The sequence below is a fragment of the Halomonas sp. AOP22-C1-8 genome (assembly GCF_052378905.1).
In the GTDB taxonomy this organism is placed as follows: Bacteria; Pseudomonadota; Gammaproteobacteria; order Pseudomonadales; family Halomonadaceae; genus Vreelandella; species Vreelandella citrativorans.
Genome location: NZ_JBQSYD010000024.1, coordinates 1 through 57,671, shown reverse-complemented (window position 1 = coordinate 57,671; position 57,671 = coordinate 1). Strand labels below are relative to the sequence as shown.

The window sequence follows — 57,671 nt, the reverse complement described above, 5'->3', positions numbered from 1 at the left end:
ATCGCGTTTTCACCGCCGATGGCGCCGAGGCGCTGCATGCTCTGCGCTTGGAGTGTTCTCCCGACTTGCTGATTGTCGATTTAATGTTGCCCGGCGATGACGGGTTTACCATCTGCCGTGATGTGAGAAAACATAGCGATGTGCCGATTATTATGCTTACGGCCAGTGCTGATGAGACTGATCGAATTCTCGGCCTGGAGTTAGGTGCTGATGACTACCTGAGCAAGCCATTTAACCCCCGCGAGCTGTTAGCGCGCATTAAAGCGGTATTGCGGCGTACGCGCAGTGATGCGGCGCCTATTCCCACAGGGCAAGCGCGTTGGGTGGGGTTTGGTCAGTGGCAGCTGGATCGCATGACACGAGAGCTGATTGACGAGAAGGGTGAGCGTACCTCGCTCTCAGGGGCCGATTTTCAACTACTCCAAGTGTTTCTGGAACACCCTGCCACGGTGCTCTCGCGGGATGATCTCTATGCGCTGACCCGGGGGAGAGACGCGCCGCCGTTTGATCGCTCCATTGATGTTCACGTTTGTCGGCTTCGCCAACGGTTGGGCGAAGATGCTCAGCATTCGCAACTGATCCGCACGGTGCGAGGGGCGGGCTATGTGTTAACCGCCCAGGTAGATGCATTAACGTGAAAGCGACAGGATGGAGAGGCATTAGACGTAGGCTGGCCCGCTGGCTGCCTGCTTCTCTGCGTGGGCGTTTTGTCATTATCATGATCGCTGGGGTGCTGGTGGCTCAAGGCGCCAGCTATGCGCTTTGGAGTTCTCAAGTACGATCCAGCCATTTGGCTCAGCTTGATGAGCTGTCCACCAACATGGCCTTTAGCATCGCCTCCACCATGCGGTTCTTCCGCTCGCTACCCGTTGAATACCGCCATATTGTGCTGGATCAGTTACGCAATATGGGCGGAACGCGGTTTTTTGTGAGCGTTAACGAGCGCCGACTCATGGTCAACGATATTGGCTCGGGGCTGGAAAAAGAAGTTGTCGTTAACAACGTACGTTCGGTGCTCACTCGCGAGCTTAATATTGACGATGTCGTCGTCGAATTTTCGCGTCCGGAAAATCTGCGCGTACTCAATAACGAGGTGCTTCTTTATGACCTGCCGCCCCGTTGGGGGCAGCACAGCCTGATGATGGAGCCGCTATCGCCGCCCATTTTAGTCGTACAGTTAGAGCTTTCACCCGGCACCTGGCTTTACGTTGCCACGCTCTTGGGCGTGCCCGATATTTTTAGCGGCTATCGCTGGCTTTCTGAAGAGCGTTTGCTGGTAGGGCTTTTGGTACTGCTGAGCGTGTTGGCGCTTTCGTTACTGGGCATTACCAGCGTGACCCGGCCGCTGGCACGGCTTTCACGCGCGGCTAGGCAGTTGGGAGATGACCTTGATATTCCCCCCTTAAAGGAGAGCGGCCCCAAAGAGGTGGCGGCCACTGCCATTGCGTTTAATCGAATGCAGCGACGCATACGCGAGCAGATTGAGGAGCGCGAGCGGCTGTTCTCCGCTATTTCTCATGACCTAAAAACACCGATCACCCGTATGCGCCTGCGTGCCGAGATGCTGGATGACACGCTCCAGCGCGAGCGTTTTTGTGCCTCTCTGGACGAATTGGATAGTTTGGTAAAAGGCGCGCTGGCATCGGTAAAAGGGCTGGACCTGCATGAAGAACCAGTGCCTGTCTCCCTGGAGCAACTGCTTGAAGAACTGGCCGAGGCGCTTAGCTTGCAAGGGGGGGAGGTCAAGATTGAGCGCCAGAGTGCCGTCAACATCGAGCCGATTGTTGCCAAGCCTCTAGCGCTAAAGCGTTGCCTGGCCAATTTGCTTGAGAACGCGATTTTTTACGGTAAGCAGGCGGATATCTATCTGTTTGATGAGGAGGAAAGCGTCACCTTACAGATACGCGATTACGGCCCGGGCATTCCTGAAAAGCAGCTAGAACGCGTGTTTTCGCCCTTTGTAAGGCTGGAACCCTCTCGCAGCCGCCATACCGGTGGTAGCGGCTTGGGGTTAGGCATTGCCAAGCATATCGTCCGGGCACACGGTGGCAATATTCAGCTTGCCAACCATGCCGAACAAGGCCTAATCGTGACCCTTACGCTACCGCGTCAGGAAACTATTACGGGTTTGTAATAAACCTCCAACACTATGCAGCACTCGGTAACTCACGTTGCTGCTTTTCCTGGAGTAACCTTCTAAAGGCCGACCGTCCGAGAGGACAATAACAATATCAGGAGCGACGCAATGCCGATGTTTAAGAAAACCACCCTCGCACTCGCCTTAGCCGGGGCTACACTTGCCGCGACAGCTCACGCCGATGACGTCGAAGTACTTCACTGGTGGACCTCCGGCGGTGAAGCCCGCGCTGCCAACGTGCTTAAAGAGCTGATGGAAGCGGAAGGTTATGGCTGGCAGGATTTTGCTGTCGCCGGGGGCGGTGGTGAAACGGCGATGACCGTGCTCAAGTCGCGTGCCATGTCTGGGAATCCTCCTTCAGCGGCTCAAATCAAGGGGCCTGAAATCCAGGAGTGGGGCGAGCTGGGTCTGTTAGGTAATCTTGATGATGTCGCAGACGCCGAAGGCTGGAATGAACTGCTGCCTGAGGTTGTCGCCAATATCATGCGCTATGACGGTCAGTATGTGGCGGTACCTGCTAACGTCCACCGGGTGAACTGGCTTTGGGCCAACCCTGAAGTACTGGACGCTGCTGGGGTTGAAATGCCAACGACCCTGGACGAGCTGTTTGTCGCGGGAGAGGCCATTCGCGAAGCGGGCTTTGTGCCGCTGGCGCACGGTGGCCAAGCCTGGCAAGACGCTACGGTATTTGAAAGCGTGTTATTAGGTGGTCAAGGCAGTGAGTTTTACCAAGCGGCGTTGGTGGATTTAGATCCGGAAGCGCTGGGCGGCGATCAAATGATCGAGTCGCTGGAAGACTTTAAGCGTCTGCGTGAGCTAATGGACGAAGGTATGCCTGGGCGTGACTGGAACATTGCCACTGCGATGGTGATTGAAGGCGTGGCAGGTATGCAGTTGATGGGCGACTGGGCCAAAGGTGAGTTTACCGCGGCGGGACTGACAGCCGGTGAAGAGTATCTGTGTGCAGCGGCACCCGGCACTGAAGACGCATTTACCTTCAACATTGATAGTCTAGCCATGTTCCGGGTGACGGATGACGGCGAGCGTGAGGCACAACAGGCATTGGCACGTTTGGTACTTGAACCTACTTTCCAGGAAGCCTTCAACCTGGCGAAAGGCTCAATCCCAGCGCGTCCTGATCTGGAGATGAGCGAGTTCGATAGCTGTGCCCAGCAGTCGCTGGCCGATTTTCAGCGCACCGCTGAAGAGGGCGGTTTAGTGCCCAGTATGGCGCACGGTATGGCCGTTCGTGCGGATGTACAAGGGGCTATTTTTGACGTAGTAACTAACTACTTCAATAGCGCTGACATGACCGCTGAAGAAGCCGCTGAACGTATGGTAAGCGCAGCGCAAGCGGCTTCATTCTAACGCACTTTTCGCTTGGCTTAGCCTGACCCAGATAGGGGGCAGGCAATGCCGCCAGGAAATGCTGTAGGGCGCCGCCGCAACGGCGGCGCTTGAGTTTACGGGTAAGCCACTTCTTTTTATAAGAGTTACCTCCCCATGAAAAATACCTCTGCGCTGCGCTTAGGGCCTGGTGCCAAGCGGTCAACATCTTCTGGTGGTTTGCAGGCGTGGCTTCCGCGCCTGGTGTTGGCGCCGTCGGTAGCAATTTCGCTGTTTTTTGTTTACGGCTTTATGCTGTGGACCTTCGTGCTCTCGTTGACCAGCTCGCGCATGCTGCCCAGCTACGATTTTGTAGGCTTTGGTCAATATGCCCGTTTAATGGCGAACGATCGCTGGTGGGTTGCCTCCACTAACTTGATGATATTTGGCGTGCTGTTTGTGGCCATTTGTCTGGTGATCGGTGCGTTTTTGGCCATTTTGCTGGATCAAAAAATTCGCCAGGAAGGCGCACTGCGCACCATTTATCTCTACCCTATGGCGCTGTCATTCATCGTCACTGGCGTGGTGTGGAAGTGGTTGCTTAACCCACAGCTGGGTATTCAAGCGATGGTGCAGAGCTGGGGTTTTGAGTCCTTTCGCTTTGACTGGATTATTGACCCGGATATGGCGATCTACACGCTGGTCATTGCTGCCGTATGGCAGGCATCCGGGTTTGTCATGGCGCTGTTTCTGGCCGGGCTGCGCGGCATCGACGACAGCATTGTCAAAGCGGCTCAGTTAGATGGTGCAAGCCTGCCGCGCATTTACTGGCGTGTGGTAATGCCCTGCCTGCGCCCGGTGGTATTTAGTGCCGTAATGATTTTGGCGCATATTGCGATCAAAAGTTTTGACCTGGTAATTGCACTCACTGGCGGCGGGCCTGGGTACGCGACTGATTTACCGGCCACCTTTATGTATGCCCACGCGTTTAATCGCGCCCAGATTGGCTTGGGGTCTGCGAGTGCCATGCTCATGCTCGGGGGCGTGCTGGCGATTTTGATTCCTTATCTCTACTCCGAATTAAGGAGCCGTAAGCATGGATAATGTCATTCGTCGCCAAACCTTCGCGGCACGCTTGGGCCGGGGTGTGCTGTATGGCGTGCTGATTCTTGCTGCGCTGTTTTATATCCTGCCGCTTATCGTGATGTTGATGACCTCGGTGAAGCCGCTTAGTGAAATCAGCGCCGGGACACTTTTATCGTGGCCACAAAATCCGACCCTCGCGCCCTGGACAAAAGCCTGGGGAGAAGCCTGTACCGGCATGCGTTGCGATGGCGTCGGCGGTTATTTCTGGAACTCCTTTGCGATCGTTATACCCGCGGTATTGATCTCAACCACCATCGGCGCCCTTAACGGCTACGCGCTCACCAAATGGCGCTTTAAGGGGTCCGAATTGGTGTTTGCGTTAATGCTGTTCGGCTGCTTCATTCCCTTTCAGGTGGTGTTGCTGCCCATGGCGCAAACCCTGGGTTGGCTGGGCATTTCCAGCTCACGTGCTGGCTTGATACTGGTGCATGTGGTGTTTGGGATTGCGTTTACCACGCTCTTCTTCCGTAACTTTTATGTGGGTATTCCCAACGAGCTTGTGTCGGCTGCGAAGTTGGACGGCGCCGGATTCTTCCGCATTTTCTGGCGAATCCTGCTGCCGGTTTCTGCACCGATCATCGTCGTCTCGGTGATTTGGCAGTTCACTCAAATCTGGAATGACTTTTTGTTTGGCGTGGCCTTTTCGGCCCACAACACTCAGCCCGTGACCGTGGCACTTAATAATCTTGTCAACACTTCCACCGGCGTACGTGAATATAACGTCGATATGGCAGCGGCGATGATCGCAGCGCTACCCACCCTGGTGGTGTACGTACTGGCAGGCAAATACTTCGTGCGTGGGTTAACCGCCGGTTCCGTCAAAGGCTAGTTCTGAGAAGAGCCTGATAACAAAACAGGGTGTTTTTTATGTCGACATTAGAAATTCGCAACGTTCGTAAAGAGTTTGGCAGCGAGCGAGTGCTGAAAGACGTCAGTATTTCGATTAATTCCGGTGATTTTTTGATTCTGGTCGGGCCTTCTGGCTGCGGCAAGTCCACGCTAATGAACGCGATTGCCGGGCTTGAGCCGGTGACCAGCGGCCATATTTTGATTGATGGCGAAGACGTCACCTTTAACACGCCTGCCGAGCGCGATATCGCCATGGTGTTTCAGTCCTATGCGCTTTATCCCAGCATGACCGTGCGCCAGAACATTAGCTTCGGGTTAGAGATGCGTAAAGTGCCCAAAGCCGAACGCGAAGCCTCGGTAGAGCGCGTGGCAGATTTACTGCAAATCACTCACTTGCTGGAGCGCAAGCCTGCCCAGCTTTCCGGGGGGCAGCGCCAGCGGGTGGCGATGGGGCGGGCGCTGGCGCGGGAGCCCAAGGTCTATCTGTTCGATGAGCCGCTTTCTAACCTGGATGCCAAGCTGCGCGTTGATATGCGCACCGAAATCAAAAAGCTCCACCAGCGCCTAGGCACTACGATTGTTTACGTTACTCATGACCAGGTAGAAGCAATGACGCTGGCCGACTGCATTGCCGTCATGCGTGATGGCAATATCCTGCAGCTTGGCAGCCCTGATGAGGTTTATAACAATCCGGTCGATATGTTCGTGGCGGGCTTTATGGGGTCGCCCTCCATGAACTTTATTCGCGCGATGCTGGAAAAAGAGAACGGCCGCTACCAGCTGCGAATTACAACGCCAGGTGAGATGGATCTGCTGCTTCCCTGGCCTGAAAGCCGTGCGACGCCCGGTATGGATGAGCGTCTTAATCAACCGGTCATTCTTGGCCTGCGCCCAGAACACTTTAGCGAAGAGGATGTGCGTCTAACGGCGCAGGCTGAGGGCACGCTGCTGAACGCACATATCAGCGTGGTAGAGCCGACCGGCGCGGATATCCTGCTGCGGTTGCCGCTGGGCGAGCAGGAAGTTACTGCCCGCGTTGGTCCTAAATGCCCGGTTGTCGCCGGAACGCGCCTGGCGCTGCGTATTGATATGGAACAAGCCATTCTGTTTGATGCGGTGAGCGAGCAGCGAATCGCTTAGCCAGTGACTACTCCCTGGCCCGTGTGGCCGGGGCAGGCTCTTTATCCAACCGTTTGATCTGACGCCAGAGGTCCTGGCGCAGGTCGGCCATTCTGGGTTGCTCTTCGGGTATAAAGGCTACCGGGCGGCAGAGGCGTTGGGCGCGTAGCCCCAAACGGGCGCTGAGCAGCCCGGTGGCCAGGCCTTGGCTTGCGCGAGTGGAAATTCGGCCAGCCAGGTGCAGCGAGAGCATATCCATACTGGCATCGGCGGCGAGTTCGCTTACGCCTGCAAACGCCATGTTGCGCAACACATTTCTAAACAGACGTAAGCGGCTGGCGTAACCAAGTTCCAGGCCGTAAAGCCGGCATAACCTGTCGACCATGGCGAGACTGCGCCAGGCTACCAGCGCCATATCCACCAGCGTAAGGGGGCTGATTGCCACCATAATGGCGGTTTCCCCCGACATACGGGTTATCAGACGCTGCGCCTCACGATCGCGGGGTGCCAACAAGTGGTGGCGCAGCAGCGCCTGAACTTCCTCTCCGTTATGATGCGGCTCACAGGCGCGCTCAAACGCTTGCCAGTGGGGATCGTCCGCTGAAAGCTTTAATTGCTGGCGAAGCGCTTCGGCCATTTTCTTTGCCTGATGGGGCGAGCGTTGGGGCAGTTCAGCTAAATCGCTACGCAGCCGATCATGGCGTTTCAGACGCCTTAATCGGCCGAGTTCTCTGATCAGTGACATGCCCCCTAAGCCAATCAGGCTGATGCCAAACAGCTGCCACGCCAAATTCATCCACGCTGACTGGGAAAGTGCATCGGGAATGCCGGTGGCCAGTTCGATGATGCCCAGCGTGGCTCCACCTGCCAAGGCAAACATTAATCCCCAGCGGCGTTTGCGTGGGGCGCCCAGGCTGGTAGCGGGCAACGCCTGTTCCTCGGCCGCCGTTATAAGGGGCTGGTCATCGTCGGTTGCTTCAAAGCGCTGCTGCTGGCGTAGGCGGGTTTCCTGCTCGGTAGCCGTGTCGGGCGTATCGTGCAGGCGAAAATTACGCCGTGGCTGTGGGTCGGTCATGCGAGTTTATCTCCAATCAGCCAATCAATGGCGGCGTCCATTCGAATATGTGTCAGTGCATCCGATGCCGATGGCATGGGTCGAAAGCTGGGGAAGTCAAAGCCCTGGTGCTGCCAGAAGTCGGCATTGGGCAGGCGGGACGGGACATCGCCAGGGTAAACCAGCACGTCTTCGCCCTCAAGCGTCGTGCCGCGTAGTGCCGAGGAGCGTTTTCCATCTTGCAATACTTCGCGTGCCTCGGTGGCCCGAATAGCAGCAAGCGACAGCGCTTTTACCGGCACGTTGGCAAAGCGTAAATCCTTCAGCGGTTCGGCTAGCAGCGCTTCCAGTAACTGTACAACATGGCTGTGCTGGTCTGGCGTTACGTGATCCGCTTTGGTGGCGGCGATGGCCAAGCGGTCAATTTTGGGTGCGAATAGCCGCGATAGCAGGCTGCGTTTGCCGTAGTCGAAGCTTTGCATTAATTGACGCAGTGCACGGGAAAGGTCCTCAAACCGTTCAGGACCGGCGTTCAGTGCACCCAGTACATCGACCAGTACAATCTGACGATCAAAACGCCTGAAATGATCACGATAGAAGGGCTTCACTACCTGTTGCTGGTAGTAGCGAAAACGGGCAGCAAGCGTGGCGTAAAGGCTGCTTTGGGGCAGGCTGTTGAGCATTTCCCTGGAGGCATCAAGATGGGGCAGAGGGAAAAACTGCAGTACCGGGGCACCTGCCAGCTCACCGGGAAGCAGAAAACGCCCCGGTTGAAGGTCCGAAAAGCCCGCCGCCTTGGCACGACGAAGCCCTTGTGCATAGGCGTCAGCCAAGTGCGCCAGTTGCGCTTCGTCCGCTTCCGAGGCGGGGTCTAAAGATTTCACCGCGTCTAACCACTCGCTGAAGAGTGCGCGCCGCTGCTCGCCTTCCAACAAGGGCTGGGCCTGGCACCAGCTGTAAAAATCGTGCTGCAGCAGCGGTAAATCGAGCAGCCATTCGCCTGGGTAATCAAACAGGTCCAGCGTTAGATGGGCGATATCCGGCGACAGCCAGCCGCTTTGCGCAGGTCGATAGCGCAACTGCAGGCGTAATTCGCTGATGCCCCGTGTCGGTTCGGGCCAGCGCGGTGGCGTATCGCGCAGCGCCGCCATGCCCGGGTCGTAGGGGAAGCGGGGAACGCCAAGATCGGGTTGATTAAGCCGCTGTGCGCCCAGTAAGCGGCCATCCCGGGCGGCGGGCAGTAAATCCAGCCTTGCTTCGACGCCTGCATGACGTAGCTGGTTCACCAACGAGGTTAAAAACGCCGTTTTGCCCGCTTGTGATAGCCCCGTTACCGCTAAGCGCAGCTGACGGTCTCGGCCTCGTTCCAGTAAGTTACTCAGTTCGCGGCTTAACGGCTGGCGCATCCTGGCGTTCCTTTTGTTAATCCTGAATTCAGAAGTCATGGGGCCGTGGCCGTAAGCGGCTCACGTAGTGAGCGAACATTAGTGGCTGGCGGCGTTGCAAACGTAATGGCTAACGTGGTTGCTAGCATAGTGAATAGCATAGCCAAGGGTTGATGAACCGTGCATTAACCGCGACTTAGCGTTGTCCCCAGCAGGTGCTGGGCGCCTGGCACCAGCCACACCGGGTCAAGGCGTGTGTTGGCGGCTTCAATGCACAAAAAATGGCGCGCGGCGTCAGCAGGTGTGTCGCCGGGAGGGTTCGCACTGGGGTGCCACACCACGGTTGAATCGCTTGACTGCTTGGCAACGCGCAAGCGGCGCACGCCATCATGTAGAAGCACGGCTTCATTGCTGTGATAAATTCGGTCGACGCCGCCACGGATAGCCAGCGTGCCTTGTTGCTCGGACTCCGCAAAATCACGCAGTTTGTCCAGGTAACGGGCGCCCGCAAGACCTTCCACACGGCACTGATGCACGTCATCAACGGCTAAATAGGTGTGCAGCGCACCGCTGGTTTTAACCGGCGTATCGCCGATATTTTCACTGATAAGCTCAACATTTAAGCGCTGCGCGTTGGCCTGAACCACCACGCGTGCGGTGAGTTGGTTGTGCAGAGGGTGCTCGGGAGAAAGGTGCACCTCAATTCCCTCTGCGTGCTCATCAACAGCGTCCAGCCGCCAACTGGCTTGGCGAGCCAAACCGTGGAATGGGCCGTCGCGTTCAGGACTTTCGTCGGCGTAGCGCTCGTCTGCAAACCAGGGCCAGCATAATGGGATACCGCCGCGTATAACGTCGGGCGTTGCGGGCGGTGTCGGTGTTACCCAAAGCCAGCCGGTATCATTGGCAGGTTTGAAGTGAAGCACTTGAGCACCTTGTAGGCTAATGGCAAGTTCGCCCCAGGGCATATTGAAAAGAGCGACATTGCGTCCTTCCCACGTCGCTATTTGCTGGCCGTCTACGCTAGCCATAAGAGTTACGAGTGAATCAGGGGTCATGAGCGTTCCTTAAAAGGGCGTGTATCAAATCAGGCAGGATTGTCGCGCTGTGTGCTATGGTAGGACAAGCATAATGAGTAGGTAAAACGCCTAGGTTGGCAGGTAAGAGACATAGGTAAAACCCTGAAAAGTGGATATCAAGGAGGCACTATGGGCTTTATTGCGTGGTTAATTATTGGTGGTTTGGCTGGCTGGATCGCTGGCAATATCATGCGCGGCGGCGGTTTCGGCATCCTGGGCAATATCGGTGTGGGTATCGTTGGGGCCGTGTTAGGTGGCTTTTTGTTTAGTTTGCTAGGCTTGCAGGCGGGCGGCTTTATTGGCTCGCTAGTGACCGCTACGGTAGGGGCTGTCGTACTGCTGTGGGTTATTAGTAAAGTGCGAAGCGCGTAGTGTTAAATAAAAGACGTCGTGCTTAAGCGGCGCACTGGTTCGATATCATTTGCTGCCCGGCCTTGTGTCGGGCAGTGTCGTTTTGCACCAATCGGCCAGTTTAGCTATCGGTCTTGCCACCACTTTCCGTTACACTAAGGCGCTTTGCTCTAGCGCACTGCTGGTAGATTTTTTGTTTCGAGGTGTCTCTTGGTCGACGCGTTAAACGCTTGGTGGGCCCAACAGCTGGTGCTGTGTGATTGGGCATTTACCCCGCATCCGCTCTCGGTGGATACGCAAGCTGCTGAGCAGCGTTTGCTGCAACTGGGTATTACCAGCCGTAACGAGCTGGCCGAACAGCTTTTTCATGCGTTAGGCGCTTCGACAGGAGAAGCAGACCGCTTATTGGGCGCGCTTGAGTGGTCGGCGTTGGCCGGGGCAGCAGGGTGGTTAAATGCCGATCAGGCTCATGCCTGGGCGCACCATGTTATCCGCCGTATTACCGCTGACTACAGCGATTTACGCGGCTGGCTTTCAGAGTTGCGCCGGGTGCTGGGCGCCAAGGGCTGGGAAACCGGCGCGGATGATCGTTTTATTGACGCCTGCCAGGCACTCTCAGCACTGGAAAGCGAAGACGAAGGGATTACCTGGCAAAGGCTTGAACATACGCTGGCACAGTTGCCCGCGCCGGCGCCGTTATGGCCCCAGGCGGCAGAAGCGCAGGTGTGGCGTTTATGTGCGCTGTTTCGCCCCGTTATTAGCTACCCCGCAAGCCGAGCCGATTGGCCGGAAGCCGACCAATGGCTTGAGCGCATTTGGCAGATCAATGACCGCGAGCAGCTACTCGAAGTGGCGCTATGGCTGAGCGCTCAGGGAGAGCGTCAGCGCTGGGATATTGAAGCTCGTGAGCTGCTGGGGATGGATAACGCCCAACGGCTTGCTTGGCAGCAGGATGAAATAGAAGACTCGCCCTACGCGGGTGTCCTCAACGCGTTTGTAAGCCAAGGCGAGCCGCTTGAGTGGGCCGCGTGGGACTGGCTGCGGCTGGTGGAGATTGCCTGGGCCGGTGCTTGCTGTGGTTGGTTAAGCCAGGCAGAAGCGGATGATCTTGCATGCCACGCAGCGGACCTGATGAATCATCGCTACCACGACTGGCGCGCTATTCTAAAAGCCTATATGCGCGGTCAGAGCCTTTTTGAGGGTGTCGACCGACGCGATATGACGCCTAACCCTCATCACGTCTTACTGCTCAACGCAGCGCATAGCCCATGGGCCTGCCCGCCCTCTACGCTGTTGAATGAAGCGAGTCGCCAAGCATCACAGCAGCGTGTCAAAGCGTGGCGCAATACGTCCCATCACTGGCTGCTGGCGTTAGCGGGGGTACGTGAACCCGATGTCATGCTGCGCCAGCTAAACCCCGGCGCACCCATTGCCGAGCAGCGTCGAGCAGATGCCGCGCTTTACCTTCAAGAGTCGCTTGGCCTGCATGCGGATGAGGGCCCTGCTGTTCTGGCCCGTTACTGGCTGCCTGCCCAGGCACATCATCTTAATCAGTTAGCGGCCGATGCGGTGCACGGCGTGTTGCCGCCATCACACACGCTGTTTGGTCAGCCCGCGTCAGACGAGTTGAAGCAGCGTAATGCGGTGAAGGGTGTCAGCCGTCATGCGGCAACGATCCATATGGCGGAAAAGTTTGCCTTCTATTTGCACATGTCGCTGGATAGCGGTTTATTCGAGCGTGAGCCGCTGCTTGCTTATGCCCGTGAACTGCGTAGCTGCTTGTGCCGTTTTTACCCTAACCCCAAACGGTTGCTGGAAGCCTGGTTTGCCTGGGAAAGCTGCTTGCCGGAGCCTGAGCATACCTCGCTAATTAATGAGATCGCTTGGCACCTGGAAGATCCCGGGAGCCTCTTTTACTGGCTGGATTGGCGCCCCGATGCCTGGTGCGAGCCAGGCGGACGGCCAACGCTTACCCACTTTACGGCCATGTCACTGGTTGGGCCGCTTAATAGTGCCGTGTGGAGTGAGCCTCAGCCAGAAAGCGCGCGCGAGTGCGCGGACATTAAAGAGTGGGTGGAGAGTCACTATCACTTGAGCAGTGCCGCCGATATGCAAGAGTTTCTAACCTTTATGTTGGAAGCTGGCGACCGCCAGGAGTATCAGATCAACTATGCGCCCTATACTCTGAACCCGGAGCGTCTAGAGGCCGAAATCGCGATTCTGGAATCGGGTGACTGTGCCGAAGAAGATCGCCACCATCTGCTTCGCCTACGGCGTGTGCAGGGTAATGAAGATAGCTGTAATGATGTTGACATGGCCGCATGGGATATTGCTCAGCTTGTCGATTTGGCGATCGCTGCCCGGCAGTTGGGTTGGCTGGAAAGTCAGGCATTTGCCGAGGTGCTGGACCGTGCGTACCATTTGGCGGCTGATCACTATGCTGGCTGGCAAGAGTACGCCGCAGGAATGTATGCTGGATTCTCGTTTTTTATGGGTGAAACGCCCGAACGTGACAGCTTTTTAGCCGGGTTTCGTCAAGCCATGGTGGCTTGGGTGTGCGGTGCACCGATCCTTGCGGGCCCTTGGGCAAGCCTCGATTTTCCGGGTAATAAACCGCGCCATTTTGCGCCGCTGCATATCGACACCTTACCCGGTGATTCACGAACATTACATTGAGGCTCGCCAACCATGCATTGTCTAGCTTATAGTTTAACGCGTGTTAATTACCCTACCTTCACCATAATAGTACGAGGTTAATCGCATGGTTGCGTTGCCACACCCCGCTGTGACCGCTGTCCGTGTTGTAAGTGTTTGTGTTGTCATTGCTTTTCTGGCTGGCTGTGCAGGCTCTTCGCATCAATCTATCGAGCCGCCCGAGGACTATTTCTCGATGACGCTGCCAGGAATGGCGAAAGGCGTTAGTCCTCAGATGTCACCCGTCAGTAATTCGTTAGACCAGTTACGTAGTTTTCAGACACCGCCATCGACTCTGGTGCGTCAGGCACTACTGGAACAGCACCAGCGATGGTCGGGGACGCCTTACCGCATCGGCGGGACGTCAGAACGAGGAATCGACTGTTCGGCGCTGGTACGTAATGTTTATCGCGATACGTTTAATTTAGAACTACCCCGTTCCACTTCGGGCCAGATACATGAGGGACGCTCGATCGACCGCCAAGAGCTGCAGGCGGGCGATCTGGTTTTCTTCCGTCCGCCAGGGCGTTATAATCATGTGGGGATCTATGTCGGAGATGGCTACTTTTTACATGCCTCTACCTCACAAGGCGTCATCATTTCCAGTTTGGATAACAGCTACTGGCAGCGTTATTACTGGCAGTCGCGTCGGGCGCTGGAACCCACCAACCTTGCTTATTTAGGCAGTAACTTCACTCCGTGAAGGGGCAGGGCTGTTGGCGTTTCGCTTCCAGCCCCGCAAGTTGTCTACTCCTGGGAATGGCATGATTGAAGCCAAAACACGTGCTTGGTGGCGAGCAACAATGGCCCTGTGTTTAGGGTCATTTCTGGTATTTATTAATCTGTATGTTCCTCAACCGTTACTGCCCGAGCTTAAAACGGCCTACGAGGTGTCTACCTTAGGCGTCAGCCTGCTGATGTCGGTTGCTACGCTGTCGCTTGCCTTGTCCCTGTTGGTCTTTGGACCGCTTTCCGATGCGATAGGCCGTGAAGGCATTATGCGTATCACGCTACTGCTGGCGGGGGGCTGTTCGCTGGCGCTGGCATTTGCTCCGAACTTTGAAAGTCTGCTACTGCTTCGCTTGGTTCAGGGATTTGTATTAGGCGGCCTACCCGCCGTTGCTATTGCCTGGATGGGCGATGCCTTTGAAAAGTCTGCGCTGCTAAGCGCCGTAGGGCTCTATATTGGTGCCAATACGCTAGGCGGTATTAGCGGTCGGGTCGTAGGGGGGGCCGTCGCGGAGATAGGTGGGCCCTCCGCTTCCTTTATTGTGGTTGGGGCGATGACGCTGGTTGGCTGCGCAGTATTTTGGCGCTTATTGCCTAATAGCCATGCGTTTGAGCCCAAGCGTTTTCAGCTTCGCCGCGCGCTGGTAGACCTAGCCGGGCATTTGCGCAACCCGGTGCTGCTTGCAGCCTACTGCCTGGGCGGCATCAATTTTCTTATCTTTATCAATCAATATAGCTACATCACCTTTCGCTTGGCCGCTACACCTTATGCGCTGGCAGCGAGCGGGCTGGGGCTGATTTTCCTGACCTATTTGGGTGGCACTTTTGCATCGGCTATTTCTGGCCGACTGGCCGAGCGCACGTCTCCGGCTACTTGCATGATGGCAGGCGTGGCGATTCTGATGACAGGTACCGCCGTCACTCTGCATGATTCGCTGGTGCTAATTATTGTCGGTCTAACGATTAATGCGTTTGGTTTTTTCTTAACGCACTCACTGGCGTCCAGCTGGGTGGGGCGTTATGCCCAAGGCGCGCGTGGCAGTGCGTCAGCCCTTTACCTGGTGTTTTATTACGTGGGCGCAAGTCTCGGTGGCTTCTGGCTGGAGCCTTTTTGGCAGGGAGCTGGCTGGCTTGGTGTGACCTGGGCTTCGTGGATTCTGTTAACGGTTACGTTAACCATCACGCTAGGAATGTGCTGTTTCGAGCGCCGTTGCTGCCTTTAATGAAGGCATAAAAAAGGCAGCCCGCAGGCTGCCTTTTTAGCAAACGTGGGCACTTAGTGCTCAACGCCACCTTCACCGTGCACATGGCCGTGCTCGGTTTCTTCCTGGCTTGCTTCACGTACGGTTGCAATCTCAACGTCAAAGTTAAGTTGCTGGCCTGCCAGCGGGTGATTGCCGTCAACGATGACGGTATCGCCTTCGATGTTCTTAACGGTCACCATTAGCGGGCCACCTTGAGTCTGGGCTTGGAACTGCATGCCCGGCTCAATGTTTTCAACGCCCTGAAAAGCATCACGCGGTACTTCTTGTACCAGCTGCTCTTGGACTTCGCCGTAGCCCTCTTCGGGGGATACTTTAACGTTCAGCTTGTCGCCCGCTGCGCGGCCTTCCAGCTCTTTCTCCAGGCCCGGGATGATGTTGCCAGCGCCATGAAGATACGTGAGCGGCTCACGGCCTTCGGAACTGTCGAGCACCTCACCTTCATCGTTGGTCAGGGTATAGTGGAACGCGACAACCGAGTTTTGCGCAATTTGCATTGGATAACCTTTCGGTGAGTGCATGTCCCAATATGGTAACGCGTGAGGCGTGGCTTGTCAGGGGGTAAACCGGGTTTTTACGCCTGATCGTTAATAGTGGTGTTGCGCCTTGCAGTCACCGGGGATACTCTAAGCCAACAACTTTTCCCTTTTTAAGATCACATTCACTGGAGCTTGCATGACAATCTTCTTTATTTGGCTTATTGCATTTGTCCTGATTGCCTACTTTGCCAATCAGAAGTGGAGCAATGGCCTCAGCCAAGGCCTGGACCGGCTTTTGCCTGGCGTGATGAAAAGCCACGGCGATAATCGCTACTTGTGGGTAACGACGCTGGCTGTATTAGGCGCAACAACGCTGGTTCGTCCGGTGGATATTTTGCTTGTGACTATTTTGCTGGCGTTGGTTGGTTGGGTCATTGTGAAACTGGCCGGTTGGGCGAGCAATATGTCACACTAATTAAGCTATCAAGCGGCGAATGTCATTGCCGCTATGAACATAAAAATGCCCGGCTAAAGATAGCCGGGCATTTTTTTGCGTTAAAACGAATAGCTCACTTAACGTGGTAAATGTTCATCTTACCTGGCGACAAGCCTGAGACCTATCAACCCGAGCCTATCGGCGAAGCGCTATTAATACGGAGCGACGCTTACGTTTGAGCCACTACCGATCAGGCGAACACGCTGGCCTGCCTGGTAGGCGTGATCCGCTCCTTGTACCACCACCACGTCGCTGCCATCATCAAGGCGGATTTCCATTTCCAGTGCGCTGATGCGGTTGGCGCGGTCTTCAGCAGCGGTGCCCGCAATCGTGCCACCCAGAGCGCCGGCAACAGTTGCCAACTGACGACCTGAACCGCCACCCACTTGGCTACCCAACAGACCACCAATAATGGCGCCACCGCCACTACCCAGCAAGCCTCCCGCACGGCTATCTGCCTGAATTTGTACGGGCCTTACCGCTACGATGGTTCCATAAGTAACGCTTTGGCTGGTTTTAGCTTGGTTGCCGCGATACACATCACCTGAATAGGGGGCAGTGTTGGCACACCCGGCCAAGGTCAGGATGCTTAACGCAGCAACAGGTAGTAAACGTTTCATTAAAACCTCCAAGGTATGCAGCTTAAAAAAGTATAATCAGGTGCTTCAAGGGTAGTGCAATGTTTATAAAAAGTAACTGAATTGACTAATTAAGACCAGAGAATATCAAAAGGCCGTAAATCCCAGTGTAGACAGAGAATAAGAAAACAGTGTGCATATCTAACAATAAAAAAAGGAGGCTAAAAAGCCTCCTGAGATAAAGATACTTCGTCGTGGAGTGCGGGTACGGCTACATTAGCCAAACTGGTTCATTGTATTATCTTTGCCGCCCGCTTTAAGCGCTGCGTCGCCGTGGAAGAACTCCTTATGGTCATCGCCAATATTAGAGCCTGCCATATCTTGATGTTTTACCGTGGCAATTCCTTGGCGAATCTCTTCTCGCTGAACACCTTGTACGTAGGCCAGCATACCCTCTTTACCAAAGTAGCCCTTGGCCAGGTTGTCGGTTGAAAGCGCCGCAGTGTGGTAGGTGGGCAGCGTAATAAGATGGTGAAAAATACCCGCTTCACGGGATGAGTCACGCTGGAAATTGCGCGTCCATTCATCCGCCAACTGGCCAAGCTCGGTAGTGTCGTACTCGACACTCATTAGCTTGTCACGCTGATAGGCGGACACATCCTTACCCTCGGCTTGCCAGGCATCGAACACCTGCTGGCGGAAATTGAGCGTCCAGTTGAAAGAGGGCGAGTTGTTGTAAACCAATTTGGCATCGGGCACCACTTCGCGGATACGGTTGACCATGCTGGCAATTTGCCCAACGTGGGGCTTTTCCGTTTCAATCCACAGCAAGTCGGCGCCATTTTGCAGGCTGGTAATACAGTCAAGAATGACGCGGTCTTCACCCGATCCAGCTTTAAACTGATAAAGGCCTGATGCCAAACGCTTGGGTTTGACCAGCTTGCCGTGTTGCTTGATAACCACATCGCCATTATTGATATCGGCAGCATTCTCGATAACGTCACCATCCAGAAAGCTGTTGTACTGATCGCCGAGGTCGCCTGGCTCATGGGTCACAGCAATCTTCTGGGTCAGTCCAGCGCCCAGCGAGTCCGTACGAGCAACGATAACGCCATCTTCCACGCCGAGCTCAAGAAACGCGTACCGGACCGCGTTAATTTTGGCTAGAAAATCCTCGTGCGGAACCGTGACCTTGCCATCCTGATGGCCGCACTGTTTCTCGTCGGACACCTGGTTTTCGAGCTGAATGCAGCATGCGCCGGCTTGAATAAACTTCTTCGCTAGCAGATAGGTGGCTTCCGCATTACCAAAACCGGCATCAATGTCGGCAATAATAGGCACGATATGAGTATCATAATTGTCGATTTTGCTAATGACTTCCTGCTCTTTGGCGCTGTCACCGCTGGATTTTGCGTCATCCAGCGCGCGGAAAAGATGATTAAGCTCCCAGGCATCGGCCTGCTTCAAGAAGGTGTAAAGCTCCTCAATCAGGTTGGCGACCGAGGTTTTCTCATGCATGGACTGGTCGGGCAGGGGGCCAAATTCGGAACGTAGGGCAGCGACCATCCAACCCGAAAGGTAGAGGTAGCGGCGCTTGGTGGTGCCGAAATGCTTTTTGATGGAGATCATCTTCTGCTGACCAATAAAACCGTGCCAGCAGCCTAGCGACTGCGTGTACTGTGCCGTATCGGCATCGTAGGCAGCCATATCATTGCGCATTATCTTGGCGGTATAGCGCGCAATATCGAGCCCTGTATGGAAACGGTTTTGAGCACGCATCCGCGCTGCATGTTCAGGCTTAATTGCCTCCCACTTGCCGCTTTGGGCCTCACGTAATTGAGCGATGGCTTTAATATCGTTGAGTAGTCCAGACATGAGCAATTCCTCCAGGGTTAAACAGCACTTCGCAAGGTTGTGTTTGTGCTGCGCTTGCGAAAACGTTATCAGCGTCTACCGGCCGTAAGGCGTGGTTTCTGTCTAGGCAGAGATGCCTGGTAGCGCTGCAGTGCAATAACTATTGACGACAAGGAGGGATTCAACAATTGACACTTGGAGGCAGACGGGGTTGTAACTTGACGACAGAGGGTTAACAAAATGGCGTGTTTGTGTAGTCGTTTTTCGTCAGGCGCGTCACCGGCCCATAAAAAACGCCATCCGAAGATGGCGTTTGGTGCTCAATATTGAGAGACGTTGGGTAGGTGCTGGATCTACTCTTCGTCCTCTTCTTCATCCATAAAGCCCATGCTGCCAGTGTTAACCAACTGGGTAAGTAACGCCGCCGCACCGTCAAGCTCAAGAACGTCTTCATAGAAGGGAGCCGATTCTGATAGGCGCTTGGCAAGTGCTTCAGAGCAGGAATGACCATCGCCATCGACAAACAGCGTGGTACCGCGCGAATCGCTGCGCCAGGCAAAGCGTGAACCGGGCATTGCAAAAAGCGGCTCACCCGCTTGCAGGTGCGCAACCAGCGCTGCTTCATCCAACGGCGACTCCAGCGGAGCGACCTGATCCATGTACTTGGGTTGCGTCATCACACGGCCAAACCACTGCGCCATTTGCTCAGGATTGTCCAGCGTTGACAGCATAAACTGGCGCATGCGCTCGATAGCCGCATCATCCAGCTCGCCGGCCTGGCTTGCGGGTGCCATGCCCGCATCGCTGTAGCGCTTTGACGCGGGCAACTGCTCGCCCAGGTAATCCGCGTAAGAGGTAATGGACTCATCGGCAGAGGGTGCGCGAAAGCCTACCGAAATCGTCATGCAGTCATCGGTCTGGCTGACGCCGTGATGTGCCCAACCCGGCGGAAGATACAGCATATCGCCTGGTGCCAATGTCCAGTCTGAGTCTGGTTCAACCTCAAAGGTTTCCAGGATACGCAGGTCAATGCCCTGAATAATCGGGGCGTCATCGGACTGCTTACCCCCCAGCTGCCAACGGCGGTGACCGCTGGCTTGTAGTAAAAAGACATCGTACTGGTCGATATGCGGGCCGACGTTGCCACCTGGCGGTGCATAGCTGATCATAATATCGTCTAACCGCCAGCGTGGCAGAAAGTCGAATTCATCCATCAGCGCAGCAACCGCCGGTACATAGTGGTCAACCGCCTGCACTAACAGGCTCCAGTGGCCTTCAGGCAGGCGCTCAAACGTAGCTTCATCAAGCGGGCCATGAGAAACCTGCCAGGCCCTGTCGGGGCCTTTTTCTTCTACCAGGCGCGCTTCTACACCCGGTTCACAAGCAAGGCCCGCCAGTTCATCAGGATCAATCGGGCTTAGAAAGTCAGGTATAGCGCCACGAATCAGCAGCGGTTTCTGTTGCCAGTAGTGGGCCAGGAAGTCCTCGGGCGTTAAATCGCCCAGCAGGGTAAGTGGCTTATCGTGTTGGCTCATGGCGGTATCCTAATTGAGTGGCCGCAGCGCTTATGACAAGCTGCCCAGGCGTTGAGTAAGTGCTTCAGCTTGCGCTTGTGCATTACCAATATAGCTTGCCGGGGAGAGCTCTTTAAGCGCTGCTTTAACGTCGTCTGGCAGCTCAAGGGTATCAATGAAGGCGGCAAAGCCTGCCTGATCAATACGCTTGCCACGTGTCAGCTCTTTAAGTTTTTCGTAGGGTTTTTCAATACCGTAGCGGCGCATAACGGTTTGAATTGGCTCGGCCAGCACTTCCCAGCTGTTATCCAGGTCGGCGGCCAAGCGCTCAGGGTTGGCTTCCAGTTTGCTGATGCCTTTTAAGCTGGCGTGATAGCCAATCAGGCCATATGCCAAACCTACACCTAAATTGCGCAGCACGGTGGAGTCGGTCAAGTCGCGTTGCCAGCGGGAAATGGGCAGTTTTTGCGCCAGGTGAGCAAGCACGGCGTTCGCCAGGCCGAGGTTGCCTTCCGAGTTTTCAAAGTCGATAGGGTTAACTTTGTGCGGCATCGTAGACGAGCCGATTTCGCCTTCAACCGTGCGCTGCTTGAAGTAACCCAGCGAAATATAGCCCCAAACGTCACGATCAAAGTCGATCAAAATGGTGTTGAAACGGCATACCGCATCGAACAGCTCGGCAATGTAGTCGTGCGGCTCAATTTGCGTCGTGTAGGGGTTGAAGCTTAGTCCCAGCCCTTCGACGAAGGTGCGCGCATTGGCTTCCCAATCGATGTCGGGGTAGGTGGTTAAGTGAGCATTGTAGTTGCCAACGGCGCCGTTGATTTTACCCAAAATTTCAACGCGTTCGATCTGCTTGAGCTGGCGCTTTAAGCGGTAGGCCACGTTAGCCATCTCTTTGCCAAGCGTGGTGGGGCTTGCCGTTTGGCCGTGGGTGCGCGAGAGCATTGGCTGAGCAGCGTGGGTAATTGCGAGCTTAGCCACTTCATCGGCTACTTCGTGCATGGTGGGCAACAGTGCTTTAAGGCCATCGGCCAGCATTACACCGTAAGAAAGGTTATTGATGTCTTCCGAAGTGCACGCAAAGTGAATGAACTCGGTCACTGCGTTCAATTCGGCGTTGCCAGCAATTTTCTCTTTCAGGAAGTACTCGACGGCTTTCACATCGTGATTGGTCGTCCGCTCAATCTCTTTGATACGTTCGGCATCAGCAATCGAAAATTCACTCACTAACTGCTCAAGAAAGGCGGTCGCCTCGGCGGAGAGAGACGGCACTTCAACGATTTGATGGTGCTCCGCCATGCGCTGCAACCAGCGTACTTCCACAATTACGCGGGCGCGTATCAGGCCAAATTCACTGAAGTGTTCGCGCAGCGCGGACGCTTTGGCGCTGTAGCGACCGTCAACAGGAGAGAGAGCAGTCAAAGCGGAGAGTTGCATGGCATCGTTTCCAAGTAGTTCAAGAACAGGTGAGTCGGGAAAAAGTAAAGAGGCGCAATATCCGCCATTTAAAAGCGTTAACCGAGGCTATCCAGCGCACGGCGCAGAGCTTTGCGCTGAAAAATCAACTTCCAGCGGCGTCCACCCTGCTGATGCCATAAGAGCCCAAATCGAATGCCTGACAATAAGCAGGCACGCACGCGTTCCGGCATCATACGGCTTTGCAGTAACGAGGGATCACCCTGCACTACAATGCGCGTTTTAAACGTGGAAACCGTCTCCTTGTAAGCTTCGCCGAGGCTTGAGATGACGTTTTCATGGGTAGCGCTAAAGTGTTCGGCCTGACCCTGAATACGGGTAAGGTGCTGGCCCAGAGAATCCATCATGTCGTTGTTGGTGCGCAGCTTATTCATGACCAGTAAAATCGTAAAACCGTAGCGCAGCACTACCGGGTTGGCCTGCTTACGGCCTACCAGCGCCTCAAGCGTTTCAAGGCCACGGCGCAGGTTGTTGGGGTGGCCGCCATAGATTGCTTCAAAGCTTTCCGGGTTGGTATCCACGGTCGCTTCAATCAGCGTGTCCCAGGAGCGGGTATCCACTTGGCCGGTGCGCGCTAGCTCATCCACCAGGCTGGCTGCTTGAAACACACCGGCCAGGGCAAGTGCCTGGCGTATAGCGGGTGAGTCAGGCGCCCGGTGAATGGGAGTGGGGGTGCTCATGCGGCAGTCTCCGTGGCATTCCATGTCGCGCGAATAACGCCGCCGCCCAAACAGATATCGCCATCGTAAAGTACCAACGATTGGCCGGGCGTCACCGCCCACTGCGGGTCATCGAACGTCACTTCAACGCCGCCATCGGGCAACGTGCGCATTTCGCAGGGGCAGTCGCTCTGCCGGTAGCGGGTTTTGGCGGTAAACCGGCCTGACGCTGCGGGTGGTTCGCCTGCGACCCAGTCCATGGCCTCGGTGGCCAGCGTATCCGAAAAAAGCAGCGGATGATGCTTGCCTTGTACCACGACCAGTACGTTGCGCTCTAAATCTTTTGTCGCTACGTACCATGGGTCTTCGGAGTAGTTGGCCAGCCCGCCAATCCCCAGCCCTTGGCGCTGCCCCAGGGTGTAGTACATCAGCCCCATGTGGTCGCCAATTACATCGCCTTCAGACGTCTCAATCTTGCCGGGTTGCGCGGGTAGATACTGCTGTAAAAAGTCACGGAAGCGCCGTTCGCCGATAAAGCAGATACCCGTGGAATCTTTCTTTTTAGCGGTGATCAGGTCGTGTTCTTCGGCAAGTGCACGAACGGCGGGTTTTTCCAGCTCACCCACCGGGAATAGCGTGCGGGCGATAGCCGCTTCGGGCACCGCGTGCAGGAAGTAGCTCTGATCCTTGTTACCGTCCAGCCCTTTAAGCAGGCGCGGGCGAACACCACTGGTGCCTTGGCGAACGCGTCCTTCACGCACATAGTGGCCGGTGGCGATCTTCTCGGCGCCCAGCATTTCGGCGTACTCAAGAAACACCTTGAACTTGATTTCCCGGTTGCACAGGATGTCGGGATTGGGCGTACGCCCGGCCTTGTACTCTTCCAGGAAGTGCTCAAACACGTTATCCCAGTACTCGGCGGCAAAGTTGGCCGTATGCAGCTTGATGCCCAGCTTGGCACATACTGCTTCGGCGTCGGCAAGGTCTTCCTTTGCCGTGCAGTATTCAGTGCCGTCGTCTTCGTCCCAGTTCTTCATGAACAGGCCTTCCACCTCGTAACCCTGCTGCTGCAGGATAAGAGCGGAGACAGACGAATCGACGCCACCCGACATGCCGACAATTACTTTGCCTGCGGCGGGCGCCTCGGTAGTGGGCGAGCCATTGGTGGATGTCATTGGCATCCTCGGTTGAAGTGGTATGCAATTGGGCGGTGATTATACACGATGGGGGGTTGGTGCTTCGAGTGCTTCACTCTTGAATGACGCTTAATGGATAGCAGCGTTCGCAGATAGCGTCCTCAATGCGTTTGAGTACCAAGGGGCTTCTTAAGCGGTTTGCGTCTTTTAAGGCGTGAATTTCGTCAAGCGTTAGCCAGTGGGTCGCCACAATGTCACGGTCCAGTGGGGTGTCTAGCTGCTTAAGCGGCTCGGCAAGAAACCCGTGGCTGTGAAAGGTTTGGCCACTCTTTGCGTGAAAAACATACAGACCTAAATAGCCCGTAAGCGTCACCTGCCAGGCCGTCTCTTCTTGCACTTCCCGTACGATTGCCGCCATGGGGCCTTCGCCCAACTCTATATGCCCCGCCGGTTGGTTAAAAACGGTAGTTGGGCCGCCCTTGGCTTCTTCAACCAGTAAAAAGCGGTCGTGACGTTGAATAACACAGGCGGCTGTACTGTGAATGGCACTGCTTCGAGTAGCGCTCATGAGGGCTTTCGCTGGCGCGAGGCAGGCGATTTGCCCGAGCGCTGGGAACCTGGCGCCTTCCTTGGGGCATGCAGGGTTTCCTTGCGCCATTCACCAGGCTGTAAATCACCCAACTGCCAGGCGCCTATCGAGGCACGAATCAAGCGTAGCGTGGGAAACCCGACGTGGGCGGTCATCCGGCGTACCTGGCGGTTGCGGCCCTCGCTAATGGTCAGTTCCAGCCAGCTAGTGGAGGGGTGGCGCTTGGGGTCGATGGCCGGTTCGCGGGGAGCAAGTGCCGGTGGCGCTATTAGTCGAGCTTTGGCAGGGCGGGTAGGGCCGTCCTTCAAGGTAATCCCGGCCCGCAACGCATTAAGCGCGGTGTCGTCGACCTGGCCTTCAAGCTGTACCCAATAGGTTTTGGGTTGCTTGTGGCGAGGGTGCGCAATTCGGTGGATGAGCGCGCCGTCATCACTGAGTAACAGGAGACCTTCAGAGTCATAATCAAGTCGTCCAGCCGCATAAACACCGGGCACCTTAATAACATCGGCAAGGGTAGCTCGCCCTTCGTTATCGGTAAATTGGGAGAGCATGCGGTAGGGTTTGTGGAGTAAATATAGGCTGCTCATAACGTCTCTTACATCTTGCGCCGGATTTGTCGACAATCTCTCATGCGGTTAAAGTGCAGCGCTGGTATACTCCTGCGTGACCGCTGGAGTCGTCGTCAACACCACCGAAGTGATATCAAGGCAGCCAGATTGAGCTGCTTAGCGCGCTTCGCGGCACGGTCTATCGTCGAATGAGCCGCGTAGCTTAGTATTTTATAACTAAAGCGACAGAGAAAAGAGGTTAACGCAAAAATGTCCCAAACGCCGAAGATCATTTATACGCTCACCGACGAAGCCCCTGCGCTCGCGACATATTCCCTGTTACCGATTATCGATGCTTTTACAGACCCGGCCGGGATTGAAGTCGAGACACGCGACATTTCATTGGCGGCACGTGTGCTGGCCCAGTTCCCTGACCTGCTTAACGACGAGCAGCGCGTTAGTGATGACCTGGCAGAACTTGGCAAGTTAGCGACTACGCCTGAAGCCAATATTATTAAGCTGCCCAATATCAGCGCCTCTGGCCCGCAGCTGAAAGCCACGATCAAAGAGCTTCAAGGCCAAGGCTACCCGCTGCCGGAGTACCCGGAAGAGCCTAAAAACGACGCAGAAAAAGCTATCAAGGCGGCTTACGATAAGGCCAAGGGTAGTGCGGTAAACCCGGTGCTGCGTGAAGGTAACTCTGACCGCCGTGCGCCGAAGTCGGTCAAGAACTACGCGCGCAAGTACCCGCATCGCATGGGCGAGTGGAGCAGCGACTCTCAGTCTCACGTGGCTCACATGAGCGAAGGCGACTTCTACGGCAGCGAGCAATCCGCCGTCATGGAAAAAGCGGGCAAGCTCAAGATCGAACTGCAGCAAAAAGATGGCACTAAAACGGTCTTGAAAGAAGGCCTGGCCGTTCTTGAAGGCGAAGTGATTGACGCGGCCTCCATGAGCAGCCGCCGCCTGCGCAGCTTTATTGACAGCGAAATCAACGATGCCAAGGCGCGCAACGTGCTGTTCTCTCTCCACCTGAAAGCCACCATGATGAAGGTTTCCGACCCGATCATGTTTGGCATCGTGGTTGAAGAGTTCTACAAAGCCGCACTTGAAAAGCACGCCGATGCGCTGAAGTCAGCTGGCTTTAACCCTAATAGCGGTATTGGCGATCTCTACAGTGCCATTGAGTCGCTGCCAAGTGACCAGCAAGACGCTATCAAAGGTGATATCGAAGCGCTTTATAAAGAGCGTCCGCCGATGGCGATGGTGAACTCCCACAAGGGCATTACCAACCTTCACGTACCTTCTGATGTGATCATCGATGCCTCCATGCCGGCGATGATTCGTGATTCCGGTAAAATGTGGGGCGCTGACGACCAACTGCACGACACCAAAGCGGTTATTCCGGATCGTTGCTACGCGACGATCTACCAGGCCGTGATTGAAGATTGCAAAAAGCACGGCGCGTTTGATCCGACCACGATGGGTAGCGTGCCTAACGTGGGCCTGATGGCGCAAAAAGCCGAAGAGTACGGTTCCCACGATAAAACCTTCCAGATCGATGCCGACGGCACCGTAGTGGTTACCGATGAAAACGGCAATACGCTGTTTAGTCATGACGTTGAAGCGGGCGACATCTGGCGTATGTGCCAGGCTAAAGACGCACCGATTCAGGATTGGGTGAAGCTTGCGGTGACGCGTGCGCGCGAAAGCGGCATTCCGGCTATTTTCTGGTTGGATGCTAATCGTGCCCACGATGCACAGCTGATCAAAAAGGTAGAAGCGTACCTTAAGGATCACGATACCAACGGCCTGGATATTCGTATCCTGGCGCCGGTCGATGCCATGGCCGTATCGCTTGAGCGTATCCGCAAAGGCGAAGACACCATTTCTGTCACCGGCAACGTACTGCGCGACTACCTGACCGACCTGTTCCCGATCATGGAGCTGGGCACCAGTGCGAAGATGCTGTCTATCGTTCCGCTGATGAATGGTGGTGGTCTGTTTGAAACTGGCGCGGGCGGTAGTGCTCCCAAGCACGTTCAGCAGTTCCTGGAAGAGAATCACCTGCGTTGGGACTCACTGGGCGAATTCCTTGCGCTGGCGGCATCGCTTGAGCACCTGGGCAGCACCTTCGGCAACGCACGTGCCACCGTGCTGGCGAAAACGCTTGATGAAGCCAACGGCAAGTTCCTGGATAGCAACAAGTCGCCTTCACGTAAGGTAGGTGAGCTTGATAACCGTGGTAGCCACTTCTACTTGGCGCTTTATTGGGCAGAAGCGCTGGCCGCTCAGAATGACGATGCTGAACTGAAAGCACTGTTTGCTAAGTTGGCCGAGAAGCTGGAAGCCAATGAGCAAACCATCGTTGCAGAACTTAACGATGTTCAAGGAAAAGCCGTTGATATTCAGGGCTATTTCCGTCCGAACGGTGAGCTGGCAAGCCAAGCCATGCGCCCGAGCAAAACGTTAAACGATGCGTTAGCCGTGGTGGCAAAAGGTTAAGGCCAAAATGCCCTCGTTAATGGGGGCGTGAAAGCGAAACCCTCGTTCCAATAAAGAACGGGGGTTTTTGACTTTTGAAGTATGATATTTTGGATGCCATGTGAACCCTTGTAGAACTTAAGCGTCATAGTCTTTGACGGGTTACCCTTGCGGCTGCAAAGGTGGAGTCGTTCCGACTAGGTCGTTTTATGCGTCTTGAGAGAACCAACAGTGCGATCTATGTCTATTCCAATGTTTGATATGACAATGTTCGGTATGACGACGGTTGATGTAACCGCAATGTCATATGCGATGGCTGGCATGACGCGGCCCGAAATGCCTGATGATGGGGATGTAGCGACTCAGTCTGCTGAGCCCGCTTTAGCGCAACCGCCTCTATACAAGGTCGTGCTGCATAACGACGACTACACGCCCATGGATTTTGTTATTGAAGTGCTGCAAGAATTTTTCAGTATGGATAGCGAAAAAGCGGTGCAAACGATGCTGGCGGTGCATACCCAAGGAAAAGCGACCTGTGGTGTCTTTACGCGAGACATTGCAGAGACCAAATGTCATCAGGTTAATGAGTATGCACGTGAGTGCGAACACCCGTTAATGAGTGATATTGAAGCCGCAAATTGAAAGGGTTGATAAAAATTTGTTGGTGAGGCTTGCAACCCTGCCATTTGTACCCGATGTTGAAAGTGCCGGTCGACTAAATTGATCCGACGCAAGTCCTAGGTGGCGAAATGCCCTAGGTAGTAGCGAAAAGGGGACTGCCATGCTGAGCAAAGAACTTGAACTGACCCTGAACACGGCTTTTACCGTGGCACGCTCAAAGCGCCACGAGTTCATGACCGTTGAGCACCTACTGTTAGCGTTGCTGGATAATGCCTCAGCAGTTGATGTCTTAAAAGCGTGTGGGGCAAACCTCGACAAGCTGCGGTCCGATCTGCAGGATTTTATTAATTCAACCACACCGCTTATTCCCGAAGGCAGTGGGGACCGTGAAACGCAGCCAACGCTTGGTTTTCAGCGTGTGCTACAGCGGGCGGTTTTCCATGTTCAGTCGTCAGGCAAAAGCGAAGTTACCGGCGCCAATGTATTGGTAGCCATTTTTTCTGAGCAGGAAAGCCAAGCGGTCTATTTCCTCAAGCAGCAAAGCGTTGCCCGTGTCGATGCGGTTAACTACATCGCCCACGGCATTTCCAAAGTAGCAGGCCATGGCCAAGCGCAGCCATCATCACCGCAAGAGGGTGAGGACGTTGAAGAAGGCACAAGTGAAGGTGGTGCACATCCGCTGACGGGATATGCCACTAACCTGAACGAGCAAGCCCGGCTGGGAAAAATTGACCCGTTAATTGGCCGCGACCACGAGCTTGAGCGCGTTGTACAGATTCTGGCGCGTCGGCGTAAAAACAACCCGCTGCTAGTGGGTGAGGCTGGCGTGGGCAAGACTGCTGTGGCCGAAGGCCTTGCCAAACGTATCGTTGAAGAAGATGTTCCAGACGTTATTGCAGACGCCGTGGTTTATTCGCTGGATATGGGCGCGCTGCTTGCCGGAACCAAGTACCGCGGCGATTTTGAAAAGCGTTTGAAAAGCCTGTTGAGCGAGCTGCGCAAGCAGCCCAATGCTGTACTGTTTATCGATGAAATTCATACGATTATCGGTGCGGGCGCCGCGTCCGGTGGCGTAATGGATGCCTCTAACCTGCTGAAGCCGTTGCTTTCCTCGGGCGAGCTGCGCTGTATTGGCTCCACGACGTTCCAGGAATTTCGCGGTATTTTTGAAAAAGATCGTGCATTGGCGCGTCGCTTCCAGAAAGTCGACGTACTCGCGCCCACGGTTGACGATACGATCAAAATTCTTAAAGGCCTGCGCTCACGCTTTGAAGAGCACCATGAGCTTAAGTACACCGATGGTGCGCTGGAAAGCGCGGCACGCTTGGCTGACCGTTACATCAACGACCGTCATTTGCCGGATAAGGCCATTGACGTCATTGACGAGGCGGGCGCTCACCAGCGGCTATTGCCACCTGAAGTGCGCAAAAACACCATTGATGTAGAGCAAGTGGAAGCCATTGTGGCCTCTATTGCGCGTATCCCGCCGAAGAGCGTTTCAAGCTCGGACCGCAAGCTGCTTGAGAAGCTCGATCGAGACCTGAAAATGCTGGTGTTCGGTCAGGACGAAGCCATTGATACGCTCTCTGCCGCTATCAAGCTTTCGCGTGCAGGGCTTAAATCCCCCGATAAGCCGGTAGGTAGCTTCCTGTTTGCTGGGCCGACGGGTGTAGGTAAAACCGAAGTGGCCAAGCAGCTTGCCCATATCATGGGTATCGAGCTTGTGCGCTTTGATATGTCGGAGTACATGGAGCGTCACACCGTATCGCGCTTGATCGGTGCGCCTCCCGGCTATGTCGGGTATGACCAAGGCGGGCTTTTAACCGAAGCAGTGACCAAGCAGCCGCACTGCGTACTGTTGTTGGATGAAATTGAGAAAGCGCACCCTGAAGTCTTTAACCTGCTGCTGCAGGTAATGGATCATGGCCGCCTGACCGATAACAACGGACGTGAAGCCGACTTCCGCCATGTTATTGTCATCATGACGTCTAACGCAGGTGCTGAGCAGGCCTCGCGTCGCTCTATCGGTTTCCAAAGCCAGGATCACTCAACCGATGCGATGGAAGTCATCCGCCGTACGTTCTCGCCGGAGTTCCGTAACCGCTTGGACGGTATCATTCAGTTCCATGCGTTACCGACGTCTGTTGTGCGCAACGTGGCCGACAAATTCTTGATTGAGCTGCAGGCGCAGCTGGACGAGAAGCGTGTACAGCTCGAGGTTGATGATGCGGCTCGGGATTGGTTGGCCGAGAAAGGCTACGATCCGGATATGGGTGCTCGCCCCATGGCGCGCTTGATTCAAGAGAAGCTGAAAAAGCCGCTTGCCGAAATGATTCTGTTTGGCGAGTTGGCCGATAATGGCGGTATTGTGCATGTCAGTCTGGAGGAGGGGGAACTGCATCTCTCCACCGAGACTGAGATGGCGGATGCGCCCTGAAAAGGGCGCTAAGATCGCCTTAATGTGTAGCGCCTAATCATACCGTAATGCACAGCGCCCTGTCTTCGACGGGGCGTTGTCGTATACAGGTAACGGCGCCGTACTGCGTGCTGGCTGAAAAGGCGTTATAAAGGCTTAGCGCGAACGGTAGACAATGCGGCCTTTGGAAAGATCGTACGGCGTTAGTTCCACTTTCACTTTATCGCCCGTCAGAATGCGGATATAGTTTTTACGCATTTTGCCGGAGATATGAGCGGTTACAACGTGACCGTTCTCAAGCTCAACACGGAACATGGTGTTGGGAAGGGTATCAACGATAACACCTTCCATTTCAATATGATCTTCGCGTGCCATATAGGCAGATCCTCACTTATTTAACGTAGTTAGCAAACCAAAACCGTTTCAGGTTTTAAGGGCCAGAAGGCTGACACTTAAGAAACAGCGCTATATTGTGCCGTAAGCCCGTCGTCAAGGCAAAAAAGCTGGCTTAATTTGCTGGCTTTAGCGAATTAAGGGCCGCCAATAACGCCCATCCAGTACTTCAATGGGAGAAAAATCCTGCTTGTAGCGCATTTTACGGCACTCTTCGATCCAGTACCCTAAATACAGGTGGGACAGGCCTTTTTCACGCGTCAGCGCAATGAGCTGAAGGATAGCAAGGGTGCCTAAAGAGCGCCTGTCTAGTGCATCGCCAACGCCAAAAAACGTGTAAATGGCCGAAAGACCATGCTCTAGCTGATCAAATGCCGATACGGCCACCAGCTCCGAGCCTGCATACATCTCCAGCAGGTAGGCATACGGCTCCTCCAGAGTTAAAAACGTGCGGTACTGTTCACGATTGGGTGGGTACATGTCACCATCGGCATGGCGATGGCGAATATAGTGTGCATAGAGCTCATAGTGTCGCGCCTCATAGCGTGCAGGGACGACGCGGGTAGTGATATCTGCGTTCCGGCGCCACACCTTGCGCTGGGAGCGGTTGGGCGCAAAGGGCTCCACAGGAATACGCACGGACTGGCAGGCATTACAGTTTTCACAGTGGGGCCGGTAGAGATGCCGACCACTGCGCCGAAACCCGAGTAGCGCCAGCGAGTCATATACGCCCCGAACGGGAGACTCTTGCGGGTCAAGAAAAAGCGTTGTCGCTTCTTTGCCGAGTAAATAGCTGCAGGCATGAGGCACGGTAAGGAAGAAGCGCAGGTCCCGCACCGGCCGACGCGGAGTATTACTACTCAAAGCTTGCCTCCTTGATAAATTAACCCAACCCAGCCAGCATCACGGGGTGTTATAGCGCGATACCGCTTCTAGCCAGGGGGATGCAGGCACTGACAATGCCTCATGTGATGACACATTAAACGCCGCTTCGGGCAACCACTGTTCAAGATAGTTGATGAACGTCTCTCGGGCGACTGTTGTCGCACCCATGCTTGCAAGGTGCGGTGTGTGCATTTGGCAATCAATCAACTTGCCGCCATGTGCCTGCATAGCGCCCGCCAAGTGAGCAAGGGCCACTTTAGAGGCATCGGCGATGTTCGAAAACATCGATTCGCCGAAAAATACCGGTCCCATCGCTAAACCATAAAGGCCACCTACCAATTGGCCGGCGTGATGGACCTCGATACTGTGTGCAATCCCTAGACGGTGAAGCGCTACGTAGGCATTGTACATATCAACGGTGATCCAGGTGCCTGCGTCTTCATCGCGTGGCGCAGCACAGGCATTAATGACGTGTTCAAACTGTTGATTAACGGTGATGTTAAAGCCCCCATTGCGCAGTCGTTTTGCTAAGCTACGCCGCAGCTTGAACTGCTCAGGGCGTAGTACCATGCGCGGATCGGGGCTCCACCATAAAATGGGGTCGTCATCGCTGTACCATGGGAAAATACCGCGCCGGTACGCTTCCACCAGCCAGCGCGGAGAAAGCTCGCCACCTGCTGCCAGCAGCCCATTGGGCGAGTCCATGGCAATGCGGGTAGGCGGAAAGGTTGGGTATGGCGAAGAAAGCCAAGGTAGCATTACTTGCTCCTGTTACTGAGCACTTGATGAGAAGCTCTGTGACGGCGCAAGGATGCTCGGTATGATGCAAACTCGCAAGTGGATTAAAGACACCATTGAGGTGTAAAGGGAGAATCGCTTGAAAGTGAATAAGGCGGTAGACAAGCGAACGCAGCGTAATTCGCGTCAAGCACCATCTTCGGCCTCTTCTGCGCGGGTTAAAGCCGCGAAAGATAAAGCTCGCCGGTTCGGTCTGCGCTTGCAAGGCTCGGTGCGTGAAGGCGTAGTAGTGGTACTGCTGGCGCTGTGCGTTTTTTTATTATTAGCACTGTTTAGTTATCATCCGGAAGATCCTGGTTGGTCTTATCAGGGGCCTGAAACGGACGTTCGCAACTGGATGGGACCGGTCGGCGCTTGGCTTGCGGATGTCCTGTATTCGCTGTTGGGGGCTAGTGCTTTGTGGTGGCCGGGTATGTTTGGCTTTACCGCATGGTGGCTAATGCGCTCGCGCCAGGTGCGCTTTGAGTTCGACCCCGTGGCGGTTGCCGTACATGCTGGCGGTCTGGTGCTGTTGATGTTTGGCACGACCATGCTGGGTGCGCTGCACTTTTATCACCCTAACAGCATTTTACCCTATGCCTCCGGCGGTATTTTGGGGGAGGGGTTGGTCAATACCCTCAAACCACTGGTCGGCAGTGGTGGTGTGGGGCTAATTGCTGCGGCCTTGATACTGATTGGCTTCCCGCTGTTTAGCGGTACGTCCTGGCTGCGGGTGGCGGATGAAGTAGGTCGCCGCTTATGCCGTGTTGGTGGCTGGTTGAGTGCCCGCCGGGAAAAAAGTCGTGAGAAACGCCGCGAGCGGGCTGCGCTGCGCGCCTCTTTAAAGCCTGCGCCAAAAGCGGAAGAGCCTCCACGAGCACCTAAAGCCAAAACCAGCCGCGATACACATCGTGAACGTCGCGAGCCCGAGTTCTCGGCACCGTCTGCCGCGCAAGAAACGCCTGCGGCGACCACAAACGATACGTCGATTCCTTGGGCAGCGAGCGCTTTTTCAGCGGCAACGACGGCTGCCGAAACACAGACCAAGCCTGCGGTGGTAACGGCCACTGAGCCTGACGCTGTACCGCAGCCAGATGCAGCACCAGAACCCGCGCAAGCGCCAACGCCTGAGGCAGAGAGCCCCGCAGCAGCGCAGAGTGATGAGCCAGTATCGATCAACGCTGATCGCACTTCAGAGCTCAATTCAGAGCCACCCAAAGCGCGTCAACCTGAGGTCATCCCAGAGCCCACGCCTGACAGCGACGCTGCGCCAGCCGCTGAATCATCAACGTCTGAAGAGCCGATGTCGTTACGCGCTTCTCGTGAAGACGATGCTGCGGTGCCCGCTGTCTCGCACTTCTTCCGTCAAGAAGAGGACGCCGAGGAAGCGCAAGACGATGAGCAGGGCTTGAAAACGGAGGAGTGGCAGCACGATGGCTGGGATGAGCAAGAGCAGGCGGTTCAGGAAGACACGCCTCTGCGCCCTGAGCCCAGGCTAAGCGCGTTTGATCAGCCTGAGGCGGCGCCTCAAAGTGAGCCTTCACTTGCCGCTACGCCTTCATATACTGAGCCCCGCCGTGAGCGGGTGCCTGAAGTCGTTCCTGAGCCGGTATGGGAAGAGGATGAAGATGAGCCTTTGCTTAGCCCTACGTCTTTGCCCACCAACACTGCACGCCATGAGCCGACCTTCTCTGCGGATAACGTGGTCAATGAAGCCGACAGCGGGCCGACGCTCTGGACGGTTGAGCACCTGCAAAATCAGCGGCCTGCTTTTGAGACATTGCCAGAACCGGAAGGCGATGTGCCCAGCCTTCAACTACTAACGCCCGCTGAGCCGCATCAGCCGAACTACACAGACGAACAGCTGGCCGATATGGCAGAGCTGCTGGAAGTTCGGCTGCGTGAATATGGCGTAAAAGCAGAAGTAGTCGATACATGGCCTGGCCCCGTCATCACGCGATTTGAAATCAGGCCAGCGGCAGGGGTGAAAGCGTCCAAAATCAGCAATCTTTCCAAAGACCTGGCCCGCTCGCTAATGGTAAAAAGCGTGCGCGTGGTTGAGGTGATTCCTGGGCGGCCTACCGTTGGGATCGAGATTCCCAACCCGCATCGGGCAATGATTCGTCTGCGTGAAGTCATCGACTCCGAGCGCTACCAGCAGGAAACCTCACCGCTGACCATGGCGCTTGGCCAGGATATCGGTGGCGGGCCTGTGATTGCCAACCTCGGCAAGATGCCCCACCTGTTGGTGGCGGGCACCACCGGTTCAGGTAAATCGGTGGGCGTTAACGCAATGCTGATTTCGATGCTGCTGAAAGCCACGCCAGATGAGCTTAAGCTCATCATGGTGGACCCTAAGATGCTGGAGCTTTCGGTCTACGATGGTATCCCGCACCTGCTGGCGCCGGTCGTGACCGATATGAAAGAGGCCGCCAATAGCCTACGTTGGTGTGTCGCTGAAATGGAGCGCCGCTATAAGCTGATGGCGGCCATGGGTGTGCGTAATATTGCCGGCTTTAACGGCCGGTTGGATGAAGCCGAGCGCGCAGGTGCTCAGGTAGCCGACCCGCTTTGGGAGCCGCAACCCTGGGAAATGCACCAAACGCCCCCAGTGCTTGAGAAGCTGCCCTATATCGTGGTGGTCATCGATGAATTTGCCGACATGTTTATGATCGTCGGCAAAAAGGTGGAAGAGCTGATTGCCCGCCTGGCGCAAAAAGCGCGGGCAGCCGGTATTCACCTGATCCTGGCCACCCAGCGCCCCTCGGTGGACGTGGTAACGGGCTTGATCAAGGCGAATATTCCTTCGCGCATGGCATTTCAGGTCTCTTCACGGATCGATTCTCGTACGATTTTGGACCAGGGCGGCGCTGAAAGCCTGCTGGGTCATGGCGACATGCTGTATTTGCCTGCGGGCTCCGGTCCGCCTAATCGAGTGCATGGCGCGTTTGTTGATGATGACGAAGTGCACCGTGTGGTTGAGGATTGGAAGCGCCGCGGCACCCCTGAATACATTGAGGAAATTTTGTCGGGCGGCGTCTCGGCGGATGCGCTAACAGGGCTTGAGGCAGAAGGCAGTGACGGCGACGATGCTGAACAGGACGCACTGTATGATGAAGCGGTTCAGTTTGTGACCGAAACCAAAAAAGCCTCGATTTCTGCGGTACAGCGGCGCTTTAAGATTGGTTACAACCGAGCCGCGCGCCTGGTCGATGCCATGGAGGCGGCACAGATCGTTTCTGCCATGGGCAGCAACGGCGCCCGCGAAGTATTAGCGCCACCGCCGGTGGGGCATTAATGCCGCAATTAGTAATTCTGCATTTAGTAATCGTGCATTTAGTAATCATGCAAGAAGCGTGAAAATCGCGCCGCGGATGAAACCCCGTGGCGCGTTTCGCGTCTGAAGAATCACATGGACGTTGTTGAAAGTCCTCAGCATTGGTTTATCAGTACTGGTTCATTTGTACTACTTTTATCAGCTTCAATCCGGCAGCGTAGGTCTATTCAACTCGACAACGTATGCCCAGGGAGAACACTATGCGCGACACGCAAACTCTGCTTTCTTCACCCTTGTCATTGGCCGCGGCCGCTCTTGGATTGACGTTTGCTACCCCCGCTGCATGGGCCAATGATGCCGCTGAGCGTTTAACCGAGCGCCTGGAGCCCCTGGAAAGCTATCAGGCGACCTTTGAGCAGCAGATTCTTGATGGTAGTGGCCAGCGTTTGCAAAGTGCGCGTGGCGAAATGTGGCTCTCACGCCCAGGCATGTTGCGTTGGGAAGTCGAAGCGCCTTATACGCAGGTCGTCGTGTCCGACGGCAACGATGTTTATCTTTACGATCCGGACCTTGAGCAGGTAACGGTTCAGCCGATGGATGACCGCGTAACGCACACGCCTGCGCTTTTACTCTCTGGCAGTATCAATGACCTGACGGCAAGTTATGATGTGGTGTATGAGCAGGAGAGCGGTGAAGATGTGTTCACGCTGATCCCAAGCTCGGCAGACACGCTGTTTGAAGAGTTGAGCATGGTGTTTGACAATGACACGCTCACTGAGCTTTGGATGATGGACAGTACTGGTCAAAAAACGCTTATTCGGTTTAGCGATATCACCCAGAACGGCTCTATTGACCGTGGCCTGTTTAACTTCGAAATTCCGGAAGGCACCGACGTTATTCGTGAAGAGCTCTAAAACGTCGGCGGTTTACCCGTGATTGATCAGGCGCCTTAGGGCGCCTGATCTGCTTCCTGGTCACGATTTTCCCGCCAGGCCATTATCTCGCCGAAGCGCTTCTCCTGGCCAAACTGGCTAGGCTCAAAAAAGCGTGCTTTGGGCAAATCCTCTGGCCAGCAGTCGTGAGCGCTACCCGCAGGATAGCCATCAGGCTCGTTATGCGCGTAGCGGTAGCCTTCGCCATGGCCTAGCTGCTCCATAAGCCTGGTGGGCGCATTGCGTAAATAAGTGGGTACCTCTATTTGAGGCTGCTGACGCGCGTACTGTTTTGCAGCGCTCCAGGCGCGGTCAATTCGGTTGCTTTTGGGTGCCACGGCCAAATGGATGGCTGCATGGGCAATGGCACGCTGGCCTTCGTAGTCCCCCAAACGAAGGTAGGCGTCCCAGGCCGCTATCACCAACGGAAGCGCACGTGGGTCGGCATTACCAACATCTTCTGACGCAATGGCGCTAAGCCTACGAACCACATCCAAAGGATCACCGCCGCCCTGAATAAAGCGCGCCATATAAAGTAACGCTGCGTCAGGGCGTGAAGAGCGTATGGATTTATGAATCGCTGAGAGCAGGTCGTAATAAGCGTCGCCCTGCTTATCAAATGCGCTTGCCTGATGGCCAATAACATCTGCCAATACCGACATGTGAAGCACCTCTTGGCCATTCTCTGGCTGGGTAAAGTCACAAGCGGTTTCTAAAAGTCCCAATGCGCGCCGGGCATCGCCCGCACTTGCGTGCGCCAGGGCAGCAAGCACATCGTCCTCCACAACAATCGCACGTTTGCCAAGGCCGCGCTGCTCGTCAGTCAGCGCTTGGCGCATGACGGCTATCAGCTCCTCTTGCGAGAGTGCCTTCAAAACGTAAACTCGAGCGCGAGATAGCAGGGCAGAGTTGACCTCGAAGGAGGGGTTCTCCGTGGTGGCGCCAATCAGGGTTAGCAGCCCCGACTCTACGTGAGGCAGCAAGGCATCCTGCTGGCTCTTGTTTAAGCGATGGATCTCATCCAGAAACAGAATCACCGGTGAGGCATGCTGCTGGGCGCGCTCAACCACGGCGCGTATCTCTTTAACGCCTGCCATCACCGCGCTTAAATGCTCCAGATGTGCGCTGGATGCGCGCGCGAGTAGCTCGGCCAGCGTTGTTTTGCCAACGCCTGGAGGCCCCCACAAAATCATTGAGCGTACCAGGCCTGCTTCGGCCATGCGACGAAGCGGCTTGTCGTGACCCACCAACGCTTGCTGGCCGACGTAGTCATCAAGCGTCTGCGGGCGCATCCGATACGCCAACGGCGCGTCATCGCTGGGTGTTGCACGCTGAGAGTCGAAAAGATCCATGTAAACTTCCGTTGTAAATCGAGACGTTGAGTAATGAGGTAATCATAAGAACGTATGGCAAATGGCGTATTGCCCGACTACCTTTTGCATAGCTTCCATAAAAACTGATACAAACGATATGCTTGTCAGGGTGGCGCCTTAAGCGCATGGTGACATCTAACCATAATACGTAGCGGTACCTACATGACGATAGCGCTTAGCCATCGCCCATAGGCGTAGTGTAGTAATACCCGCTTATGATTGCGTGCCCAACGCCACTTCAGAGTTAAGGCGGGAGGCATGACACCACAAAGGAGACGGCACGATGTTAAACCAACTGCGTCTAGATCATGCCAACATGGCACGAATGCTTCATGTCTTGCAGCTTAAACAAAAGACCCTGGCTCAGGGTGAGCGGCCCAATTTCCAGCTGATGCGTGAAGTCGTGGATTACATTTTGTCTTACATGGAAGGTTTCGCGGCACCGTTAGAGCGTATATGCGTTGATCGTTTGGAAACCCAAGCGCCCGAGCACCTGGAATTAATGGAGAAAATGACCAGCGATTATCTTGAGCTTAAGCCGCGCCTTCAACGTTTGTCCGACAACATCGATACGATTCTGATGGACAACATCCTGCCGATGGATCGTTTTGCCGAGGATTTAAAAGCTTACCTTGAGGCGCATAGGGCGTATCTACGCCAGGAGCGAGAAGGTCTTTTCCCTCTTATTGATCAATATTTTAGTGAGGAAGATATGCAAGAGCTGCTGCACGCGCTACCAGAAGGCGCTGAGCAGGAGCTTGAGCGCCTGCAACAGGCTTACCCAGAGCTTTACGCTGAACTACGCGGCGCGGACATACCCGCGATCTAATCAGCAGAGCGTTCCTTTGGCTGCCAGCGGGGCGTGTTAAACTAGCGCCCCGTGAATGAGCGGCTGATGGAGAAGCAGGTGTACTTATCAAAGCAAACGGCAAAGGGGCAGTAATGGCGGGCCCCGTGCTGATTTTTGACTCAGGCGTGGGCGGGCTTTCGGTCGCCCGGTCACTGCGTCAGTATTATCCTGATACGGCGATGTGCTACGCCTGCGATAACGCGTGGATGCCTTATGGGCTACGTGATGACGTAACGCTTTCAGCGCGTATCGTGTCGGTTTGCCAGGCCGCCGTTCAGGCCTGCCAGCCAAGCGTGCTGGTCGTTGCCTGCAATACGGCCAGCACACTCGCGCTGGATGGTTTGCGCAACGCCCTGACGATCCCTGTGGTCGGCACGGTACCCGCCATTAAACCCGCCGCCGCCATTAGCCAAACACGCCATATTGGCCTACTGGCTACTCGCGCTACTGTGGGTAGGCCCTACACGCAAAAGTTGATTGAAAACTTTGCCAGCGACTGCCTCATCACCCGGGTAGCCGCCGATGCGCTGGTGCTGGAAGCCGAGGCGCTACTTGGCGGCGGCCAGCCAGACCGCCAACGGCTTCAGCAAGCCCTGGCGCCGCTTTGGCAAACGTCGAGCACTCAGCCACCAGTGGATACCGTTGTGCTGGGCTGTACGCATTTCCCCCTGTTAAAGCCCTGGCTTGAAGCACTCGCCCCCACACCCGTGAATTGGATTGACTCCGGTGATGCGATCGCTCGGCGCGTCGGCCAGATCGCGCCGCCGTTAAAAAAAGGGCAAGATGGCCGATTTTTTACCACGGCTTCTGCCGATGCGCTAAGCCCAGGCTTTGCGCAGTTTGGATTTTCTGTTCCTGGCCGGTTGGCGTTAAGCGCTTAGGGCGCGTATTTTCAGCCTGAGCCGACACGACTGTTATTAGCATTGATATTAATACCGTTTATGAAAAAAGAGGCGCCGACTTGGCTATCCCCGTGATACAACCCGAACGTTATGACGAGCAGCTTGCCGAGAAGCGTGCTTACCTGGAAAGCACTTTTGCGGTGTTTAATCCGCCCGCACTTGAGGTCTTTGCCTCACCGCCCAGTCACTATCGCCAGCGCTGTGAGTTTCGTATCTGGCATGAAGGCGATGATCTTTACTACGCCATGTTTGAGGTCGACCCAGCCGACCCTAAAAACAAGCAGGTCGTGCGGCTTGATCAGTTTGACGTTGCAAGCGAGTCCATCAATGCGCTAATGCCGCGTCTACGCGAGGCGTTTCTGGCCAGTGACGAACTGCGTCGGCGTCTATTTCAGGTGGAGTTTCTCACCACGCTGTCAGGCGAGGCGCTGGTAACGCTGATTTACCACCGCCCGCTAGGTGACGCTTGGGAGCAAGAAGCACGCGCCTTGGAAGCTGAGCTTGGCATTATTATCATTGGGCGCTCACGCAAGCAGCGCCTGGTGCTTACCCGTGACCACGTGTGGGAGCGTTTAACGGTTGATGGGCGCCCGCTTGACTATCAGCAGGTCGAAAACAGCTTTACCCAGCCCAATGCGCATATCTGCCAAACGATGCTGAGCTGGGCGCGGGAAGTGACTGCCGGACGTCAGGATGAAGACCTGGTCGAGCTTTACTGTGGCAACGGTAACTTCACTATTGCCTTGGCTGATAATTTTCGGCGCGTACTGGCCACTGAAATTTCGCGCACGTCGGTCGCCAGCGCTAACGTCAACCTTGAAGCCAACAAAGTCACCAATGTCCATGTAGCCCGTATGTCAGCCGAAGAGTTTGCGCTGGCGCTTAAAGGCGAAAAAGGCGGGCGGCGCGTGGCTGAAATGGCATTGGACGAATATCGCTTCTCCACGGTGTTGGTTGACCCGCCCCGCGCTGGGTTGGATGCGCAGAGCTGTCAGCAAATCAGTGAATACGATCAGATCGTCTATATTTCATGCAACCCGGCAACACTTGCCGAGAATCTGGCGCTGCTCACCAAAACGCACCAGATAGAACGCTTTGCCCTATTTGACCAGTTTCCATTCACCGACCATTGTGAATGTGGCGTATGGCTCACGCGGCGCAAGAATGGTCAATAGGGCGCATAATGCGAAAGAGGTATACACCATGAAGAACATGTCAGATGGATAGAGTGATGATCCTGGGTGGCGTAAGCTAGTCGTTATATTGGCCTAAAGGCCTATCGTTCCACGTTTTTTGGCCAAGTGTGGCCCCGGCAGTCGAGGTGATGGATGCAATACGTTGCGAGTGAAGAGAGTCGGCAAGACCTTTTGAAGCAGCTATTTGAGCGCTTGGAAGCGCGGCTGGAACCGGAGCGAGCAACGGCGATAGAGACGTTTGCACGACGTTTTTACGCGAGCGTGCCGTTAGAGGATCTTGTTGATCGCCGTTTGGACGATCTTTACGGCGCCACATTATCCATTTGGCAGTTTCTACAGCACCACGATGCGAAGCGCCCTAAAGTGCGCGTTTTCAACCCTGACTTTGAAGAGCATGGTTGGCAGTCGACGCATACCTTTGTGGCGGTACTGCATGAAGACATGCCTTTTTTGGTCGACTCGATACGCATTGAACTGAATCGCCAAGGGCTTACCGTCCATGCGATCCAAAATTCCGTATTTGCTGTGGCCCGCAATGAGCAGAATCAACTGCAAACGCTGACCTCACCTCGTGATGCCAACGCCCCAGAGGCGCGTGAGTCGCTCATCGTTATCGAGGTTGATCGTCATACGGATCCTGACGCGCTGTCGAATATCGAGAAAAAGCTCTATCAAGTACTGCGTGATGTACGTACCGCGGTTGATGACTACGACGCGATTACCCGTCAGATCACCGCTGCGATCCAGGAGCTTGAAAAGAACTGCCCCCCGCAAATTGATCCGGACGATCATGAAGAGGCCATCGCCTTTTTAGAATGGTTGGTTAAAGATAACTTCACTTTCCTGGGATATGACGAATACCTGTTGGAAGGCGATGAGCTGCAGCGCGACCCGAATAGCGTGCTTGGGGTCTTCCGCCTGGACGATCCACGCTACGATGAGCGCATTCGTGCCGAAGAGGGCATTGACGAGTACGGCAACTATGAACTGGTGCCCCAATTACTCTCGTTTGCCAAAAGCGCCCACCACTCGCGGGTACACCGCCCGACCTACCCAGACTACATTACCGTCGACCGCTACGACGACGACGGCAATGTGATCGGCGAGCGTCGTTTCTTTGGTTTGTTCACCTCGACGGTGTACAACGAGTCGCCGCGCAATATTCCGCTACTGCGCCGTAAACTAAAAGCTGTCTCGGATATCGCCGGGTTTAACCCCCAAGGGCATAACGGTAAGCAGCTTCTACAGGTGCTTGAAGTTTATCCCCGCGATGACCTGTTCCAGATCAGTACGGATTCACTAGCGCATACGGCGCTGGGCATTCTTGATATTCGGGAACGCCGTCAGGTACGCCTGTTTATCCGTGCCGATGTTAGTGGCAAGTTCTACTCGTGCCTGGTGTTTGTGCCTCGCGATGTGTTTTCAACCGATTTGCGTCAACGCATTCAAAACCTGTTGTGTGACGAGCTTGACGCGCACTTTGGCGATTTTAATACCTACTTGTCAGAGTCGGTTCTGGCGCGTATTCAACTGATTCTACGCTTTAACGGCGATGCACCCAGCCAGTACGACCTTAAACGCCTGGAAAGCAAGGTCGCCCGCCTGGCACGCAGCTGGCGCGACGAGCTGATGGCCGCGATGATTGAGGGTTTTGGAGAAGAGCGCGCCAATCATCAGATGGAGCAGTTCCAAAGCGCCTTCTCGGCAAGCTATCGCGAAGACTTCAATGCGCGCACCGCAGTATTCGATATACAGCACTTGCTGGCACTGGATAACGGTGAGGCGCTGTCGCTGTCGCTTTATCGGCCGCTGGAAGAGCAGGGCAGTGGCGTAAACCTGAAGCTTTTCCATCGTGGTTCGCCGATCCCGCTGTCTGATGTGTTGCCCATGATGGAGAACCTGGGGCTTCGGGTTATTAGTGAGCGCCCCTACGACATTAGTGCGCCGCAGCAGCATTACTGGATTCACGACTTTGAGCTTGAGCACGGTAATAAAGATGTCAGCCTGGGTGAAATGCGCGAAACCTTCAGTGAAGCGTTTAAACGTATTTGGACGGGCGAAGCGGATAACGATGCCTTTAACCGGCTGATTATTGCGGCAGGGCTGGACTGGCGCGAAGTCGCCATGCTGCGTGGATACGCACGTTATCTCAAGCAAATCCGCTTTGGCATGTCTCAAAACTACATTGCCGCGACCTTGGCCAACTACCCGGCCATTACTCAGTTACTGGTGGAAATGTTCCGTCTGCGCTTTGATCCTGCGCTGGACTCACACGATACCGACGAGTGCATCACACGGCTTAATGAGCAGTTGGAAGCCGTTGCCAGCCTAAACGACGACCAATTGTTACGTCGTTTTATGGAGCTTATTCAAGCAACACTGCGCACCAACTACTACCAGCGTGCTGAAGACGGCCGCTTTAAAGACTACATCGCCTTTAAGCTTGAGCCTTCCAAAGTCACCGGAATGCCCAAGCCACGGCCGATGTTCGAGATTTTTGTCTGCTCGCCACGCGTGGAAGGTGTCCACCTGCGCGGTGGCAAAGTAGCCCGCGGTGGTTTGCGCTGGTCTGACCGCCATGAAGATTTCCGTACCGAAGTGCTGGGGCTGGTAAAAGCGCAGCAAGTCAAAAACGCGGTGATCGTGCCGGTAGGCGCCAAGGGTGGTTTTGTATGTAAGCGCATGCCTGAAAATGCTGACCGCGAAACGAAGCAGAACGAAGGCATTGCTTGCTATAAAACCTTTATCCGTGCGCTGTTAGATGTGACCGATAATCTGGATGGCAGCGACGTTGTTCCGCCTAAAAACGTGGTGCGCCACGACGAAGACGATGTCTACATGGTGGTTGCCGCCGATAAAGGAACGGCAACATTCTCGGATATCGCCAACGAAATCTCTATCGAGTATGGCCACTGGCTAGGGGATGCGTTTGCCTCCGGCGGGGCGAACGGATATGACCATAAGAAAATGGGCATTACCGCGCGTGGTGCCTGGCAGTCGGTTAAACGTCACTTTAAAAACCTCGGCGTAGATACCCAGCGGGATCTGTTTAGCGTCGTTGGTATTGGTGATATGGCGGGCGACGTATTTGGTAACGGCATGCTGCTTTCCGACAAGATTCAGCTGGTGGGTGCGTTCAACCATCTGCATATCTTTGTCGACCCCAACCCTGAGGCTGATGCGGCCTTTGCCGAGCGTACAAGGCTATTTAACCTGCCGCGCTCCAGTTGGGAGGATTACAGTGCTGAGCTGATTTCGCAGGGCGGAGGTGTCTTTAACCGCAGCGCCAAGTCCATCGCGATTACCCCGGAAATGCAGCAGGTCTTTGGTATTCAGGAAGAGCACCTGTCGCCGAATGAGTTGATTCGCGCCATGCTCCAGTCAAAGGTCGACCTGGTTTGGAACGGCGGTATCGGCACCTACGTGAAAGGCTCGGATGAAACCGATGCCGATGTCGGCGATAAAGCTAACGATGCGCTGCGCATTAATGGCGAAGACCTTAACTGCCGCGTAGTGGGCGAAGGCGGCAACCTGGGGATGACTCAACGTGGCCGAATGGAAGCCGCGGCCAAAGGTGTGCGCGTTTACACTGACTTTATTGATAACGCAGGTGGCGTTAACTGCTCTGACCACGAGGTCAATATCAAAATATTGATCGATGATGCGGTGAAGCGCGGCGACATGACCGACAAGCAGCGCAACGACCTGCTGGCAGAAATGACCGATGAAGTTGCCGACCTGGTGATTCTTGATAACTACCGTCAGGCTCAGGCGCTGGACCTCTCCGAGATACTGTCATGCCAAGGCATCGGGCCGTACCGCCGCTTTATCAGCGAGCTGGAGTCTGCCGGGCAGATTGATCGTGAGCTTGAGTTCCTGCCCACCGATGAGACCTTAAAAGAGCGTGCCGCCAATCAGCAGGGCATGCGCTTGCCGGAGCTGTCGGTACTGATTTCCTACGCCAAGAGCACGCTAAAAGACGACCTGATCACCTCCGATGTGCCCGATGATACGTATATCCATCGCCATCTTGAGCGTCTGTTCCCGTCTGTGCTGACAGAGCGCTACCAGACCGAGATGTATGAACACCGCCTGAAGCGTGAAATTGTGGCAACGCAAGTCGCGAATGATCTGGTTGATCACATGGGGGTCGTGTTTGTCCGTCGGCTACGCGACTCTACTGGCGCCGGTCGGGCAGATATTGCACGTAACTATGTCATCGCTCGGGATAGCTTCAACCTGCTGTCACTTTGGGCACAGATTGAAGACCTGGATAACCAGATCCCCAGCGACGTGCAGCACTCCATGATGCTGGACCTGATGCGCCTGATCCGCCGCTCGACACGCTGGTTCCTGCGCCAGCACATGGGGCTTTCGACTCAGGATGCCATTGAGTACTTCGCGCCTCGGTTGGCGCAGTTGCAAGAAGAGATGGGCGAACTGTTAAGCGGCGAAGAGCTTGATGCCTGGCGCCAGCGTCGGGATGAGCTGCAGGACGCGGGCGTGCCGGAAGCGCTGGCATCTACCGTTGCCGCCGCGCCTAGCCTGTATGCCGGGTTGGGGATCATTCAGGCGGCACGGGTTACCAATGAGAAGCCCCAGCGCGTCGCCGAAGTGTTTTACGAAATTGGCAGCCGTTTGGAACTTCCCTGGATGAGCCAGCAGGTAACGCAGCTGGGAGTACGTGACGCATGGCAGGTGCAGGCCCGGGAAACGTTCCGGGATGATATCGACCGCCAGCAGTTGGCCTTAACCACCAGCGTACTGAAGTTGGAAGCCGGTAGCCGCGATACTCAGGAGCGTGTGGACCAGTGGCTTGAGCAGCATGCTGACCTGCACCGCCGCTGGTGCCGTTTGATTGATGAGGTGCGTAGCGGTAGTGAAGGTGGGTTTGCGCTGTTTGCCGTCGCCGTACGCGAACTGGTGGACCTTGCAGAAAGCGATAGCGAGGCATAACCGCCTAAGCGTGCGCTAGCACAACGCATACTTGCTGTAAGAAGTAACCGTGCCTGAGGTAACTCAGGCACGGTTTTTTTTTGTGCGTAGCTTCTGGTTAAGCGCGAGCGCGGTGCGCTAAAAGGGCAGGATGCGCTATACTCTGCGCCGCCCATTCTCCCGGAGAGACTCTGTCGATGTATTCACTCGCGCGTTCGCTGTTCTTTCGTATTGACCCCGAAACCTCACACGGGTTGGCGCTGGGGGCGTTAGACGCATTACAACGCGTGGGCGGTATTCGCCCTTGGGTGGGCAAGCCAATCGAGGATCCTGTTGAGCTGATGGGGTTGCGCTTTGCCAACCGCGTGGGGCTTGCTGCGGGGCTTGATAAAAATGCCGATCACCTGGATGCGCTCGGCGCGCTGGGCTTCGGCTTTGTTGAAGTGGGCACGGTGACGCCCAAGGCACAGCCGGGTAACGCCAAGCCGCGCTTGTTCCGTTTGGCGAGCCATGACGCCATCATTAACCGTTTTGGGTTTAATAACAAAGGGGTCGAACACTTAATTGAGCAGGTGAAAAAGCGCCGCTATCAAGGCGTGGTGGGCATTAATATTGGCAAAAATCTGACCACCTCGGTTGAAAATGCCCTGGAGGACTATGTAGCCTGCCTGAATGCCGTTCACCCGGTCGCTGATTATATTACTGTGAATATTTCTTCACCCAATACGCCGGGGCTGCGTACGCTGCAGTTTGGTGAGCAGCTGGATGCGCTATTAGGGCCAATTCGTGAGCGTAGCCGGTTGCTGGATGCTGAAGCAAACCGCAAGGTACCGCTACTGATTAAAATTGCCCCGGATATGAGCGAAGAGGAAGTCGCGCTCGTGGCCGGTAGTATTGCTCGCAATGAACTGGACGGCGTCATCGCGACCAACACGACCGTTTCCCGTGAAGCGGTCAAGAGTGACCCTCAGGCGGAAGAGGCGGGAGGGCTATCGGGAAAACCCGTTTTTGAACCCTCTAACGTGATTATTCGTCTGCTGCGTCAGCATCTGCCAACGCTACCGATTATTGGCGTTGGCGGGATTGATAGCGGTGAAACCGCAAAAGCCAAAATTGCGGCGGGTGCTGATTTGGTTCAGCTCTATTCAGGCCTAATTTACCAAGGCCCAGCGCTTGTGAACGAATGTGCCAGTGCGCTAAAAACGCAGTAATTCGCGTGGTTTTGAGGCTAAAAAGCCCGCTTTTAAGCGGGCTCCATGTTCCAAAATGTAGATTAAGGAAGTTATAACCGGTTAGGTCATGACCATGGGGTTTTTGTGGATACCGGAAACGCCGGTCATACCGTCCCATTGGTCTCCGCGACCTTCACGCCAACCGCTCATCCAGTACTCACGTAAATTAACATCTTGACTGGGACATTCATCACGGGAGCGGCCGATAACACCTGCTTTGTACCCGTGAACATAAGCCCGCTGGAAGCGGTCACGTTTTTGTCGTTTCATTGGCTAACCTCTTTTCATGAAAGCCTTTAATAAGAAATAGTGCACTATGCCTTAGTGGCGTCAGGCTCCTATTTCGAGAGCTAACCTCAAGAGCAGGCAGCCAGCATGGTACTTTTGTCTAGCACTCACGTGCTGAACCGACCAAGCGGCGCCCCAAACAAGCCATAGGTCATAAATGGCCTGGACAAGCAACGCATGCGTTTTTAGTAGCTACTCTCTTATTCTTAGATCAAGATGGGGGCACTTGTCGACCCCCAAATTGTCATAAGATGTAAATACATTTGCCATATATAGGAATATCGCGCGGTTACGCGCTGCCATGACTATGACCGAAACGAGTCAAAACGCCCCCTTGAACCTGTTGGCGACCTGCCCGAAAGGCATTGAAGGCCTGCTGGCCGATGAGCTGGCAGCGCTAGGCGCGACGCCTGGAAAGACCACGGTGGCAGGCGTGTACTTCACCGCCAGCCAAGCCATCGCCTACCGTGTATGTTTGTGGTCTCGGCTTGCCAACCGGGTCATTCTGCAGCTCGTTCGCGAGCCGATGATTGAAACGCCCGAGCAGTTACGCGATGTCGTTGCCCACATTGCCTGGACCCAGCATTTGGCTGTGGGCAAAACCCTGGCCGTAGATTTTCATGGCCGCAGCGACCACATTCGTCATACCCGCTTTGGCGCGCAAACGGTGAAAGACGGCGTGGTAGATTCGTTGCAGCTTGCCGGGCAAGAGCGGCCATCGATTGATACTAAAACGCCCGACTTGCGCCTGTACGCACATTTGCACCGGGCGAATCTCACGATTGGTATCGACCTTTCGGGTGAGAGTCTTCATCGCCGCGGCTATCGTCGCGATGTAGGCCATGCACCGCTGAAAGAGAACCTGGCGGCCGCGCTGCTCATACGCGCGGGCTGGCCCGAGCGAGCCAAGGCTGGCGAGCCGTTGATCGACCCACTGTGTGGCGCGGGCACGCTGCTGATTGAAGCGGCGCTAATGGCCGCCGACCAGGCGCCTAACCTAGACCGCGAACGCTTTGGCTTCAAGGGCTGGGCTGGGCACGATGAAGCGCTCTGGCTTGAGCAAAAGCGCGAGGCCGAAGCGCGTGCGTCTATTGGCCGTAAGCGGTGTAAAACGCAGCTGCTGGGCTTTGACCAAAGCCCAGCCGCGCTTTCTGCGGCGAAAACCAACGCGATGCGTGCAGGCATTCCAGCGCTGATTACCCTGCACGGGCAAAGTCTTGCCCAGCTAACCCGGCCCGAGACGCTCACGGCAACAAGCGGGCTGTTGATCACCAACCCGCCGTACGGCGAGCGGTTGGGGGAACTTCCCGAACTGGTGCGCCTTTACGCCCAGTTGGGCGAAAAAGCCAAGGCACTGTTTCCAGGTTGGACGCTGGCAATGTTTACCGGCAACCCCGACCTGGGCCACCGTTTGGGGCTGCGCGCGCACAAGCAGTATGCGTTAAAAAATGGTGCGCTGGATGCCAAGCTGCTGCTGATGGATATCGGCACGTCAACGGCCAATAATGATGCCCAGGCAGAAGGGCAGTCTGCCGATCAAGCGCCTGCTGCTACGCAAGCTTCTCCACAGCAAGCGTCGCGTGCGGTGTCCGAAAACGCCCAGATGTTTGCCAATCGTCTGGTTAAAAACCAGAAGCGCCTCAAAAAATGGTTAAAGCAGAGCGGTGAAACCTGCTACCGGCTCTATGATGCCGACATGCCTGAGTTTGCGCTGGCGATTGACCGCTATGGTGACCGTGTACACGTTCAAGAGTACGCCGCACCGAGCTCGATCAACCCGGCTCAGGCACAAAAACGCCTGTTTGACGCCTTGGAAGTGTTGCCTGATGCGTTGGGCGTTGACTCCAGCAAGGTGTATATCAAGCGTCGTGAGCGGCAAACCGGCACCGCCCAGTACCAGAAGCGTGATGCCAGTGGCGAGCGTTTTGACGTGCGCGAAGGCGATGCGCGGTTGTGGGTTAACCTGCGTGACTACCTGGATACCGGGCTGTTCCTGGACCACAGGCCAGTGCGCCGCATGTTGGGTGAAATGGCCAGCGGCAAGCGCTTCTTAAACCTGTTTTGCTATACCGCCACGGCCACGGTGCAAGCCGCGCTGGGCGGCGCCAGCGACAGCGTTAGCGTGGATATGTCCAATACCTACCTTGAGTGGGCAAAAGACAACTTTACGCTGAACGAACTCGACCTGCGCCTGCATCGCGTGGTGCGTGATGACTGTTTCCGCTGGCTGGAAACCGCTAACGCCGAGTTTGACCTGATCTTTATGGATCCGCCGACGTTCTCCAACTCGAAAAAAATGCGCGATACGCTCGACGTACAGCGCGACCACCCACGGTTGGTCGAACTTGCCATGGCGCGCCTCGCGCCTGGCGGAACGCTGGTATTCTCGAATAATCAGCGTCGCTTCAAGCTTGATGATGCACTTAGCGAGCGTTATGCGGTGGAGGAGATTACCTCGCGTACCTTCGACCCTGACTTTCAGCGGCGCACCAATATGCATCACGTGTTCCTGCTGCGTCACCGCAGCTAGGGCGTAAGGGCTTGCAGCGGTGATCTCGCTTACGCTCTACACCACGCTGGGTTGCCATCTGTGCGCCCAGCTGGAAGGCCTGCTGGCAGCGCTTGCTAATCAACCGGTGGCGCTGCAACGCATTGAAATCAGTGATTGTCCGGAGTTACTAGCGCGCTATGGCGAGCTTATTCCGGTTGTGGCGGATAGCCAGGGGCATGAGCTGATACGCGGTTTTGAGGTAGAACGCTTAAGCGCTTGGTTGCGTCAGCGCGGCTGGCTAAGTGAGCACGCGCTAACACGCCTGATGCAACCTGATGAAGCGCCGCCAAAAGGGCGTTATGTTCGCAACGGGCGGCGTTTTCTGGGTGAGTGATGACTTACTGGGGGCGCTTAAAGCAGATCAAGCAGCGAAAGCTGGCGCATCGCTTCCTGGCCTTCTGGAGTATGGTCATCAACGTCCAGTACTTTATGAAACCCGCGTGACTTTTGAATGGTCGTCTCATCTTCCAGCCACATCTGAGCCTGCTCAAGCGTGTCGGCCAGTTGATGTTTTAAGCCGCCAAACTGCGTGCCGATTTGCCCCCAGGCGCGACTAAAAATCCAGTCGCCAAACATATCCTGGTGAATATGAACCAGCACATAGTCGTGGTCGGTTTCCCACCTTACGATCACAAGCTTACTCCCACGGTTGTTCTTGACACTGGCTTACCCATTAGGCACTCCTTGTCCTGAATACTCTTTTCCAATTTGATGCGGCGGACGGTATTGTAAAGCGCGTTATCGCAAACGCCTATCTTTGCTTATGAAGCGTTTTTCTGTGGAGAGGCTTGCCTGTCCTGCGGACTAAAAGGATCACGTTGTGAAGCTGACTTTAGATGCCAATATACCCGCCGCCGAACGCTGCTTTGGTGATTTTGGCTCAATCACCCATCTGCCAGGGCGTGAAATAAGCGCGGCGCACGTCAAGGACGCGGATGCGCTGATTGTGCGCTCCATCACCCAGGTCACTGCCGCGCTATTGGCAGACAGCGCTGTACGCTTTGTCGGTACCTGTACGATTGGCACCGACCATATTGATCACGCCGCCCTGGCTGAGCGCGGTATTACCTTTGCAAGCGCGCCTGGTTGCAACGCTGAAGCGGTGGTGGACTATGTGCTCAGCAGCTTGCTAACGCTGGCTGAGCGCGATGGCTGGTCGCTGCTCTCAAAAACGGTGGGCATTGTGGGCGTCGGCAATGTAGGCAGCCGCTTGCTTGCCCGCCTTAATGCGCTGGGCGTCAACACACTTGCCTGTGACCCACCCAGAGCAGGGCAGGAGGGCGAGCAGGGCTTTGAGGCGCTGGATACGCTGATCGATCGTTGCGATATTCTCTGCCTGCACACGCCGCTGGTGTCAGATGGGCCGCACGCCACGTATCAGCTGCTGAATGCTCAGCGCATCAATGAATTAGCGCCTGGCACGGTATTGCTAAACGCCGGGCGGGGCGACTGTGTTGATGGGTTGGCGCTGCGTGGTCGGTTAGCGGGTAAAGGCGATATTACCGCCGTGCTGGACGTGTGGGAGAGCGAGCCAGACATTGACGCAGGGCTGCGCGACCTGGTGGCACTTGCCACGCCGCATATTGCTGGGCACAGCCTGGACGGCAAGCTGCGCGGTACCTGGATGATTCAGCAGGCGTTAGCCAGCCATCTTGGTACTCCCAACCATGACGCGTTTGCCGATATCTGCCCGCTGCCAGCATTGGCGTCATTGCATTTGCAGGATGCACTGCCGGTCGAGGATGCACTGCGTGTGTGCATGCGTGCGGTGTATGACGTGCGCCGAGACCACGATAGCCTGCAGCGCCAGGCGCTTTTGCAGGGTATCAAGCAGGGCTTTGATACCTGCCGAGCCAATTATCCACTACGCCGTGAATTTACCACGCTGAACGTGCAGTTATCGGGCAGTGCGGTTGATCTTGAAGCGCCGTTGAGTGCCGCGGGCTTTCACGTCTCACGGTTATTCTAACGCGTAAAAAGAACAGGCCCGCTAAGCGGGCCTGTTGCGACTAAATACGTTGCGGATATTTTTATTGACGGTAAGCGGCTTCTTTTAGCGCACGAATACGGTCATCCAACGGCGGGTGGCTGGCAAAAAGTTGTTCTACCAGCGAGCGTGTTTGGCCTTTGGTGATCGCCATGGCACGTAGGGTGTCGGGCATTTGGTCCGGCATTTCTGTTTCCGCTTTCAAGCGGGCCAGGGCATTCACCATGGAGCCTGTCCCTGCTAACCGAGCACCGGCCTCATCGGCACGGTATTCACGATAGCGAGAGAACCAGGCAACGATAGCCGACGCCACAATCCCGAACACAATTTCTGCGACAATCACGACCGCGAAGTAACCCATAAAGCCCAGGCCACCTTCGCCGCCGCTGCGGCTTTTAAGAAAGCCATCCACCAACTGCGCCACCACACGGGCAAAGAACATCACAAAGGTGTTCACTACGCCCTGAATCAGCGCCAGCGTGACCATGTCGCCATTGGCGACGTGGCCAATTTCGTGGGCAAGCACTGCGCGTACTTCGTCGGGGCGCATCCGGTTTAACAGCCCGGCAGAAACCGCCACCAAAGCGTCATCTTTATTCCAGCCGGTGGCAAACGCGTTTGACTGCTGGGCGGGGAAGATGCCCACCTCCGGCGTCTTAATGCCGGCCTCGCGGGCAAGTTCAGCCACGGTATCGACAAGCCATTGCTCGGTGGCATTGGAAGGGGACTCAATAATTACCGTGCCGGTACTGCGTTTCGCCATCCACTTGGAAATAAACAGCGAGATCAGCGAGCCGACCATGCCGAAGATAAAGCAGAAAATCAGCAGGCTGGTAAAGTTGATTCCTTGGCTGCGTAAATAACCCTCAACGCCAAACAGGCGCAGTGTAATACTGGCGACAAGCAGTACCGCCAGGTTGGTGGCTAAAAACAGCACAATTCGCATCATGGTGCAGGTTCTCCCTAAGAGGACGGTAAAGCGTTACTAGAATGCTTGCTTAGATACGTACACTTCGTGGCAGTTTCAAGTCACAGCGCACGTTATTGACGGTAGCGGGACAAGAAATTACCGAACCTGTCCAGGGCGTCGCCCAGTTGATCCGCCCAGGGCAGTGTCACGATGCGCACATGATCAGGTTCTGGCCAGTTAAACGCCGTGCCTTGAACCAGTAGAATTTTCTCTTGAAGGAGCAAATCAAGAACCAGCTTCTGGTCATCTTGAATATTGAAGACCTTGGGGTCCAAACGAGGAAACGCATAGAGCGCGCCCTTGGGCGTGACACAGGAAACGCCAGGAATCGCGTTGAGTTTTTCCACCGTGATGTCGCGCTGAGCCAGTAAACGGCCACCAGGCAGGATCAGGTCATTGATCGACTGATAGCCACCCAGTGCGGTCTGAATGGCGTGCTGGGCAGGCACGTTGGCACACAGACGCATGGAGGCCAGCATGGTCAGCCCTTGGATAAAATCCTTGGCGCGCTGCTTGGCAATCGTGCCAGAAATCGTCATCCAGCCGGAGCGAAAGCCCGCACAGCGGTAGCTTTTCGACAGCCCGTTCATGGTAATCACTAGCTGGTCATCGTCGGCCAGAGCGCCGGTCGCGGTATGTTCTACGCCGTCATACAGAATCTTGTCGTAGATCTCGTCAGAGAACACCACCAGATTGTGCTCTTTGGCCACGGCTAATACGTCGCGCACCACGGCCGGTGGATAAACCGCGCCGGTCGGGTTGTTGGGGTTGATCAGCACGATCGCGCGGGTACGGCTGGTGATCTTGGCGCGGATATCGGCAATGTCCGGCGTCCAGTCGGCATGCTCATCGCACCTATAGTGCACGCCGTGGCCGCCGGAAAGGTGCGCCGCTGCCGTCCATAGTGGATAGTCGGGGGCAGGGATCAGCACTTCGTCGCCGTCGTTTAATAGCGCCTGCATGCACATCACAATCAGTTCGGACACGCCGTTGCCGATGTAAATATCTTCGATGCCAACGCCTGGAATTTTCTTGCGCTGGCACTCCTGCATAATCGCCTTACGCGCCGAGTAGAGGCCTTTGGAATCACAGTAGCCTTGTGCCGTGGGCAGGTTGCGCATCACATCCTGCAAAATCTCTTCTGGTGCTTCAAACCCAAAGGGCGCCGGGTTGCCAATATTCAGCTTTAAAATCCGCTGGCCTTCATCCTCAAGCCGCTTGGCATGATCAAGGACCGGGCCACGGATGTCGTAGCAGACGTTATTGAGCTTGTGAGATTTTTTGAGTTCAGTAGCTGACGGCTCGGCGTTTTGTGAGTCCGTATCCTGAAGCTCAGTAGGCGTTTGAAGCTGAGAGGTTTCCATGAGTGATTTATCCAAAAGTGTCCAAAGGCCGTGCGGCGGCGCCGGTCGATTTATCCATTATGCGTCGGAAAGTGGCTGATTGTCTTCGTCGTTTTGCACAATGGGCGGCGGAATATCGTCAGGTGTTTCCAGCGTTAAACGGCCAAGCTTACCGTCACGCAATTCGTGTAGCAGCACTTCGGCGCCACGGTGTAAATCTACCTCGCCACCCGCGCGCAGGCCGCCCCGTTTGCCGGCAATTTCTTTCAGGATGGCATGGCCATCAAATCCGGCGATCGCCAGGAAGTCGGGCTTCTTCGGACCGTCGGCGTCCACGTCATTATCGACCGGCACTTCATACGTGGGCAATGCTTTGAGTTTGTAACGTGCGGTCAACTCGTCGGGGTAGCGCTTGGCAAGCTCGGCGCTGGTAACAATACCCACGTCGGTATACTCAATGGCGGTATCGCGAATAGCGCCGCTGGCCGCCAGCCGATAGGCGCTGGCCTGGTCTTCAATCTTGGGCCACAGCACGCCGGGGGTGTCGATCAGCGCTACTCGGCCATCAATACGCACTTTCTGCTGGCGCTTAGTGACCGCCGGTTCGTTACCGGTCTTGGCAATTTTACGCCCGGCCAAGCCATTAATTAGGGTGGATTTACCCACGTTGGGAATCCCCATTACCATCACCCGAACGTCGCGGTCAGCACGTACGTCACCCGCTAATTCGTGGCAAAGTTTGGGAATCTTTTTTAACTCACGCGTGTTGGTCGTGGTGATCGCAAGTGCCCGGGTATCGTCCTGGGCATCGAAAAAGGCCACCCATTCCGCGGTGCGCTCTGGGTCTGCCAGGTCCGCCCGGGAGAGTATTTTCAGCACTGGCTTATGGCGGGTCAGCTCGGCCAGCATCGGGTTGGCGCTAGAGTAGGGCAGACGTGCGTCGAGTACTTCAATGACCACGTCAATTTCTGGCAGCGCATCCTTTATCTGGCGGCGGGCCTTGTTCATATGTCCGGGGAACCAGCCGAGCATGAGTTTCTCCTACAAGCACAAAAAACGGGCATAAAAAAAGCGAGCAACCATTCTACCAGATGGCGCTCGCCTTGCTGCGATTCGTTAAAGGGGTTAGAGGTAGCGTTTACTCGTCAGGATGAAACTCTAGCGACACCGAGTTAATGCAGTAACGCAACCCTGTGGACGCCGGTGGCCCGTCAGGAAACACATGCCCCAAGTGGGCATCACAGTGAGAGCACACTACTTCTGTGCGCACCATGCCGTGCGTGGTATCGCTATGCTCTTCAACGCAGTTTCTGCCAAGCGGCCTGTCGAAGCTGGGCCAGCCACAGCCCGCATCAAATTTGTGCTCGTTTTCAAACAGCGGTGCATGGCAACAAATACAGTGGTAAATGCCTTGAGCATCGCTTACCTGGTAATCACCTGTAAAAGGACGTTCGGTGCCTTTCTCGCGTGCAACCCGGTACTGCTCAGGCGTCAGCTGTTCGCGCCACTGCTCGGGGGATTTTTTAATTTTGGCCATTTTAGTGTCTCCTTGCCCTCTGTGACTTGCAGGCTATCGTACTCTTTTCAATTAAGACAGCGTAGTTAAGAAAGCTAGTACTTACCCGAGTTCAGAAGGTGAATAGGGTGTAGCCACCCGCTTGAGTGGGCGTTAAGTAGTAGCAATGAAAGAGATTGGCGTATAGATAGAAAGCAGAGCGATATCATAGGGCTTGACAGAAATGCGTGCTCTGAGTAATATACGCGCCACCTCGACGAGGCAATGAAACGTCCCATTCGTCTAGTGGTCTAGGACACCGCCCTTTCACGGCGGTAACAGGGGTTCGAACCCCCTATGGGACGCCAATTACGTCGTTAAGGTATCGGAGTGCGGGAATAGCTCAGTGGTAGAGCATCGCCTTGCCAAGGCGAGGGTCGAGAGTTCGAATCTCTTTTCCCGCTCCAATTTGGTCGTGTGGTTAAGCAAGTGCAGGTCGAGAGCTGGAACGCCAGCCCGGTCGAATCTCTTTTCCCGCTCCAAGTACGTCCCATTCGTCTAGTGGTCCAGGACACCGCCCTTTCACGGCGGTAACAGGGGTTCGAACCCCCTATGGGACGCCAATCCGATGGTGAGAAATTGATTAAGCGGGAATAGCTCAGTGGTAGAGCATCGCCTTGCCAAGGCGAGGGTCGAGAGTTCGAATCTCTTTTCCCGCTCCAATCAAAGATAGATGTTTATACGTCCCATTCGTCTAGTGGCCTAGGACACCGCCCTTTCACGGCGGTAACAGGGGTTCGAACCCCCTATGGGACGCCATCTAGCAAGTGCATGTTTACATTGCGGGAATAGCTCAGTGGTAGAGCATCGCCTTGCCAAGGCGAGGGTCGAGAGTTCGAATCTCTTTTCCCGCTCCACGTAAACAGCCTCATCTAGCATGCCAAGGGTCGAGAGCTGGAACGCCAGCCCGGCTGATGGCAGCCCCGTCGAATCTCTTTTCCCGCTCCATGTAAACAGTCTCATTTCGTTATCCTTCCTGTTTTACCTTTCCTTCTTGTTATACATATTGCTATCTATCTACCGTCCTTGTTGGCGGCGTTTTGCTGTGCGTGTGTTTTAGAGGCGCGTTTTGAGTGGTGGCTTACGCCCAGACAGTGCTGCCTGAACGCAAGCCGGTAATGCCGAGTGCTTAACTGAGGGTGAAGTGATTTACAACGCTGCTAAGCGACTGTGAGCGCTGTTTCAGGTCGTGGGCGGAGTTAGCAGTTTGCTGAACCATAGTGGCGTTATCCTGAGTTGACTGGTCAAGCTGTGCGATGGCCACGTTGATCTGTTCAATCCCCTGGGTTTGCTCATGCGTCGCGGCTGTAATGTCGGCAAACAGGTCATTGATGCGTTGGATCTGTTGGTCAATCTGCTGCATCCGCTCTTTAGCGGTCGTCACCAGTGAGGCGCCGTTATCCACCTGTGCATTGGAGGCGTTAATCAACGTTTTGATCTCGTGAGCGGCGGTTGCCGAACGGTTAGCCAGTTGGCGTACTTCACTGGCTACCACGGCAAAACCTCGACCATGCTCGCCCGCGCGGGCAGCTTCAACCGACGCATTAAGGGCCAAGATGTTGGTCTGGAAAGCAATGCTGTCAATCAGGGTAACAATGTCGGAAATTCTGGCGGCTTCAGCGCTAATTTCCTGCATGGAGGTAACGGCCTGGCCAATGGCTTGCTGGCCAAACTGAGAGGTTTCGCCTGCGTTGCGTACAAGCTCCTTGGCTTGTTCCACGTTTTCGGCATTTTGGCGCACCGTCGCGGTCACTTCTTCCATGCTGGCAGAGGTTTGCTGAAGGGCGGCTGCCTGCTGCTCGGTGCGTGATGAAAGCTCCTGATTGCCTGCGGCAATATCGCCAGAGTCATTGTCTACCGCGGCGCTGGTGGCGTGAATTTCCTGCATCGTTGCATGCAGCTTGTCACGCATTTGCTGAATATCGTAAAGCAGGCTGTTGGTATCGTTAGCGCCCAGGCGAACCCTTGCCGTTAAGTCGCCTTGGGCAATACGTGCTACTACCTCTGCCGCGTAGTCAGGCTCGCCACCCAAACGGCGCAGAATCAACGAGATCATGCCCCAAAAGGCTAGCGTTACCAGTATGCCGCCCACTAGGCCGACTAAAATGGTTTTGGTCAATTGGGCCATAATGGTTTGGCTGATATCGCCCATAAAAATACCGCTGGCAACATACACATCCCACGGGGCGTAGGCTTCGGTGTAAGTATGCACCAGGGGCATTTTGTCGTTGCCGCGGGCGAAGT

47 protein-coding genes and 6 tRNA genes (1 of these 53 running past the window's edge) are annotated in these 57,671 nt (G+C 55.4%); 30 read left to right on the top strand and 23 right to left on the bottom strand.

The annotated features are described in order from the left end of the window. From ACT3TY_RS13370 to ACT3TY_RS13345, 6 genes are all read left to right on the top strand, one after another. On the top strand, positions 1-638 hold the 3' portion of the coding sequence (locus tag ACT3TY_RS13370; RefSeq protein ID WP_193056748.1) for a response regulator. The gene continues 88 nt to the left of window position 1, outside the view; the window shows 638 of its 726 coding nt (coding positions 89-726); its start codon lies off the left edge, out of view; its stop codon occupies positions 636-638. An 80-nt stretch (positions 639-718) separates the two neighbouring features. Continuing rightward, positions 719-2,134 (top strand): ATP-binding protein, encoded by a 1,416-nt coding sequence (locus tag ACT3TY_RS13365; protein WP_444628550.1) that lies wholly within the window; start codon positions 719-721, stop codon positions 2,132-2,134. A 111-nt stretch (positions 2,135-2,245) separates the two neighbouring features. After that, complete coding sequence (locus ACT3TY_RS13360) at positions 2,246-3,505, top strand: ABC transporter substrate-binding protein (protein WP_441679561.1); 1,260 nt, start codon at positions 2,246-2,248, stop codon at positions 3,503-3,505. Between the two features lie 135 nt (positions 3,506-3,640). After that, on the top strand, positions 3,641-4,567 hold the full coding sequence (locus ACT3TY_RS13355) for a carbohydrate ABC transporter permease (protein ID WP_192527813.1): 927 nt from the start codon (positions 3,641-3,643) through the stop codon (positions 4,565-4,567). Next, positions 4,560-5,438, top strand: a complete 879-nt coding sequence (locus ACT3TY_RS13350) for a carbohydrate ABC transporter permease (RefSeq protein WP_441679560.1) — start codon at positions 4,560-4,562, stop codon at positions 5,436-5,438. The genes ACT3TY_RS13355 and ACT3TY_RS13350 overlap by 8 nt, the downstream gene beginning before the upstream one ends. Positions 5,439-5,476: 38 nt before the next feature. After that, positions 5,477-6,598 carry an ABC transporter ATP-binding protein gene (locus ACT3TY_RS13345; RefSeq protein ID WP_172117196.1) on the top strand — a complete coding sequence of 374 codons (1,122 nt, stop codon included), beginning with the start codon at positions 5,477-5,479 and terminating at the stop codon, positions 6,596-6,598. Positions 6,599-6,605: 7 nt separating this feature from the next. On the opposite strand, the gene ACT3TY_RS13340 is transcribed toward ACT3TY_RS13345, so the two are convergent. From ACT3TY_RS13340 to ACT3TY_RS13330, 3 genes are all read right to left on the bottom strand, one after another. Beyond that, positions 6,606-7,652: a YcjF family protein gene (locus tag ACT3TY_RS13340; RefSeq protein WP_444628544.1), complete on the bottom strand. Its 1,047-nt coding sequence runs from the start codon at positions 7,650-7,652 to the stop codon at positions 6,606-6,608. Next, entirely contained in the window at positions 7,649-9,037 is a 1,389-nt protein-coding gene (locus tag ACT3TY_RS13335) for a YcjX family protein (protein ID WP_444628542.1), read from the bottom strand. Before ACT3TY_RS13335 ends, ACT3TY_RS13340 begins: the two co-directional genes overlap by 4 nt. A gap of 164 nt (positions 9,038-9,201) precedes the next feature. Further along, positions 9,202-10,071, bottom strand: coding sequence for a D-hexose-6-phosphate mutarotase (locus ACT3TY_RS13330; protein WP_444628541.1), 870 nt, complete (start codon positions 10,069-10,071; stop codon positions 9,202-9,204). 150 nt (positions 10,072-10,221) lie between these two features. Here ACT3TY_RS13330 and ACT3TY_RS13325 point away from each other — a divergent pair, with 150 nt between their 5' ends. The 4 genes from ACT3TY_RS13325 (at position 10,222) to ACT3TY_RS13310 (ending at position 15,089) form a co-directional block, all read left to right on the top strand. Next, on the top strand, positions 10,222-10,464 hold the full coding sequence (locus ACT3TY_RS13325) for a GlsB/YeaQ/YmgE family stress response membrane protein (RefSeq protein WP_192527808.1): 243 nt from the start codon (positions 10,222-10,224) through the stop codon (positions 10,462-10,464). 189 nt (positions 10,465-10,653) lie between these two features. Next, complete coding sequence (locus tag ACT3TY_RS13320; RefSeq protein ID WP_444628539.1) at positions 10,654-13,119, top strand: DUF1266 domain-containing protein; 2,466 nt, start codon at positions 10,654-10,656, stop codon at positions 13,117-13,119. 85 nt (positions 13,120-13,204) lie between these two features. Next, positions 13,205-13,840: a C40 family peptidase gene (locus ACT3TY_RS13315; protein WP_444628538.1), complete on the top strand. Its 636-nt coding sequence runs from the start codon at positions 13,205-13,207 to the stop codon at positions 13,838-13,840. 61 nt (positions 13,841-13,901) lie between these two features. Next, entirely contained in the window at positions 13,902-15,089 is a 1,188-nt protein-coding gene (locus ACT3TY_RS13310; RefSeq protein ID WP_193056741.1) for an MFS transporter, read from the top strand. A gap of 53 nt (positions 15,090-15,142) precedes the next feature. On the opposite strand, the gene ACT3TY_RS13305 is transcribed toward ACT3TY_RS13310, so the two are convergent. After that, positions 15,143-15,625: an FKBP-type peptidyl-prolyl cis-trans isomerase gene (locus ACT3TY_RS13305; RefSeq protein WP_172117189.1), complete on the bottom strand. Its 483-nt coding sequence runs from the start codon at positions 15,623-15,625 to the stop codon at positions 15,143-15,145. 178 nt (positions 15,626-15,803) lie between these two features. On the opposite strand from ACT3TY_RS13305, the gene ACT3TY_RS13300 reads away from it, so the two are divergent. Beyond that, complete coding sequence (locus tag ACT3TY_RS13300) at positions 15,804-16,082, top strand: hypothetical protein (RefSeq protein ID WP_192527804.1); 279 nt, start codon at positions 15,804-15,806, stop codon at positions 16,080-16,082. Positions 16,083-16,255: 173 nt separating this feature from the next. Here the strand turns inward: ACT3TY_RS13300 and ACT3TY_RS13295 are convergent, their stop codons facing one another. From ACT3TY_RS13295 to ACT3TY_RS13260, 8 genes are all read right to left on the bottom strand, one after another. Further along, positions 16,256-16,723, bottom strand: a complete 468-nt coding sequence (locus ACT3TY_RS13295) for an outer membrane lipoprotein (RefSeq protein ID WP_087106221.1) — start codon at positions 16,721-16,723, stop codon at positions 16,256-16,258. A 234-nt stretch (positions 16,724-16,957) separates the two neighbouring features. Beyond that, complete coding sequence (locus tag ACT3TY_RS13290; RefSeq protein WP_172117187.1) at positions 16,958-18,556, bottom strand: isocitrate lyase; 1,599 nt, start codon at positions 18,554-18,556, stop codon at positions 16,958-16,960. A gap of 332 nt (positions 18,557-18,888) precedes the next feature. Beyond that, the gene (locus tag ACT3TY_RS13285; RefSeq protein WP_172117186.1) at positions 18,889-20,070 is read right to left on the bottom strand and encodes a cupin domain-containing protein; all 1,182 of its coding nucleotides are present in this window, start codon (positions 20,068-20,070) and stop codon (positions 18,889-18,891) included. Positions 20,071-20,100: 30 nt separating this feature from the next. Continuing rightward, on the bottom strand, positions 20,101-21,489 hold the full coding sequence (gene purB, locus ACT3TY_RS13280; protein WP_192527802.1) for an adenylosuccinate lyase: 1,389 nt from the start codon (positions 21,487-21,489) through the stop codon (positions 20,101-20,103). A gap of 77 nt (positions 21,490-21,566) precedes the next feature. Continuing rightward, positions 21,567-22,208 (bottom strand): high frequency lysogenization protein HflD, encoded by a 642-nt coding sequence (gene hflD, locus ACT3TY_RS13275; RefSeq protein WP_087106212.1) that lies wholly within the window; start codon positions 22,206-22,208, stop codon positions 21,567-21,569. Then, on the bottom strand, positions 22,205-23,362 hold the full coding sequence (mnmA, locus tag ACT3TY_RS13270; RefSeq protein ID WP_192527801.1) for a tRNA 2-thiouridine(34) synthase MnmA: 1,158 nt from the start codon (positions 23,360-23,362) through the stop codon (positions 22,205-22,207). Before mnmA ends, hflD begins: the two co-directional genes overlap by 4 nt. Positions 23,363-23,435: 73 nt before the next feature. After that, positions 23,436-23,891, bottom strand: a complete 456-nt coding sequence (locus tag ACT3TY_RS13265) for an NUDIX domain-containing protein (protein ID WP_444628536.1) — start codon at positions 23,889-23,891, stop codon at positions 23,436-23,438. Further along, positions 23,888-24,499, bottom strand: coding sequence for a pseudouridine synthase (locus tag ACT3TY_RS13260; protein ID WP_444628534.1), 612 nt, complete (start codon positions 24,497-24,499; stop codon positions 23,888-23,890). The genes ACT3TY_RS13265 and ACT3TY_RS13260 overlap by 4 nt, the downstream gene beginning before the upstream one ends. 231 nt (positions 24,500-24,730) lie before the next feature. Between ACT3TY_RS13260 and ACT3TY_RS13255 the strand changes: the two genes are divergently transcribed. From ACT3TY_RS13255 to clpA, 3 genes are all read left to right on the top strand, one after another. Beyond that, positions 24,731-26,965, top strand: coding sequence for an NADP-dependent isocitrate dehydrogenase (locus tag ACT3TY_RS13255; protein ID WP_444628533.1), 2,235 nt, complete (start codon positions 24,731-24,733; stop codon positions 26,963-26,965). 315 nt (positions 26,966-27,280) lie between these two features. Continuing rightward, on the top strand, positions 27,281-27,586 hold the full coding sequence (gene clpS / locus ACT3TY_RS13250) for an ATP-dependent Clp protease adapter ClpS (RefSeq protein ID WP_087106453.1): 306 nt from the start codon (positions 27,281-27,283) through the stop codon (positions 27,584-27,586). A 139-nt stretch (positions 27,587-27,725) separates the two neighbouring features. Beyond that, positions 27,726-30,002: an ATP-dependent Clp protease ATP-binding subunit ClpA gene (gene clpA, locus ACT3TY_RS13245; RefSeq protein WP_444628531.1), complete on the top strand. Its 2,277-nt coding sequence runs from the start codon at positions 27,726-27,728 to the stop codon at positions 30,000-30,002. Positions 30,003-30,137: 135 nt separating this feature from the next. Here the strand turns inward: clpA and infA are convergent, their stop codons facing one another. From infA to aat, 3 genes are all read right to left on the bottom strand, one after another. Continuing rightward, positions 30,138-30,356: a translation initiation factor IF-1 gene (gene infA / locus ACT3TY_RS13240; RefSeq protein ID WP_007111068.1), complete on the bottom strand. Its 219-nt coding sequence runs from the start codon at positions 30,354-30,356 to the stop codon at positions 30,138-30,140. Between the two features lie 147 nt (positions 30,357-30,503). Continuing rightward, positions 30,504-31,238, bottom strand: coding sequence for an arginyltransferase (locus ACT3TY_RS13235; RefSeq protein ID WP_193056735.1), 735 nt, complete (start codon positions 31,236-31,238; stop codon positions 30,504-30,506). Between the two features lie 39 nt (positions 31,239-31,277). Next, a complete protein-coding gene (aat, locus tag ACT3TY_RS13230) occupies positions 31,278-32,018 on the bottom strand; it encodes a leucyl/phenylalanyl-tRNA--protein transferase (protein WP_193056734.1) in 741 nt (246 codons plus the stop codon). A 118-nt stretch (positions 32,019-32,136) separates the two neighbouring features. On the opposite strand from aat, the gene ACT3TY_RS13225 reads away from it, so the two are divergent. Together ACT3TY_RS13225 and lolA are read left to right on the top strand one after the other, a co-directional pair. Further along, positions 32,137-35,334 (top strand): DNA translocase FtsK, encoded by a 3,198-nt coding sequence (locus ACT3TY_RS13225; RefSeq protein WP_193056733.1) that lies wholly within the window; start codon positions 32,137-32,139, stop codon positions 35,332-35,334. A gap of 239 nt (positions 35,335-35,573) precedes the next feature. Continuing rightward, complete coding sequence (lolA, locus tag ACT3TY_RS13220; protein WP_193054841.1) at positions 35,574-36,227, top strand: outer membrane lipoprotein chaperone LolA; 654 nt, start codon at positions 35,574-35,576, stop codon at positions 36,225-36,227. 35 nt (positions 36,228-36,262) lie between these two features. Here lolA and ACT3TY_RS13215 read toward each other — a convergent pair whose 3' ends face one another. Then, on the bottom strand, positions 36,263-37,597 hold the full coding sequence (locus ACT3TY_RS13215) for a replication-associated recombination protein A (RefSeq protein WP_193056732.1): 1,335 nt from the start codon (positions 37,595-37,597) through the stop codon (positions 36,263-36,265). Positions 37,598-37,901: 304 nt separating this feature from the next. Between ACT3TY_RS13215 and ACT3TY_RS13210 the strand changes: the two genes are divergently transcribed. The 5 genes from ACT3TY_RS13210 (at position 37,902) to ACT3TY_RS13190 (ending at position 46,712) form a co-directional block, all read left to right on the top strand. Then, entirely contained in the window at positions 37,902-38,447 is a 546-nt protein-coding gene (locus ACT3TY_RS13210) for a hemerythrin domain-containing protein (protein WP_192527793.1), read from the top strand. Positions 38,448-38,560: 113 nt separating this feature from the next. Continuing rightward, positions 38,561-39,349: a glutamate racemase gene (gene murI / locus ACT3TY_RS13205; protein ID WP_192527792.1), complete on the top strand. Its 789-nt coding sequence runs from the start codon at positions 38,561-38,563 to the stop codon at positions 39,347-39,349. A gap of 80 nt (positions 39,350-39,429) precedes the next feature. Further along, entirely contained in the window at positions 39,430-40,545 is a 1,116-nt protein-coding gene (gene trmA, locus ACT3TY_RS13200) for a tRNA (uridine(54)-C5)-methyltransferase TrmA (RefSeq protein ID WP_193056731.1), read from the top strand. 153 nt (positions 40,546-40,698) lie between these two features. Next, positions 40,699-45,522, top strand: a complete 4,824-nt coding sequence (locus ACT3TY_RS13195) for an NAD-glutamate dehydrogenase (RefSeq protein ID WP_193056730.1) — start codon at positions 40,699-40,701, stop codon at positions 45,520-45,522. A gap of 176 nt (positions 45,523-45,698) precedes the next feature. Next, the gene (locus ACT3TY_RS13190; protein ID WP_193056729.1) at positions 45,699-46,712 is read left to right on the top strand and encodes a quinone-dependent dihydroorotate dehydrogenase; all 1,014 of its coding nucleotides are present in this window, start codon (positions 45,699-45,701) and stop codon (positions 46,710-46,712) included. A gap of 81 nt (positions 46,713-46,793) precedes the next feature. Here ACT3TY_RS13190 and rmf read toward each other — a convergent pair whose 3' ends face one another. Further along, entirely contained in the window at positions 46,794-47,003 is a 210-nt protein-coding gene (gene rmf / locus ACT3TY_RS13185; RefSeq protein ID WP_087106179.1) for a ribosome modulation factor, read from the bottom strand. A 325-nt stretch (positions 47,004-47,328) separates the two neighbouring features. Between rmf and rlmKL the strand changes: the two genes are divergently transcribed. Next, positions 47,329-49,551: a bifunctional 23S rRNA (guanine(2069)-N(7))-methyltransferase RlmK/23S rRNA (guanine(2445)-N(2))-methyltransferase RlmL gene (gene rlmKL / locus ACT3TY_RS13180; protein ID WP_193056798.1), complete on the top strand. Its 2,223-nt coding sequence runs from the start codon at positions 47,329-47,331 to the stop codon at positions 49,549-49,551. 19 nt (positions 49,552-49,570) lie between these two features. Then, complete coding sequence (locus tag ACT3TY_RS13175; RefSeq protein WP_193054847.1) at positions 49,571-49,906, top strand: glutaredoxin family protein; 336 nt, start codon at positions 49,571-49,573, stop codon at positions 49,904-49,906. Positions 49,907-49,923: 17 nt separating this feature from the next. Here ACT3TY_RS13175 and ACT3TY_RS13170 read toward each other — a convergent pair whose 3' ends face one another. Beyond that, positions 49,924-50,205, bottom strand: a complete 282-nt coding sequence (locus tag ACT3TY_RS13170; protein WP_018916661.1) for a hypothetical protein — start codon at positions 50,203-50,205, stop codon at positions 49,924-49,926. 187 nt (positions 50,206-50,392) lie between these two features. On the opposite strand from ACT3TY_RS13170, the gene pdxB reads away from it, so the two are divergent. Continuing rightward, positions 50,393-51,541, top strand: a complete 1,149-nt coding sequence (gene pdxB / locus ACT3TY_RS13165) for a 4-phosphoerythronate dehydrogenase PdxB (protein WP_441680136.1) — start codon at positions 50,393-50,395, stop codon at positions 51,539-51,541. 61 nt (positions 51,542-51,602) lie between these two features. Here pdxB and htpX read toward each other — a convergent pair whose 3' ends face one another. From htpX to msrB, 4 genes are all read right to left on the bottom strand, one after another. Continuing rightward, positions 51,603-52,508, bottom strand: coding sequence for a protease HtpX (gene htpX, locus ACT3TY_RS13160; protein WP_172117168.1), 906 nt, complete (start codon positions 52,506-52,508; stop codon positions 51,603-51,605). 92 nt (positions 52,509-52,600) lie between these two features. Beyond that, positions 52,601-53,893: a pyridoxal phosphate-dependent aminotransferase gene (locus tag ACT3TY_RS13155; RefSeq protein WP_444628528.1), complete on the bottom strand. Its 1,293-nt coding sequence runs from the start codon at positions 53,891-53,893 to the stop codon at positions 52,601-52,603. A 57-nt stretch (positions 53,894-53,950) separates the two neighbouring features. Next, complete coding sequence (gene ylqF / locus ACT3TY_RS13150; RefSeq protein WP_444628527.1) at positions 53,951-54,904, bottom strand: ribosome biogenesis GTPase YlqF; 954 nt, start codon at positions 54,902-54,904, stop codon at positions 53,951-53,953. A 106-nt stretch (positions 54,905-55,010) separates the two neighbouring features. After that, the gene (gene msrB / locus ACT3TY_RS13145) at positions 55,011-55,409 is read right to left on the bottom strand and encodes a peptide-methionine (R)-S-oxide reductase MsrB (RefSeq protein WP_172117166.1); all 399 of its coding nucleotides are present in this window, start codon (positions 55,407-55,409) and stop codon (positions 55,011-55,013) included. Positions 55,410-55,659: 250 nt separating this feature from the next. Between msrB and ACT3TY_RS13140 the strand changes: the two genes are divergently transcribed. The 6 genes from ACT3TY_RS13140 (at position 55,660) to ACT3TY_RS13115 (ending at position 56,284) form a co-directional block, all read left to right on the top strand. Then, positions 55,660-55,735: transfer RNA gene (locus ACT3TY_RS13140), tRNA-Glu, on the top strand. Between the two features lie 24 nt (positions 55,736-55,759). Continuing rightward, positions 55,760-55,834: transfer RNA gene (locus ACT3TY_RS13135), tRNA-Gly, on the top strand. Between the two features lie 80 nt (positions 55,835-55,914). Then, a tRNA-Glu gene (locus ACT3TY_RS13130) sits at positions 55,915-55,990 on the top strand. A gap of 24 nt (positions 55,991-56,014) precedes the next feature. Further along, a tRNA-Gly gene (locus tag ACT3TY_RS13125) sits at positions 56,015-56,089 on the top strand. A 21-nt stretch (positions 56,090-56,110) separates the two neighbouring features. Next, positions 56,111-56,186: transfer RNA gene (locus ACT3TY_RS13120), tRNA-Glu, on the top strand. Positions 56,187-56,209: 23 nt separating this feature from the next. Further along, a tRNA-Gly gene (locus tag ACT3TY_RS13115) sits at positions 56,210-56,284 on the top strand. Between the two features lie 272 nt (positions 56,285-56,556). Here ACT3TY_RS13115 and ACT3TY_RS13110 read toward each other — a convergent pair. Next, a partial coding sequence (locus ACT3TY_RS13110; RefSeq protein WP_444628526.1) for a methyl-accepting chemotaxis protein occupies positions 56,557-57,671 on the bottom strand: 1,115 nt, incomplete at its 5' end.

Coding starts and splice junctions, on each gene's coding strand:
- ACT3TY_RS13365 (WP_444628550.1), top strand. CDS start 719: ATGATCGCTGGGGTGCTGGTGGCTCAAGGCGCCAGCTATGCGCTTTGG.
- ACT3TY_RS13360 (WP_441679561.1), top strand. CDS start 2,246: ATGCCGATGTTTAAGAAAACCACCCTCGCACTCGCCTTAGCCGGGGCT.
- ACT3TY_RS13355 (WP_192527813.1), top strand. CDS start 3,641: ATGAAAAATACCTCTGCGCTGCGCTTAGGGCCTGGTGCCAAGCGGTCA.
- ACT3TY_RS13350 (WP_441679560.1), top strand. CDS start 4,560: ATGGATAATGTCATTCGTCGCCAAACCTTCGCGGCACGCTTGGGCCGG.
- ACT3TY_RS13345 (WP_172117196.1), top strand. CDS start 5,477: ATGTCGACATTAGAAATTCGCAACGTTCGTAAAGAGTTTGGCAGCGAG.
- ACT3TY_RS13340 (WP_444628544.1), bottom strand. CDS start 7,652: ATGACCGACCCACAGCCACGGCGTAATTTTCGCCTGCACGATACGCCC.
- ACT3TY_RS13335 (WP_444628542.1), bottom strand. CDS start 9,037: ATGCGCCAGCCGTTAAGCCGCGAACTGAGTAACTTACTGGAACGAGGC.
- ACT3TY_RS13330 (WP_444628541.1), bottom strand. CDS start 10,071: ATGACCCCTGATTCACTCGTAACTCTTATGGCTAGCGTAGACGGCCAG.
- ACT3TY_RS13325 (WP_192527808.1), top strand. CDS start 10,222: ATGGGCTTTATTGCGTGGTTAATTATTGGTGGTTTGGCTGGCTGGATC.
- ACT3TY_RS13315 (WP_444628538.1), top strand. CDS start 13,205: ATGGTTGCGTTGCCACACCCCGCTGTGACCGCTGTCCGTGTTGTAAGT.
- ACT3TY_RS13310 (WP_193056741.1), top strand. CDS start 13,902: ATGATTGAAGCCAAAACACGTGCTTGGTGGCGAGCAACAATGGCCCTG.
- ACT3TY_RS13305 (WP_172117189.1), bottom strand. CDS start 15,625: ATGCAAATTGCGCAAAACTCGGTTGTCGCGTTCCACTATACCCTGACC.
- ACT3TY_RS13300 (WP_192527804.1), top strand. CDS start 15,804: ATGACAATCTTCTTTATTTGGCTTATTGCATTTGTCCTGATTGCCTAC.
- ACT3TY_RS13295 (WP_087106221.1), bottom strand. CDS start 16,723: ATGAAACGTTTACTACCTGTTGCTGCGTTAAGCATCCTGACCTTGGCC.
- ACT3TY_RS13290 (WP_172117187.1), bottom strand. CDS start 18,556: ATGTCTGGACTACTCAACGATATTAAAGCCATCGCTCAATTACGTGAG.
- ACT3TY_RS13285 (WP_172117186.1), bottom strand. CDS start 20,070: ATGAGCCAACACGATAAGCCACTTACCCTGCTGGGCGATTTAACGCCC.
- purB (WP_192527802.1), bottom strand. CDS start 21,489: ATGCAACTCTCCGCTTTGACTGCTCTCTCTCCTGTTGACGGTCGCTAC.
- hflD (WP_087106212.1), bottom strand. CDS start 22,208: ATGAGCACCCCCACTCCCATTCACCGGGCGCCTGACTCACCCGCTATA.
- mnmA (WP_192527801.1), bottom strand. CDS start 23,362: ATGACATCCACCAATGGCTCGCCCACTACCGAGGCGCCCGCCGCAGGC.
- ACT3TY_RS13265 (WP_444628536.1), bottom strand. CDS start 23,891: ATGAGCGCTACTCGAAGCAGTGCCATTCACAGTACAGCCGCCTGTGTT.
- ACT3TY_RS13260 (WP_444628534.1), bottom strand. CDS start 24,499: ATGAGCAGCCTATATTTACTCCACAAACCCTACCGCATGCTCTCCCAA.
- ACT3TY_RS13255 (WP_444628533.1), top strand. CDS start 24,731: ATGTCCCAAACGCCGAAGATCATTTATACGCTCACCGACGAAGCCCCT.
- clpS (WP_087106453.1), top strand. CDS start 27,281: ATGCCTGATGATGGGGATGTAGCGACTCAGTCTGCTGAGCCCGCTTTA.
- clpA (WP_444628531.1), top strand. CDS start 27,726: ATGCTGAGCAAAGAACTTGAACTGACCCTGAACACGGCTTTTACCGTG.
- infA (WP_007111068.1), bottom strand. CDS start 30,356: ATGGCACGCGAAGATCATATTGAAATGGAAGGTGTTATCGTTGATACC.
- aat (WP_193056734.1), bottom strand. CDS start 32,018: ATGCTACCTTGGCTTTCTTCGCCATACCCAACCTTTCCGCCTACCCGC.
- lolA (WP_193054841.1), top strand. CDS start 35,574: ATGCGCGACACGCAAACTCTGCTTTCTTCACCCTTGTCATTGGCCGCG.
- ACT3TY_RS13215 (WP_193056732.1), bottom strand. CDS start 37,597: ATGGATCTTTTCGACTCTCAGCGTGCAACACCCAGCGATGACGCGCCG.
- ACT3TY_RS13210 (WP_192527793.1), top strand. CDS start 37,902: ATGTTAAACCAACTGCGTCTAGATCATGCCAACATGGCACGAATGCTT.
- murI (WP_192527792.1), top strand. CDS start 38,561: ATGGCGGGCCCCGTGCTGATTTTTGACTCAGGCGTGGGCGGGCTTTCG.
- ACT3TY_RS13195 (WP_193056730.1), top strand. CDS start 40,699: ATGCAATACGTTGCGAGTGAAGAGAGTCGGCAAGACCTTTTGAAGCAG.
- ACT3TY_RS13190 (WP_193056729.1), top strand. CDS start 45,699: ATGTATTCACTCGCGCGTTCGCTGTTCTTTCGTATTGACCCCGAAACC.
- rmf (WP_087106179.1), bottom strand. CDS start 47,003: ATGAAACGACAAAAACGTGACCGCTTCCAGCGGGCTTATGTTCACGGG.
- rlmKL (WP_193056798.1), top strand. CDS start 47,329: ATGACCGAAACGAGTCAAAACGCCCCCTTGAACCTGTTGGCGACCTGC.
- htpX (WP_172117168.1), bottom strand. CDS start 52,508: ATGATGCGAATTGTGCTGTTTTTAGCCACCAACCTGGCGGTACTGCTT.
- ACT3TY_RS13155 (WP_444628528.1), bottom strand. CDS start 53,893: ATGGAAACCTCTCAGCTTCAAACGCCTACTGAGCTTCAGGATACGGAC.
- ylqF (WP_444628527.1), bottom strand. CDS start 54,904: ATGCTCGGCTGGTTCCCCGGACATATGAACAAGGCCCGCCGCCAGATA.
- msrB (WP_172117166.1), bottom strand. CDS start 55,409: ATGGCCAAAATTAAAAAATCCCCCGAGCAGTGGCGCGAACAGCTGACG.